At 70.1% G+C, this 56459-nt stretch carries 52 protein-coding genes and 3 pseudogenes (1 of these 55 running past the window's edge); 42 read left to right on the top strand and 13 right to left on the bottom strand.

Going from position 1 to position 56459, the window contains the following annotated elements:
- Window positions 1-46 carry the 5' end (the start) of a hypothetical protein gene (locus tag ACFYZJ_RS00275; RefSeq protein ID WP_388561233.1) on the bottom strand. 164 nt of this gene lie to the left of the window's left edge, so the window shows 46 of its 210 coding nt (coding positions 1-46); its start codon is at window positions 44-46; its stop codon lies beyond the left edge, outside the window.
- A gap of 441 nt (window positions 47-487) precedes the next feature.
- Here ACFYZJ_RS00275 and ACFYZJ_RS00270 point away from each other — a divergent pair, with 441 nt between their 5' ends.
- From ACFYZJ_RS00270 to ACFYZJ_RS00225, 10 genes are all read left to right on the top strand, one after another.
- Complete coding sequence (locus ACFYZJ_RS00270; protein WP_388561231.1) at window positions 488-1087, top strand: hypothetical protein; 600 nt, start codon at window positions 488-490, stop codon at window positions 1085-1087.
- Window positions 1088-1127: 40 nt separating this feature from the next.
- Entirely contained in the window at window positions 1128-1868 is a 741-nt protein-coding gene (locus ACFYZJ_RS00265; protein ID WP_388561229.1) for a YcnI family protein, read from the top strand.
- Between the two features lie 202 nt (window positions 1869-2070).
- Window positions 2071-2313, top strand: a complete 243-nt coding sequence (locus ACFYZJ_RS00260) for a hypothetical protein (RefSeq protein WP_388561227.1) — start codon at window positions 2071-2073, stop codon at window positions 2311-2313.
- Complete coding sequence (locus ACFYZJ_RS00255) at window positions 2313-4568, top strand: heavy metal translocating P-type ATPase (RefSeq protein WP_388561225.1); 2256 nt, start codon at window positions 2313-2315, stop codon at window positions 4566-4568. The genes ACFYZJ_RS00260 and ACFYZJ_RS00255 overlap by 1 nt, the downstream gene beginning before the upstream one ends.
- Window positions 4565-5086 (top strand): copper chaperone PCu(A)C, encoded by a 522-nt coding sequence (locus ACFYZJ_RS00250; protein WP_388561224.1) that lies wholly within the window; start codon window positions 4565-4567, stop codon window positions 5084-5086. The genes ACFYZJ_RS00255 and ACFYZJ_RS00250 overlap by 4 nt, the downstream gene beginning before the upstream one ends.
- A gap of 219 nt (window positions 5087-5305) precedes the next feature.
- Window positions 5306-5956: a hypothetical protein gene (locus tag ACFYZJ_RS00245; RefSeq protein WP_388561222.1), complete on the top strand. Its 651-nt coding sequence runs from the start codon at window positions 5306-5308 to the stop codon at window positions 5954-5956.
- Window positions 5957-6135: 179 nt separating this feature from the next.
- The gene (locus ACFYZJ_RS00240) at window positions 6136-6750 is read left to right on the top strand and encodes a sigma-70 family RNA polymerase sigma factor (RefSeq protein ID WP_388561221.1); all 615 of its coding nucleotides are present in this window, start codon (window positions 6136-6138) and stop codon (window positions 6748-6750) included.
- 193 nt (window positions 6751-6943) lie between these two features.
- A complete protein-coding gene (locus tag ACFYZJ_RS00235; RefSeq protein WP_388561219.1) occupies window positions 6944-8023 on the top strand; it encodes an ABC transporter substrate-binding protein in 1080 nt (359 codons plus the stop codon).
- 2 nt (window positions 8024-8025) lie between these two features.
- Window positions 8026-9102, top strand: a complete 1077-nt coding sequence (locus tag ACFYZJ_RS00230; protein WP_388561217.1) for a FecCD family ABC transporter permease — start codon at window positions 8026-8028, stop codon at window positions 9100-9102.
- Window positions 9099-9914: an ABC transporter ATP-binding protein gene (locus ACFYZJ_RS00225; protein WP_388561215.1), complete on the top strand. Its 816-nt coding sequence runs from the start codon at window positions 9099-9101 to the stop codon at window positions 9912-9914. Before ACFYZJ_RS00230 ends, ACFYZJ_RS00225 begins: the two co-directional genes overlap by 4 nt.
- 57 nt (window positions 9915-9971) lie before the next feature.
- Here ACFYZJ_RS00225 and ACFYZJ_RS00220 read toward each other — a convergent pair whose 3' ends face one another.
- Window positions 9972-10187 (bottom strand): heavy-metal-associated domain-containing protein, encoded by a 216-nt coding sequence (locus ACFYZJ_RS00220; RefSeq protein WP_388561213.1) that lies wholly within the window; start codon window positions 10185-10187, stop codon window positions 9972-9974.
- A 290-nt stretch (window positions 10188-10477) separates the two neighbouring features.
- Here ACFYZJ_RS00220 and ACFYZJ_RS00215 point away from each other — a divergent pair, with 290 nt between their 5' ends.
- The 4 genes from ACFYZJ_RS00215 to ACFYZJ_RS00200 all read left to right on the top strand — a co-directional run bounded on the left by ACFYZJ_RS00215 (window position 10478) and on the right by ACFYZJ_RS00200 (window position 16134).
- Window positions 10478-11932 (top strand): MFS transporter, encoded by a 1455-nt coding sequence (locus tag ACFYZJ_RS00215; RefSeq protein ID WP_388561211.1) that lies wholly within the window; start codon window positions 10478-10480, stop codon window positions 11930-11932.
- Between the two features lie 16 nt (window positions 11933-11948).
- On the top strand, window positions 11949-13775 hold the full coding sequence (gene asnB / locus ACFYZJ_RS00210) for an asparagine synthase (glutamine-hydrolyzing) (protein WP_388561209.1): 1827 nt from the start codon (window positions 11949-11951) through the stop codon (window positions 13773-13775).
- 11 nt (window positions 13776-13786) lie between these two features.
- Window positions 13787-15049 carry a cytochrome P450 gene (locus tag ACFYZJ_RS00205; RefSeq protein WP_388561207.1) on the top strand — a complete coding sequence of 421 codons (1263 nt, stop codon included), beginning with the start codon at window positions 13787-13789 and terminating at the stop codon, window positions 15047-15049.
- 146 nt (window positions 15050-15195) lie between these two features.
- Window positions 15196-16134 (top strand): L-tyrosine/L-tryptophan isonitrile synthase family protein, encoded by a 939-nt coding sequence (locus ACFYZJ_RS00200; protein ID WP_388561205.1) that lies wholly within the window; start codon window positions 15196-15198, stop codon window positions 16132-16134.
- A 34-nt stretch (window positions 16135-16168) separates the two neighbouring features.
- Here ACFYZJ_RS00200 and ACFYZJ_RS00195 read toward each other — a convergent pair.
- A pseudogene (locus tag ACFYZJ_RS00195) lies at window positions 16169-16746 on the bottom strand (HoxN/HupN/NixA family nickel/cobalt transporter); the annotation flags it as partial.
- Window positions 16747-17205: 459 nt separating this feature from the next.
- Between ACFYZJ_RS00195 and ACFYZJ_RS00190 the strand changes: the two are divergent.
- The 11 genes and pseudogenes from ACFYZJ_RS00190 to ACFYZJ_RS00140 all read left to right on the top strand — a co-directional run bounded on the left by ACFYZJ_RS00190 (window position 17206) and on the right by ACFYZJ_RS00140 (window position 25806).
- Window positions 17206-17853: a superoxide dismutase gene (locus ACFYZJ_RS00190; RefSeq protein ID WP_388561203.1), complete on the top strand. Its 648-nt coding sequence runs from the start codon at window positions 17206-17208 to the stop codon at window positions 17851-17853.
- Window positions 17854-18269: 416 nt separating this feature from the next.
- Window positions 18270-18455 (top strand): hypothetical protein, encoded by a 186-nt coding sequence (locus ACFYZJ_RS00185; protein WP_388561201.1) that lies wholly within the window; start codon window positions 18270-18272, stop codon window positions 18453-18455.
- Complete coding sequence (locus ACFYZJ_RS00180) at window positions 18445-18735, top strand: transposase (protein ID WP_388562175.1); 291 nt, start codon at window positions 18445-18447, stop codon at window positions 18733-18735. Before ACFYZJ_RS00185 ends, ACFYZJ_RS00180 begins: the two co-directional genes overlap by 11 nt.
- 572 nt (window positions 18736-19307) lie before the next feature.
- A pseudogene (locus ACFYZJ_RS00175) lies at window positions 19308-19380 on the top strand (GNAT family N-acetyltransferase); the annotation flags it as partial.
- Window positions 19381-19608: 228 nt separating this feature from the next.
- A complete protein-coding gene (locus ACFYZJ_RS00170) occupies window positions 19609-21024 on the top strand; it encodes a DEAD/DEAH box helicase (protein ID WP_388561199.1) in 1416 nt (471 codons plus the stop codon).
- 206 nt (window positions 21025-21230) lie between these two features.
- Window positions 21231-21473 (top strand): DUF5302 domain-containing protein, encoded by a 243-nt coding sequence (locus ACFYZJ_RS00165; RefSeq protein WP_053663526.1) that lies wholly within the window; start codon window positions 21231-21233, stop codon window positions 21471-21473.
- Window positions 21474-22009: 536 nt separating this feature from the next.
- A complete protein-coding gene (locus tag ACFYZJ_RS00160) occupies window positions 22010-22213 on the top strand; it encodes a cold-shock protein (RefSeq protein WP_014670069.1) in 204 nt (67 codons plus the stop codon).
- A 720-nt stretch (window positions 22214-22933) separates the two neighbouring features.
- Window positions 22934-23110 (top strand): annotated as a pseudogene (locus ACFYZJ_RS00155) (hypothetical protein); the annotation flags it as partial.
- A gap of 61 nt (window positions 23111-23171) precedes the next feature.
- Window positions 23172-23570, top strand: a complete 399-nt coding sequence (locus ACFYZJ_RS00150) for a hypothetical protein (RefSeq protein WP_388562228.1) — start codon at window positions 23172-23174, stop codon at window positions 23568-23570.
- Window positions 23571-23575: 5 nt separating this feature from the next.
- Window positions 23576-23878, top strand: coding sequence for a hypothetical protein (locus tag ACFYZJ_RS00145; protein WP_388562226.1), 303 nt, complete (start codon window positions 23576-23578; stop codon window positions 23876-23878).
- Between the two features lie 632 nt (window positions 23879-24510).
- Window positions 24511-25806: a NucA/NucB deoxyribonuclease domain-containing protein gene (locus ACFYZJ_RS00140; protein WP_388561196.1), complete on the top strand. Its 1296-nt coding sequence runs from the start codon at window positions 24511-24513 to the stop codon at window positions 25804-25806.
- A 57-nt stretch (window positions 25807-25863) separates the two neighbouring features.
- On the opposite strand, the gene ACFYZJ_RS00135 is transcribed toward ACFYZJ_RS00140, so the two are convergent.
- On the bottom strand, window positions 25864-26478 hold the full coding sequence (locus tag ACFYZJ_RS00135; RefSeq protein ID WP_388561194.1) for a hypothetical protein: 615 nt from the start codon (window positions 26476-26478) through the stop codon (window positions 25864-25866).
- Between the two features lie 13 nt (window positions 26479-26491).
- The gene (locus ACFYZJ_RS00130) at window positions 26492-26680 is read right to left on the bottom strand and encodes a hypothetical protein (RefSeq protein ID WP_388561192.1); all 189 of its coding nucleotides are present in this window, start codon (window positions 26678-26680) and stop codon (window positions 26492-26494) included.
- 983 nt (window positions 26681-27663) lie between these two features.
- Between ACFYZJ_RS00130 and ACFYZJ_RS00125 the strand changes: the two genes are divergently transcribed.
- From ACFYZJ_RS00125 to ACFYZJ_RS00105, 5 genes are all read left to right on the top strand, one after another.
- Window positions 27664-28692 carry an IS110 family transposase gene (locus tag ACFYZJ_RS00125; protein ID WP_388561190.1) on the top strand — a complete coding sequence of 343 codons (1029 nt, stop codon included), beginning with the start codon at window positions 27664-27666 and terminating at the stop codon, window positions 28690-28692.
- 32 nt (window positions 28693-28724) lie between these two features.
- Window positions 28725-30023 carry an alpha/beta fold hydrolase gene (locus tag ACFYZJ_RS00120; RefSeq protein ID WP_388561188.1) on the top strand — a complete coding sequence of 433 codons (1299 nt, stop codon included), beginning with the start codon at window positions 28725-28727 and terminating at the stop codon, window positions 30021-30023.
- A gap of 60 nt (window positions 30024-30083) precedes the next feature.
- Window positions 30084-30719 carry an MBL fold metallo-hydrolase gene (locus ACFYZJ_RS00115; protein WP_388561186.1) on the top strand — a complete coding sequence of 212 codons (636 nt, stop codon included), beginning with the start codon at window positions 30084-30086 and terminating at the stop codon, window positions 30717-30719.
- A 68-nt stretch (window positions 30720-30787) separates the two neighbouring features.
- Window positions 30788-31567, top strand: a complete 780-nt coding sequence (locus ACFYZJ_RS00110) for an exodeoxyribonuclease III (protein WP_388561184.1) — start codon at window positions 30788-30790, stop codon at window positions 31565-31567.
- A gap of 81 nt (window positions 31568-31648) precedes the next feature.
- Complete coding sequence (locus ACFYZJ_RS00105; RefSeq protein ID WP_388561182.1) at window positions 31649-32089, top strand: DUF6278 family protein; 441 nt, start codon at window positions 31649-31651, stop codon at window positions 32087-32089.
- Here the strand turns inward: ACFYZJ_RS00105 and ACFYZJ_RS00100 are convergent.
- A complete protein-coding gene (locus ACFYZJ_RS00100; protein ID WP_388561180.1) occupies window positions 32086-32727 on the bottom strand; it encodes a ScbR family autoregulator-binding transcription factor in 642 nt (213 codons plus the stop codon). The two genes, ACFYZJ_RS00105 and ACFYZJ_RS00100, sit on opposite strands and share 4 nt — an antisense overlap.
- Window positions 32728-32845: 118 nt before the next feature.
- On the opposite strand from ACFYZJ_RS00100, the gene ACFYZJ_RS00095 reads away from it, so the two are divergent.
- Both ACFYZJ_RS00095 and ACFYZJ_RS00090 read left to right on the top strand, forming a co-directional pair.
- Window positions 32846-33742 (top strand): ScbA/BarX family gamma-butyrolactone biosynthesis protein, encoded by an 897-nt coding sequence (locus tag ACFYZJ_RS00095; protein ID WP_388561178.1) that lies wholly within the window; start codon window positions 32846-32848, stop codon window positions 33740-33742.
- 265 nt (window positions 33743-34007) lie between these two features.
- On the top strand, window positions 34008-34826 hold the full coding sequence (locus ACFYZJ_RS00090; protein ID WP_388561176.1) for an HAD family hydrolase: 819 nt from the start codon (window positions 34008-34010) through the stop codon (window positions 34824-34826).
- Between the two features lie 116 nt (window positions 34827-34942).
- On the opposite strand, the gene ACFYZJ_RS00085 is transcribed toward ACFYZJ_RS00090, so the two are convergent.
- The 3 genes from ACFYZJ_RS00085 to ACFYZJ_RS00075 form a co-directional block, all read right to left on the bottom strand.
- The gene (locus ACFYZJ_RS00085; protein ID WP_388561174.1) at window positions 34943-35098 is read right to left on the bottom strand and encodes a DUF6131 family protein; all 156 of its coding nucleotides are present in this window, start codon (window positions 35096-35098) and stop codon (window positions 34943-34945) included.
- Between the two features lie 334 nt (window positions 35099-35432).
- Window positions 35433-37001, bottom strand: a complete 1569-nt coding sequence (locus ACFYZJ_RS00080) for an alpha/beta fold hydrolase (RefSeq protein ID WP_388561172.1) — start codon at window positions 36999-37001, stop codon at window positions 35433-35435.
- 116 nt (window positions 37002-37117) lie between these two features.
- Window positions 37118-37864 (bottom strand): hypothetical protein, encoded by a 747-nt coding sequence (locus tag ACFYZJ_RS00075; RefSeq protein ID WP_388561170.1) that lies wholly within the window; start codon window positions 37862-37864, stop codon window positions 37118-37120.
- Between the two features lie 104 nt (window positions 37865-37968).
- Here ACFYZJ_RS00075 and ggt point away from each other — a divergent pair, with 104 nt between their 5' ends.
- Window positions 37969-39780 (top strand): gamma-glutamyltransferase, encoded by a 1812-nt coding sequence (gene ggt, locus ACFYZJ_RS00070; RefSeq protein ID WP_388561168.1) that lies wholly within the window; start codon window positions 37969-37971, stop codon window positions 39778-39780.
- Window positions 39781-39807: 27 nt separating this feature from the next.
- Here the strand turns inward: ggt and ACFYZJ_RS00065 are convergent, their stop codons facing one another.
- Complete coding sequence (locus ACFYZJ_RS00065) at window positions 39808-42417, bottom strand: ATP-dependent Clp protease ATP-binding subunit (protein ID WP_388561166.1); 2610 nt, start codon at window positions 42415-42417, stop codon at window positions 39808-39810.
- A gap of 186 nt (window positions 42418-42603) precedes the next feature.
- Entirely contained in the window at window positions 42604-43374 is a 771-nt protein-coding gene (gene map / locus ACFYZJ_RS00060; protein ID WP_388561164.1) for a type I methionyl aminopeptidase, read from the bottom strand.
- A gap of 73 nt (window positions 43375-43447) precedes the next feature.
- On the opposite strand from map, the gene ACFYZJ_RS00055 reads away from it, so the two are divergent.
- The 9 genes from ACFYZJ_RS00055 (at window position 43448) to ACFYZJ_RS00015 (ending at window position 54730) form a co-directional block, all read left to right on the top strand.
- Window positions 43448-43699, top strand: coding sequence for a helix-turn-helix domain-containing protein (locus tag ACFYZJ_RS00055; RefSeq protein WP_388561162.1), 252 nt, complete (start codon window positions 43448-43450; stop codon window positions 43697-43699).
- Window positions 43700-43891: 192 nt separating this feature from the next.
- The gene (locus ACFYZJ_RS00050) at window positions 43892-45532 is read left to right on the top strand and encodes a hypothetical protein (RefSeq protein WP_388561161.1); all 1641 of its coding nucleotides are present in this window, start codon (window positions 43892-43894) and stop codon (window positions 45530-45532) included.
- 185 nt (window positions 45533-45717) lie between these two features.
- Window positions 45718-46560 carry a nitrilase-related carbon-nitrogen hydrolase gene (locus ACFYZJ_RS00045; RefSeq protein ID WP_388561160.1) on the top strand — a complete coding sequence of 281 codons (843 nt, stop codon included), beginning with the start codon at window positions 45718-45720 and terminating at the stop codon, window positions 46558-46560.
- Window positions 46557-47840: an aspartate aminotransferase family protein gene (locus ACFYZJ_RS00040; protein ID WP_388561159.1), complete on the top strand. Its 1284-nt coding sequence runs from the start codon at window positions 46557-46559 to the stop codon at window positions 47838-47840. Before ACFYZJ_RS00045 ends, ACFYZJ_RS00040 begins: the two co-directional genes overlap by 4 nt.
- A gap of 68 nt (window positions 47841-47908) precedes the next feature.
- Entirely contained in the window at window positions 47909-49471 is a 1563-nt protein-coding gene (locus ACFYZJ_RS00035) for a PucR family transcriptional regulator (RefSeq protein WP_388561157.1), read from the top strand.
- 148 nt (window positions 49472-49619) lie between these two features.
- On the top strand, window positions 49620-50462 hold the full coding sequence (locus tag ACFYZJ_RS00030) for a nitrilase-related carbon-nitrogen hydrolase (protein ID WP_388561155.1): 843 nt from the start codon (window positions 49620-49622) through the stop codon (window positions 50460-50462).
- A 139-nt stretch (window positions 50463-50601) separates the two neighbouring features.
- The gene (gene hydA, locus ACFYZJ_RS00025; RefSeq protein WP_388561153.1) at window positions 50602-52002 is read left to right on the top strand and encodes a dihydropyrimidinase; all 1401 of its coding nucleotides are present in this window, start codon (window positions 50602-50604) and stop codon (window positions 52000-52002) included.
- A gap of 12 nt (window positions 52003-52014) precedes the next feature.
- Window positions 52015-53037 (top strand): TIGR03842 family LLM class F420-dependent oxidoreductase, encoded by a 1023-nt coding sequence (locus ACFYZJ_RS00020; RefSeq protein WP_388561151.1) that lies wholly within the window; start codon window positions 52015-52017, stop codon window positions 53035-53037.
- 166 nt (window positions 53038-53203) lie between these two features.
- Entirely contained in the window at window positions 53204-54730 is a 1527-nt protein-coding gene (locus ACFYZJ_RS00015) for an NCS1 family nucleobase:cation symporter-1 (RefSeq protein WP_388561149.1), read from the top strand.
- Between the two features lie 49 nt (window positions 54731-54779).
- On the opposite strand, the gene ACFYZJ_RS00010 is transcribed toward ACFYZJ_RS00015, so the two are convergent.
- Together ACFYZJ_RS00010 and ACFYZJ_RS00005 are read right to left on the bottom strand one after the other, a co-directional pair.
- A complete protein-coding gene (locus tag ACFYZJ_RS00010) occupies window positions 54780-55469 on the bottom strand; it encodes a hypothetical protein (protein WP_388561147.1) in 690 nt (229 codons plus the stop codon).
- 672 nt (window positions 55470-56141) lie between these two features.
- Window positions 56142-56393, bottom strand: coding sequence for a hypothetical protein (locus tag ACFYZJ_RS00005; protein ID WP_388561145.1), 252 nt, complete (start codon window positions 56391-56393; stop codon window positions 56142-56144).
- Window positions 56394-56459 lie beyond the last annotated feature (66 nt).

The raw sequence follows: 56459 nt of genomic DNA, 5'->3' as shown, positions 1-56459 counted from the left end.
TGCCGCAGAACGTGGCGACGGGCTCCAGCCCGTTGATGTCGGTCATGATGCTCCACCTCCGTGGACATGGGGGCGGCATTCCGGTGTCCGGACGGAACGGACGGACCGGTGGGTGGCCGCGGGGGACTGCCCCGGGGATACCCGGTGTGGATGCGGCGGACGCGCCACCCCGTCGGGTGCAGGGAGCGCGGAGGTGGCGGGCGTGCGCCCGTGCTCCCAGGAGTGCTACCGGTGCTTCGATTTCGCCAAGGTGGCTGGGAACTGAACGGCACTCTCGTCCGACTTTTAAGGGCCGCTCTCCTCCTCATGGAGCACTCGTGAGCATCAGCCATGGGCCGAGTGGGTCCAGGGCAGCGCGACCAGCTGATGCCACATCGCTCCACCTGAAGCGAAGGAGGCAGGTCGACCAGGTATGAGTCCGTGGGCGGTGATGCGTGTGCCTGGGCCGGGGGAGAGATCCTTTGGATGCGTGGCAGCATCAGGTGCCGTGAGTGTGTCCCTGGCGGTGCGGAGCGTGCGCGCGGCGGTGTTCGCCGTGCTGTGCGTGCTGCTCGCTGCCGGAGGGCATGCCATGGCCACGGGCATGGCGCCGACGGTGTGGGTGCAGGCTGCTGGGTTCGTGCCGGTCTTCGCCGCGGGCTGTCTGCTGGGTGGCCGTGAGCGGTCGCTGGCCGCCATCGGCGCGGGGACCCTGGCCGCCCAGTGCGGGTTGCACCTTGTCTTCCACGCCGCCGAGCCCCATCACGCCGCGATGGTCATGCACGGCATGCGGATGGTCCAGGCGCCCCATGCGGTGACACTGCACGCCACCGCCGCGCATGCCGGGGCGGCTCTGCTGCTGACCTGGTGGCTGCGGCGCGGTGAGGTGGCACTGTGGTCGCTGCTGCGGTGGGCGGTCGCGTTCGTGCCGGGGCTTGCCGCCTGGTGGCGGGTGGCCGGCGGGGCGTGGAGCGCACCGGCCGAGCCGGAGCTGGTGCGTCGGGCTGCCGGTGAGCCGTGGGCGGTGCGGCAGGTACGGCTGAGGTACGCCGTTCACCGGCGAGGGCCGCCGCCCGGGATGTCGTACGCGCTGTCGTACGCGATCTGACCCCCGACATCCCTTCTTCCGTACGGAGATCCCTCACCTCATGTCCAGGACCCGCATCACCCTGCGCCGCGCCGGCGCCGTCACGGCCCTGACCGCCGCCGGACTTCTCGCTGCCGCGGGCGTGGCCTCGGCGCACGTCACCGTCCACCCCGACAGCTACGCCAAGGGCGCCACCGACGGCGTCCTGACCTTCCGTGTCCCGAACGAGGAGGACACGGCCTCCACCACCAAGGTCCAGGTCTTCCTGCCCACCGACCACCCCGTCCTCGGCGTGCTGGTCCACCCGCAGGACGGCTGGACCGCCCAGGTCACCAACACCAAGCTCAAGACGCCCCTCAAGACGGACGACGGCACCATCACCGACGCCGTCTCCGAGATCACCTTCACCGGTGGCAAGATCGCACCGGGCCAGTACGAGGACTTCAACGTCGCCTTCGGGCAGCTGCCCGACGACACCGACCAGCTGACCTTCAAGGCCCTCCAGACGTACTCCGACGGCAAGACCGTCCGCTGGATCGAGACGCCCTCCGGCGGACAGGAGCCGGAGAACCCGGCTCCTGTCCTCAAGCTCACCGCCAAGGGCGCGGACGAGAGCGGCAGCACCTCGACCGGCTCGCCGGCGAACTCGAAGAGCTCCGCGAGCGCCAAGTCGACCGCTTCGAGCAGCGACTCGACCGCCCGTGGCCTCGGCATCGCCGGGCTTGTCGTGGGCGTGCTGGGCCTGGCAGCGGCCGTGTTCGCCGTCCTGCGCGGCCGCTCCACGGGATCCCGGGCCGAATAGCGCAGGTGCCCTGCCGACAGCCGGAACCCGGAAACCGTCGGCAGGGCACCCGTTCCTCGACGCGCAACGCCAGAGCACGGTTGTTCGTTATGTGACGTGTGTCATAGGTGTGCTCCGGAACTCGGGCGTCCGGCGGCCCGACTCCTGAAGCGGTACGGCTCGATCCGACCGGCGCCGTACGACTGATCTGGAGACGCGGTTGATGGACGAATCCCGGCAATCCTCCTCCGACGCGGGCGCGGTACTGCGAAAGCTGGTCCCACCGCCTGCCCTCTTCGGGTTCCTTCTCCTGCTGGCGCTGATGTTCGCGGTGTCCTACGCCGTCGGTGCCGCCGCCGGACCCGTCGCCCCCGGTATGCACGGCACAGGCGTACGGCCCGGCGGCGACGGCAGTGAAGGCGGAGGCGTCGACGACATGGGCGACATGCACGGGGGTGGCCACTGATGGGAGCGGAACCCGTGGGCACCCTCGTCACGACCGACCTGACCGTCGGCGGCATGACCTGCGCGGCCTGCGTGAGGCGGGTCGAGAAGAAGCTCGGCAAGCTGGACGGGGTCACCGCGACCGTCAACCTGGCCACCGGGCGGGCCCGGGTGAGCCATCCGGCGGAGATCAGTCCTGCGGACCTCGTCGCGGCCGTCGAGAAGGCGGGTTATACGGCTGCCCTGCCCGAGCCGCCCAAGAAAGAGAAGCGCGAGGACGACGCCGAGGGCGAGGGCACCCGGCAGGAGCGCGACCGGCTGGTGATCACCGCGCTGCTCGCGCTGCCGGTGCTGGTGCTGTCGATGGTGCCCGGCTTTCAGTTCCGCAACTGGCAGTGGCTGTGCCTCATGCTCGCGGCGCCCGTCTCGGTGTGGGGTGCCCTTCCCTTCCACGTACGGGCGGTACGCGGACTGCGGCACTCGGCGGCGACCATGGACACCCTGGTGTCGCTGGGTGTGGTGGCCTCTTTCTCCTGGTCGGTGTACGCGCTCTTTCTCGGCGGTGCCGGTGAGCCAGGGATGCGGATGCCGTTCACCCTCGTGCCCTCCGCCTCGGAGGGCGCCGCGCACATCTACCTGGAAGCGGCCGTCGGCGTGCCGCTGTTCGTTCTGGCCGGCCGCTTCCTGGAAGCGCGTGCCCGGCGCGGGACGGGGGCGGCGCTGAGGGCGCTCGCCCAGCTCGCTGCCAAGGAGGTCTCCGTACGCGAGGACGGCACCGAACGGCTGGTTCCGATCGAGCAGTTGGGTGCCGGACAGGTCTTCGTCGTACGGCCCGGGGAGCGGGTCGCCACCGACGGCGAGGTCGTGGAGGGCGCCTCGGCCGTGGACCTGTCCCTGGTCACCGGTGAGAGCGAGCCGGTTGAAGTGGGTGCGGGTTCGGCCGTGGTCGGCGGGGCCGTCAACGCCGGCGGCCTGTTGCTCGTCCGGGCCACCGCAGTCGGCGCCGACACCCAGCTCGCCCGGATCACCCGCCTGGTCACCGAGGCGCAGGCGGGCAAGGCGCGGGCGCAGCGGCTGGCCGACTTGGTGGCCGGTGTCTTCGTACCCGTCGTGCTGGCGCTGGCCGTCACCGCGCTCGGCTTCTGGCTCGGTGCGGGAGCCGATCCTCAGGCGGCCGTCACCGCGTGCGTGGCGGTCCTCGTCGTCGCCTGTCCCTGCGCACTCGGCCTGGCGACCCCGACCGCGCTGATGGCCGCGACCGGCCGGGGCGCCCAGTTGGGCGTTCTGGTCAGTGGGCCGCAGGCTCTGGAGGGGCTGCAGCACATCGACGCGGTTGTGCTGGACAAGACCGGCACCCTCACGTCCGGCCATATGAGCGTCGCCCGGGTGACCGCTGTGCCCGGCGGACTCGGGAAGGAGGCGGTGCTGCGGCTGGCGGGCGCGGTTGAGCAGGGCTCGGAGCACCCGCTTGGCCGGGCCATCGCCGCGTATGCCGGGCGGGCCGCGCAGGGACAGCCGACGCCGGACATGACCGAGTTCGGCGCCACACCGGGGCAGGGCGTGCGCGGACGGGTCGAAGGCCGCCTGGTCGAAGTCCTCGTTCCGGACGATGACTTGCCCACGATCCTCGCGGACGCCATGTCCAGGGCCGAGGCCGCCGCCCACACACCCGTCCTGGTCCGCGTCGACGGCGTGGCCGAGGCCCTTATCGAGGTAGGGGACGTCGTACGCCCCGGAAGCTACCGTGCCGTGGACCGCCTGCGGCGGCTCGGCGTCCGCCCGGTGCTCGCCACAGGTGACCGGGAAGCGCCCGCGCAGGCCGTGGCGTCGGCTCTGGGTATCGACGAGGTGCACGCCCGCTGCACCCCCGAGGGCAAGGCCGACCTCGTACGGGACCTGCAGGGGCAGGGATACCGGGTCGCGGTCATCGGCGACGGCGTCAACGACGCCGCCGCCCTCGCCGGCGCCGACCTCGGCATCGCCATGGGCAGCGGCACCGACGTGGCCATCGGAGCGGCCGACGTGACGCTGGTGCGCGGCGACATCGAGGCCCTCGCGGACGCGGTCCGGCTGGCCCGACGCACGCTCGGCACCATCCGCGCCAACCTCGTGTGGGCGTTCGGCTACAACGTCGTGACCGTGCCGCTCGCCATGGTCGGCCTGCTCAACCCGATGTTCGCCGCGGCCGCGATGTCGGCCAGCTCGCTGCTGGTCGTCGGCAACAGCCTGCGGCTGCGCGCCTGGCAGCCCTCGCCCGCCCGGAGGCGTACCCGGTGACCGAGCAGAACCCCTGGCGGCCGTCACGCCGCCGGCTGACCGACACACTGCTCGCCGCGGCCGTGCCCGTGGCCGCGTGCAGCCTCGCCCTGGGTGGCCTGACCACCTGGGTCGGGGCCGGGAAGGCGGGCAGCCCGGCGCGGATCGCCGTCACGTCCGGACGGGTCTTCCTGCCCTACGGCGACAACACGGAGACCGCCGCGTTCTTCGACGTCTCCAACCTCGGCGGCGCGGACGACCGGCTGGTGAAGGTGACGTCCACCGACACGCGCGGAGAGACCACCCTCAGCCGTCACCGCACCACCGCCGGCGGGGCCGCGTACAAGGCCGACGTGGACTCTGTCACCGTCCCTGCCGGTGGCGAGCTGTCCATGTCCCCGCACGGCGTCGACCTGACCCTGCGGGCGCGGACTGGGTGGCAGGAGGGTGACCTCGTCTCGTTCACACTGCACTTCGAGCGCAGCGCGCCGGTCAAGTCGATCGCAGTGGTGATCCGTTCCGCCGACGGAGCCTCCTGATCAGCAGCCCCTCCGGGGGGCCACTCGGCCTCGACGGGGTCACTGTCGCCGAAAACCTTCGCCCGGGAAGTGCTTCCCGAGGAGAAGTCGGGTAGGAACCCTCGCCAGTTCCGGCGTGGCGTCGTGGTATGGATCACGCGCTGGGTATTGAGTGTGGTGCCCGGTGGATTTCCGTACCCACGCATGACGGCCGAAGCCCGGATGCGAGGATGAGGCGCCATGACAGCAGGGTGGTGTGCTCGCACGATACGGGCCGCGGTGTTCGCGGCCATGTGCGTGCTGCTCGCCGCCCTGGGCCACGTCCTGATGTCCGGGAGCGACGTACCCGCGTGGGCGATGGCCGCAGGCGGGGCCGTGACCGGTGCCGTCGGCTGGTGTCTGGCGGGGCGTGAACGCGGCCTGCCGTTGATCGTGACGGCCGTGGTTGCCGCCCAAGCCGTGCTGCACGAGGCGTTCTCCTACGCGCAATCGGCATCCGGCGGTTCGGCCCCCGCGGACGTGAGCGGCATGGGCTCCATGGACATGGGGCATCTGGGCATGAGTCACATGAACCACGTGACCCAGATGGGGCACATGGGGCACTCCATGGGCGGCGGCTCGTCGTCGTTCGGCATGCTCGCCGCTCACCTGCTCGCCGCGCTGCTGTGCGGGCTGTGGCTGGCTTACGGCGAGAGGGCCACCTTCCGGATCCTGCGGGCGGTGGCCGGATGGCTGGCGGCACCGCTGCGGCTCCTGTTCGCCTCGCCCCTCACCCCGGACCGCCCGCGCGTCCGCCTGCGGCGCCGACGCTCGGACCGGGCGCCGCGTCTCCTCCTTCTCGTCCACGCGATCACTTCTCGGGGTCCGCCGGTGGGAACGGCTGTCGTCTGAAGACAGCTGGTTTCCCGAGGCTGCCGGGCTGCCCGTGTGTGCTTCGGGCCACGGCCGTACGACCGCACAGGTGCTGTCGCGCCACAGCGACGTCGTAGGGCCGTCTCTCTCACTTTCACCGGACCGCGCGCTGTGACGCGCCCTGGTCCGGATCACGGTTGACCCGAGAAGGACACCAGGTGATTACCACTGCCCTGCCCACGTCGCGCGCCAGGAGCTACCAGCCGGCAGCGCCCGACGAATCGATCACCGCATGGGCGTTGGCCGCCCGAGGCGGTGACGCGGACGCGGTCGAGCTGTTCGTGGGCGCCCTGCACCGCGACGTCCAGCGCTACGTCGCCCACCTTTGCGGCGATCCCCAGGCTGCGGACGATCTGGCCCAGGACACGTTCCTGCGGGCGCTCGGCAGCCTGCACCGGTTCGAGGGGCGTTCCTCGGCCCGGGCCTGGCTGCTGTCCATCGCCCGCCGCGCGGTGATCGACAGCTACCGGTACGCCGCAGCCCGGCCGCGTCAGTCGGACGTACCGGACTGGCGTGCAGCCATTGAGCTGGCTCAGCCGTGCGACCTGCCCGGTTTCGACGACGGCATCGCACTGCTCGATCTGCTGGCTTCGCTGCCCGATGACCGTCGGGAGGCGTTCATCCTCACGCAGCTGCTCGGCCTGCCCTACGCGGAGGCCGCGGAGGTCAGCGACTGCCCGGTCGGCACGGTCCGCTCCCGCGTGGCCCGCGCCCGGGCGGCCCTGATGGACCTGCTCGACGAGGCGGAGAGGCCCGCCGCACTGGCGGCCTGACGCCCCGGGAGGGTGTCGGTGCCGACTGCGGAAATCCCGGCACCGACACCCTCGTCAGCACCTGGGAACAGTTCTCCTGAGTCGTGTCGCCAACTTTCCGGGAACTCACGGGAACTCGCGTGGTGTTCGCTCCGACTTCTGGAGCGGGTGACGGAGGTTCGCCCGCGTACCGAGTGGATCCGGGAGTTTTTCGATGCGTTCTCGTGTGTGGGGCTCTGCGGCGGCCGTCGTGCTCGGCGGCCTGCTGGCGGCTGGCTGCGGCGGCGGGGAGAAGGACACGGGGAGCGAGCGCGCGGGGAAGGCCAAGGACTCCGTCTCGGGCGCCTACCCGGTGTCCGTCACCGACTGCATGGGCGCCAAGACCACCTTCTCCGCCGCCCCGAAGAAGATCGTCACCAGCAACGCCACCAGCCTGGAGTTGCTACTTCGCCTCGGTGCCGGCGACAAGGTGATCGGCACCGGCTTCCCGCCCGGCAAGGGCACCCTGCCCGGCACGCTCGACGCGCAGGCGCAGCAGGTGAAGGTACTCAGCCAGACCGTCATCCCCAAGGAGAAGCTGCTCGGCTCCGGCGCCGACCTGTACATCGACACCTTCGCCTCCATGGGGAGCATGGGCGGCGGAGGGATGGGGGACGCGCCGACGGCGGAGGAGTTCCAGGCCGCCGGAATCAAGCACATCTACCTGAAGTCCACCGCCTGCGCGGCACAGAGCAAGACCCCGCTGACCGACCTGTCCGCGGTGGAGGCCGACATCACCTCTCTCGGCGCGGTCACCGGCACGAGCGCACGGGCGAAGGAACTCGTCGCCGGGATGAAGGGGAAGGTGGACGCCGTCCAGAAGGCGGTCGGCGGCACGGCGGAGAGCACGCGGCCGACGTACTTCTTCTTCGACTACGACGCCGGCACCAAGCAGCCCACCGTCACCTGCAACCGCCAGGTCGCCAACGCCGTGATCACCCTGGCCGGCGCCCGCAACGTCTTCGCCGACTGCGACGGCGACTACAAGCAGGTCGGCTGGGAGGACGTGATCGCCAAGAACCCGGACTGGATCCAGCTCGGGGTCCGCAACCGGGGTAGCGAGGCGGCGAACAAGAAGGCGTTCGACGAGGTCGAACAGTGGCTGAAGTCCAATCCGGCGACCAAGGGCCTCAAGGCAGTGAAGGAAGGCCACCTCCTGCGCGTCGGCTCCGAGCAGACGACCATCGCGGGAGTCGAGAACGCCGACACGGTCGAGGAGATCGCCAAGGCCCTCTACCCGGGCAAGGTCGGCTGACCATGTCCTCCACGCTGGTGCGCCGGAAAGCCTCAGCTTCGGAAGAGCGCAGTCTGCCCGCGACACCGCTGGCAGTGGTCCTCGCAGTGGTGTTGCTGGCCGCGCTGACGGCCGCGGTGGCCTGGGGCTCGACGTCCATCCCGCCCGGCGAGGTGTGGGGCGTGGTGTGGCGGAGACTGTCCGGTGAGGCGCCGCGCCCGGGCACGAACGACCTGATCGTGTGGCAACTTCGCGTTCCGCGCGCCCTGCTCGCCGCTCTCGTCGGCGCCGGGCTCGGTGTCGTCGGTACGGCCGTACAGGCGCTGGTGCGCAACCCGCTGGCCGACCCGTACCTGCTGGGCATCTCCAACGGGGCCTCCCTCGGTGCGGTCGCCGCGATCGTGCTCGGGGTCGGGGCGGGCGGGGCGCTGGGGCTGGGGCTGGGCCTGTCCGGAGCGGCCTTCGCCGGTGCGCTGGCCACCTTTGCACTGGTGTGGGCGGTGGCCCGGCGCAGCGGGGGCTTCGCACCGCTGCGCCTGGTGCTCGCCGGAGTGGCGATCGGCCAGTTCCTCTCCGGCTTCACCAGCTACCTGGTGCTGCAGGCCGGGGACGAGCAGCAGACCCACAGCGTGCTGTTCTGGCTCATGGGCAGCCTCAGCGGAGCGAACTGGCAGATGCTCGCGGTCCCCGCCCTCGCCGTACCCATCGCTCTGCTCTGGCTGCAGGCGCGCGCCCGCGGACTGAACGCCCTGCTGATGGGCGACGAGACGGCGGCCGGCCTCGGCATCGACGTCACCCGCCTGCGCCGCGAACTCTTCACCGTCACCAGCATGCTGACCGGCGTCCTGGTCGCCGTCTCCGGCGCGATCGCCTTCGTCGCCCTGATGGTGCCGCACGTCTGCCGCCTGGTCGTCGGCGGCGACCACCGGCGCCTGCTGCCGCTCTCGGCCCTGTTCGGGGCGGTGCTGCTGGTGGTGGTCGACATCGTCTGCCGTACGGCCATGGACACACAGGAGCTGCCGGTGGGCGTGGTCACTTCGCTGCTCGGGGCTCCGGCCCTGCTGTATCTGCTGGACCGGCGCCTGGGGAGCGGCAGTTGAGGATCGACATCGAGGACCTGCACGTCGCCTACGCCGGCCGTACGGTCGTCGCGGGCGCCCACCTGATCGCCGCCGAGGGTGAGATCACCGGCCTGGTCGGGCCGAACGGCAGCGGCAAGTCCACGCTCTTGCGCACCGTCTACCGGCACCTGAAGCCCACCGCCGGGCGCGTACTTCTGGCCGGCACCGATCTGCGCGAGCTGAGCCCGGTCGAGTCGGCGCGGCACGTGGCCGCTCTCCCGCAGGAGCGGGGGAGCGACTTCGAGCTGAGCGTGCGCGAGGTTGTCGCCATGGGCCGCACCCCCTACAAGCGGGCCTTCGCCGGTGAGGACGCCGCCGACCGGGACATCGTCGCCCGTGCCTTGGCCGATGTCGGCATGGACGAACAGGCGGGTCGCCGGTTCACGGCTCTGTCCGGCGGCGAGCGCCAACGCGTCCTGCTGGCCCGTGCCTTCGCCCAGAGCCCTGACGTCCTGGTCCTCGACGAGCCGACGAATCATCTCGACATCCGCCACCAGGTCGAACTGCTCGCCCTGCTGCGTGCCCAGCGCCGTACGACGCTGGTGTCGCTGCACGACCTCAACGCGGCTGCTTCCGTCTGCGACCGCCTCCACGTCCTGCACGCCGGCTCGGTCGTCGCCTCCGGCCCGCCCCGCGAGGTGCTCACGCCCGCCCTGATGGCGGAGGTGTTCGGGGTGCGGGCGGCCGTGGTCGACCACCCCCTCACCGGGGATCCCTTGATCGCCTTCGACCACCGGGCACCCGCCGACGCGGAGCCGGCTGTGGCAGTGGAGACGCACACCGACGCCTGAACACGGTGGGGAAGGACGGCGGGGGTGGTGCCGTCCTTCCTGGTCTGCGGGTTCCGGTCAGGCGGCGGCCGGGTCCGCGATGCCGTACCCGGCCTCGACGATCGCGGCGCGCAGCCGTTCGTCTTCGAGTTCCGTGCCGTGCACGGTGACGGCGTTGGCGGAGAGGTCGACCACGACCTCGCTCACCCCGGGCACCTCGCAGACCTCTTCCCTGATGCTCGCCGCGCAGTGCTCGCAGCTCATTCCGGTGACGTTGTACTGCTTCTGGGCCATGGCGCAACTCCTGGAAGGTGATGGGGGGTTCGGCGTGACGTACGTTCGCGTGAACGCGGATGTTCAGGCTGTCGCCGTCACCTCAGTAGTCGGATGAGCCGAGCCTGAAGTTCCGCCGTGAGCAAGCTGATTCCGATGCTCCTCGTGGGACTCAACTGGCCGACGGGGCTACTTCCAGCCTTCCCGCCACGATTTTTGGGACAGGTCCGGGAACTCACGCGCGATCCCTCCCGACTTGTGGGACGAGGCTGCCTTCCGGCAGCCCGCCCACGAAGGTGAGGGGCGGAAAGGTGACAGACCACAGACCCGGTTCGGAACAGCCGGGGCACATACCCGACGGCTCTGCCGGCGAGGACCGCTGGCTGCTGGTGGCCGTGGCGGGCATGCTCTCGTTCGTGGCGATGCTCGACATGAACATCGTCAACGTGGCTCTCGCGGACATCGCCGACGGCCTGCACGTCTCCGCCGCGACCGCCCAGTGGGCCGTGCTCGGCTACCAGCTTCCCGTCGTCGCACTGCTGTTGCCCGTCGGCCGCTGGCTGGACGGCGTGGGAATGCGCTTGGCCGTACTCGTGGCGACCGCCGGCTTCGCCCTGTGCAGCGCGCTGGCGGCCGCCGCTCCCTGGGCTGCCTGGCTGATCGCCGCCCGCATCGCGCAGGGCGCGTTCGGTGCGGTGCTGTTCGTGCTGATGCCAGTCCTCGCGATCCGCTCCGTACGGCCCGAGAGGCGAGGGCGGGCGATGAGCGTGCCCGCGACCCTGGGCCCGCTGGGGGCGGTGACCGGGCCGGCCGTGGGCGGGCTGCTCCTGGATCATCTGGGCTGGCACGCCGTCTTCCTCGTCAAGATCCCCTTCTGTGCGCTCGCCCTGGTCGTGGCCTGGCGCGCGATGCCGCCGGACGGCGCCCTGCGCCGGCCCGATCGGCGCTCGGCAGCAGACGCCCTCCTGGTGGCCACCGGTGTGGCGGCCCTGCTGCTGGCGCTGACCCTGGCCTCGGACCGTCCGGCGTGGCTGGTACTTGCGCTCGTGGCAGTCCCGCCGCTGTGGTGGTGGCTGCGCGGTCCGGGCGGGCGTCCGGTGACCGGCGTGCTGCGCGTCTCGGGACTCTTCCGGGCACACGGGGCGGTACTGGCGCTGGCGGCCGGCTTCGCGGCCATGCACTACGTCGTCGCCCTGCACCTCCAGCGCGACGACGGCGTCAGCGCCACGACCACCGGGCTCACCGTGCTCGCCTTCCCGCTCGGTATGGGCCTGGCCGGACCGCTCGGCGGACGCCTCGCCGACCTCCCCCACTCTCGGCTCCGCTCAAGTGGGGGGACCCCCATCGGCGCCCGGCCGACAGCGGTCACCGGCGTCGCCTTCACCGCCGCCGGGTTGGTTCTCCTCGTTCCGCTGGACGGTGACTGGTCACCGCTGGACGTCGCCTGGCGGCTGGCGCTGGCCGGCATCGGCATGGGCCTGAACGGCGGCCCGACCCAGGCCCTGGTCATGGGTGCCGCCCCGCCGGAGTGGACCGCGACCGTCGGCTCGACCGTCCAGTTCGCCCGCAGCCTCGGTTTCACCCTGGGCCCGGCCCTGGCCACCACCGCCTGGGGCCTTGCCGGACCTTCCAGCGGCGTGCACGCCGCCCTCGCCGTGGCCGCCACCGCCGCCTGCCTCGCCCTACCTCTGCTGGCACTGCCCGCCCGACGCCCGGCCACCGGGCCGGAGAAGACCACCGACGCGGCGTCCGCCGCCCATCGTTGAGCAAGGAGTCACCCGTATGTGCGGAATCACCGGCTGGGCGAGCTTCCACCACGACGCCCGCACCCAGGTCCCGGTCATCGAGGCCATGACCGCCACCCTCACGCGCCGCGGCCCCGATGCCGGAGGCGTCTGGTTGGGCGAGCGTGCCGCGATCGGCCATCGCCGCCTGGCCGTCATCGACCTCGAAGGCGGCGTGCAGCCGATGGCCGACCGTCCCGAGCAGCCGGACATCGTGCTCACCTACAGCGGCGAGGTCTACAACCACCACGAACTCCGGGCCGAGCTACGTGGCCGGGGCCATGTCTTCCGCACCCGCAGTGACACCGAGGTGGTGCTGCGCGCCTACGCGGAGTGGGGCGAGGACGCCGCCGACCACCTGGAGGGCATGTTCGCCTTCGCCGTCTGGGACGAGCGGACACAGCGGCTGCTGCTGGTGCGTGACCGGCTCGGCGTGAAGCCGCTGTTCTGGGCGGCCGTCGCCGGCGGTGTGGCCTTCGCCTCCGAACCCAAGGCCCTGTTCGCCCACCCCGAGATCCAGCCTCGGGTGGATGCCGACGGGCTGCGGGAGGCGTACAGCCTGCTGTTCAACACCGGGCCGACGGTGTGGTCCGGGGTACGGGAGGTGGAGCCCGGCGGGCTGCTGGTCCTTGACCGGGACGGCGTCCGCGAGCGCCGCTACTGGCAGCTTGAGGCCAGGGACCACGCCGACGACCAGGACGCGACGGTGGAGCGGGTCCGTTCGCTGGTAAGCGCGGCGGCCCGCAGCCAGCTCGAGGCCGACGTCCCGCTGTGCAGCCTGCTCTCCGGCGGCATCGACTCCACCGTCCTGACCGCGCTGCTCGCCGACGAACTACGGCTGCGGGAGGGCGCGGAGGCGAGGATCCGCTCGTACGCCGTCGACTACAGCGACCAGGCGGAACAGTTCAGGGGCGACGTCCTGCGCACCGGCCACGACACCCCGTACGCCACTGAAGCGGGCGCCTTCATAGGCACGGAGCACAGCACCGTCGTCCTGGACCCGCGTGCTCTGCTCGACCCCGAGCACCGCAAGGCGGTCGTCGTGGCACGCGACTCGCCGATCGGCGTGGGCGACATGGACACCTCGCTGTACCTGCTGTTCGGCGAGATACGGCAGCACTCCACTGTCGCCCTGTCCGGCGAGGCTGCCGACGAGGTCTTCGGCGGCTACCCCTGGTTCCACAACCCGAAGGCCCTCGCCGCGCAGACTTTCCCGTGGCTGTTGGTAACCGGCGACGAGGCCGCCATGCCTCTCAACCCCGAACTCAACCTCCGCATCGGGGAGTTCCGCGATGACACGTACCGCAGCGCGCTGGCCGCCGTACCGCACCTCGACGGTGAGAGTCCCGCCGAGCACCGGCAGCGCGAGATGCAGCACCTGTCCCTGACCCGTTGGCTGCGCCAGCTCCTGCACCGCAAGGACCGGCTGAGCATGGCTCAGGGGTTGGAGGTGCGGGTACCGTACTGCGATCACCGGCTCGTCGAGTACGCCTTCTCCACGCCCTGGGCGCTGAAGAGCTTCGACGGCCGTGAGAAGAGCCTGCTCCGCGCCATCGGCACGGGCCTCGCCCCGGACTCGGTGCTGTACCGGCCCAAGAACCACTACCCGGCGACCCACCACCCCGACTACAACCGCGGCCTGCAGGACATGGCCCGCGACGCGCTCGCCACCGAACCGGTCCGCGCCCTGGCCGACGAGACCCGGATCAAGCCCTGCCTCGACACCCCGCCCGACCGGCTGGAGTGGGGCCACCGCCTGCGCCTCGAACGCGTCGTCGACCTTGCCCTGTGGCTGGACCACCACCGCCCCGAACTCGCCCTCTGAGGAGCCTCCGCATGACCATCCAGGAGCCGATGCCCGGCACCGATCCGGACGTCCTGCCCGACCCGGTCCCGCTGATGGGCTGCCCCTACAAGGCCGACCCCTACCCCCTGTACGAGCAGATGCGCGAGGCCGGCCCGGTCCACCGCGTCCTCTTCCCCAGCGGAGTGCAAGCCTGGCTCGTCACCGGCTATGACGCCGCCCACGCCGCGCTGAACGACGAGCGCCTGGGCAAGAACCACGACCGCGGCAACGACCGCTGGCGCGCCCGCGCCTCGATCATGCCCGAGCCCCAGCACTCCCAGCTCCAGGTCCACCTCCTCCACCAGGACCCGCCCAAGCACACGCGCATGCGCCGCTTCGTCACCGACGCCTTCACCCCACGTCGGATCGAGAGCCTGCGCCTCCGCTTCCAGGAACTCGCGGATGCGCTGATCGATGCTCTGCCCGAGTCCGGGCCCGCCGACCTGGTCACCGGCTTCGCCGCCCACTTCCCCTTCCAGGTCCTGGCCGAAGTCATCGGTCTCCCTCAGGAGCTGGCGGCCCGCTTCGACCGCGATTGGGGCAAGGTCGTCCAGCCGGTCGGCCCCACCGACCCGGGACGCCCGCTGTATGAGGCGCGTCTGCACGGCCTGCAGAGCTACATCGCCGACGTCGTCGCCCACAAGCGCGAGCAATGGGACGACGACCTGCTCAGCCGCCTCGTCGTGGCCCGCGACCGCCGTGAGCTGTGCCAGGAAGAGCTGGACTCGATGATCTTCCAGCTCCTCGTCGCGGGCCAGGAACCGGTCACCAACCAGATCACCACGGCCCTGATCGCTCTCTTCCGCAACCCGGACCAGCTGGCGCGCCTGCGCGACGAACCGGACGTACTGCCCCGCGCGGTGGAGGAACTCCTGCGCTACGACAGCGCCTTCGAGCTGACCACCTGGCGCTTCTTCGACAAGGACAGCGATCTGCACGGCACCGAGGTCCCGGCCGGTGACTCCGTGATCGTCTCCCTGTGCGCCGCCAACCGCGACCCGCGCCGTTTCCCCGACCCCGACGTCCTCGACTTCGACCGCCGCCCCAACCCCCACCTCGCCTTCGGCCACGGTATTCACTTCTGCCCCGGCGCGGCCCTCGCTCGCGCCGAACTCCAGATCGCCCTGGGCGCCCTGCTCACCCGGCTGCCCGGCCTGCATCTCGCCATCAAAGTCGAGGACATCGAGTGGATCCCCGCCGTCCTCGGTCGCGGCACCAACAGCCTGCCCGTCGGCTACGACCGGCGCCTCTGACACCGACACCGACGTACCGCTGACCGTGTCCGGCCACACCGGCCGGACCGGTCTCGGCTGACCCAAACCCGCTGCCCACTGGCGCCTGGCGTGCATTCCCGCCACGGCGCCATGTCGACATGCCCTCGTACTCCAGGAGGAACGACATGCCCCTGACGACCGCGTCAGACGCCCTCCCCACCCGCATCGGCACCGAGATCCTCAACCTGCTCCTGCCACATCACCGCACGGCCGACCGCGCTCCCGTTGCCGCCCCTGCGGAAGCGTTCCCTCATCAGTTGCGCCGCATCGCCGACTTCGTACACGAGGGCGCCCCGGTCGTCTTCACCCTGCCCGGCTTCCCCTGCAAGTCCCCCAACCCCGCCAAGGTCCTCGGCCACCTCCCCGACCAGGGTGAACGCCTCTCCCTGACGTTCCTGAACACCCTGTGCACCGAGATCGAGCGGATCTACGCGCCCGGCGCCCGGGTGATCATCTGTTCCGACGGCCACGTCTTCGGTGACCTCATCCACGTCCCCGACCACCACATCGACGCGTACGCCGACGACCTGCGAATACAGATAGCCCGACTGGGCCTGGACAGACTGTCCGTCTTCGACCTCCGCGACATCCTTGGCGACCTCCCGCACGACACGAAACGCGCCCGCGTCCACGACCGCTACGCCCCCACCCTGGACGCTCTGCGTGCCGAGGTCCGTGCCGACGACCAGGCCCTCGCCCTCTACCGGGGCATCACGCGCTTCCTCGTCGAGGACACCGCCGACTGGACCGGCACCCGCTCCGCCCTGCAGCGCGCATGCCGGCAACGGGCCTACGGCGTCATCCAGCGCAGCCGCGCCTGGGGCGACCTGATCGCCGAGCACCACCCCCACGCCGTACGCCTCTCGATCCACCCGCAACCCGTCGGCGCCCCGAAGTTCGGCATCCGCCTCCTCGACGCCTCCGACGCCTGGACCACTCCCTGGCACTTCGCCGCACTCCACCGCGCCGACGGCACCTGGACGCTCGTGCCCCGGGCGACGGCGGCCCGGCTGGGCCGTCTGATCCAACAGGACGGCAGGCCCAGCCACTTCGTGCACAACTGATCAGGCCGGGGTTACGGCGACGGCCACAGTGCCGTCAACCGGTGTCCGCGGCGCGGGCGCTGCAGCGCTCCTCGACCTTGGCCAGGCGCCAGTGGGCGATGGCTACGGCCCAGACGACCACGAACAGACCGATGATGACGTAGCCGACGTTGTCCAGGTCCAGGCCCGAGATCCAGCCGGTGACGTCATCGTCGAGGCCGAGCCTGTCGTGCAGGACGCCGACCAGTTCGATCGTGCCGATGAAGAAGGCCACCGCGATGGACAGGCCGGTGATGGTGAGGTTGCAGAACACCTTGCGCACCGGATTGGAGAACGCCCAGTGATAGGCGAAGTTCATGAACGTGCCGTCGAGTGTGTCGAACAGGCTCATACCGCCGCGAAGAGCAGGGGCAGGCACAGAACCGCGCACCAGGGCAGGCCGGCGGCGCCGTTTCCGGCCAGGGCGAGGAGCAGAACCTCGGACGAGGTGTCGAAGCCGATGCCGAAGACGAAGCCAAGAGGGAACATCTGCCCCGGTCGGAGGATCGGCTTGGTGAACCGGCCCAGGAGGCGGTTCATCAAGCCGCCCGAGTCCAGGTGTGCTTCCAGCTCCGCCTTGTCGCAGCGTCCGGCCCCGCACGGCCCGCCGGTTGCTCAGCAAGTCGGACCCGATCGACGCACAGGCCGCCGCGCGGGCCGTGCTGAGCGGTCGCGCCGGGGCGGGGGCGACATCCGGCGAAGGTCCGGTGCACAGTGCCCGGATGTTCAAACGCGGAGGACAAATGCTGCCCGGACGCGGACAGCAGCCTCAAGGTGCACAGCCTGCTCGCGGTGCAGCGCAGGCCGTAGCGTCGCAGCAGTGCCGAGTGGTCCGGTGTCGCCGCGCCGTGCTGTGCCGCCGGCGGGGTCATGGTCGCGTGTCTGCCTTACTTGCCGCCGCCGAGAAGTCCGGATCGCGGACTGCCAGCCACCCGGCCGGGGGCGCGACATGGGGGAGGGGGGTCCTAGGTCCAACGCATGATCGCAAGGTACCGTTCTTACTTCTAGCTTGCACCTGCATACGACTTGCAATAACGTCGGAGGATGTTGGACATGGCGCTTTACACGCTCCCGGAACTTCCGTACGACTACGCGGCGCTCGCCCCGGTCATCAGCCCGGAGATCATCGAGCTGCACCACGACAAGCACCACGCGGCGTACGTCAAGGGTGCGAACGACACCCTGGAGCAGCTGGCCGAGGCGCGGGACAAGGAGTCGTGGGGCTCGATCAACGGCCTGGAGAAAAATCTGGCCTTCCACCTCTCCGGCCACATCCTGCACAGCATCTACTGGCAGAACATGACCGGCCCGAAGGACGGCGGCGGCGAGCCGCTGGCCCAGGACGGTGTCGGCGACCTCGCGGACGCGATCACCGAGTCCTTCGGTTCCTTCGCAGGCTTCAAGGCCCAGCTGACCAAGGCCGCCGCCACCACGCAGGGCTCCGGCTGGGGCGTCCTGGCGTACGAGCCGCTGAGCGGCCGGCTGATCGTGGAGCAGGTCTACGACCACCAGGGCAACGTCGGCCAGGGCTCCACCCCGATCCTGGTCTTCGACGCCTGGGAGCACGCCTTCTACCTCCAGTACAAGAACCAGAAGGTCGACTTCATCGACGCGATGTGGGCCGTCGTCAACTGGCAGGACGTGGCCAAGCGCTACGCCGCCGCCAAGGAGCGCGGCGACAGCCTGCTGCTCAAGCCCTGAGGCCGTAGGCACACAGATGTCCTGCTCGTGATCGTCTTCTCACCTTTCACCGGGCAGGCGCACACAGAAGGGCCCTCGCGAGCGCAGCGCTTGCGGGGGCCCTTCTGGGCCGTGTCGGGATGAGGGTCGGCAACCGTTTCAACAGAGTATCTGTGGGCAGTGCGGACCCGGCACGGCGCCGACCGGAGAGCTACGCCGCCGCTCGGGGCCCGTCGCGAATCGTCAAGCACGCCAGTGCATCGGTGCCGTCCCCGTCGTCGATGCCACAAGAGGGCCGGGGACCGCTGACGCTCGTTTGACGATCCGGCTACCCAGAGATCACTCCGAGCGGCGTGAAATCTTGACAGGGCATCACCTGACTGGTCGCGCAGCTTATGCCAGGTTGAGGGCCGCACCCCGGCAGGCTGACCACCCACGTGACCCTGGGTCTCCTTGCCCGGCGCATCGGGCAGCTCAGCGAAGAGGTCCAGGACCTGGAAGGCCGCCTGACCCGGCTGGTGGAGCGCCACGCTCCGCAGTTGCTCGCGGTGGTGGGCATCGGTCCGGACACGGCCGTCACTTTGCTGATCACGGTGGGGGAACCCGGAACGCCTGGGCACTGAGGCGTCGTTCGCGGCGCTGTGCGGGGTCAGCCCGGTCGAGCGTTCCTCGGGCAGTCGGCAGTACCGTCGCCTCAACCGCGGCGGCGACCGGCAAGCGAACGCGGCCCTGCACCGGATCGTGCAGACCCGCCTCCGCGTCGACCCGCGTACCCAGGAGTACGACGAACGCCGCAGCAGGGAGGGGAAGACCCGGCGCGAGATAGTCCGCAGCCTCAACCGCTACGCGGCCCGGGAGGTCTTCCACCTGATCAGACCTGTGCAGTCGCAACCCCCGTCATAGGGGCAGTCGTGAGACGTGAGAGGGTCTGGGGCGTGAGTGAGACACCACCGAACACCCTGCAATACCGCTTTGACGGGCCAGAAGACGCTCCGGTCCTGATCTTGGGTCCCTCACTGGGTACCACATGGCACAGGTTGTAGAGACCGTCCGTGGGCGTCTAGGCCAGTCCAAGATGAGAGCGTAATGCCAGGTCAGGGCATTCTGGTTCGAGGGAGTCGACGCAGTCGGTGATAGGCATGTGAGAGCGGCGTGCGACGAGAAGCCCCGCGGGCGCGGCCTGGTGGGGTTTCCGCACATGTGGGTTACAATGTCGGCGCCGTTGCTCTCGGTTGTCCTCTTGGGAGCCACCCGAAGCAAGCACACAGCGACGGCACGCGTTACGGCCGATGCGCAACGCACGACCAGGGACTTGATGCGATCAACCAGAACACATCCGCTTGCTGGCGCAAAGTCCGACGTCTCCTGATGCGGTTCACGAGGCCAGCCTGAAGTTGTCCTGCACAGGCTGGCCCTCGCTGCGGCAGGCCCAGGGGAAGCCGCGGTTGACCACCTCGTTCTCCGGCTCCTCCGCAGGAGACCGGGTCCTCGGGTTCTACTCGCTCGTCCTTGCTCCACCGGAGCTCGACCTGCTGTTCGTGGCTCGCCCGTGGGGTGGGGCCGTTCTCCAAGGGAACGGTTGTTCCAGGCCGACCCGCTGCCAGCCCCGTACACAGGGGCGATCGGTATCAGCGGCGCGAGGTTATGCCGTGTGCTAGTCTCACGCGTTTGCGTGGTCGTCGCGGTGGGCGATTCTGTCTGTTCCGTTCGGCTTGTGCGTGGGCTGTCCAAACCTGCCGGGCCTTCCTCGGTACGTTCCCTTGCGGAAGGCTGTTTATGAAGCATCCCAATGACTCCGGTATCGCTCACGGCAGTCCTGCCCAGTCTGGGGCAATGACCCCGGCGCTGCTCCCGGCCGTCACCTTCGCCGGTCTGGAACTGCCGACGGAGGTGCTGCGGACACTGAGCGAACTCGGGGTGCGCGAACCCTTTCCGATCCAGGCCGCCACACTGCCCGATGCTCTGGAGGGGTGCGACATCCTGGGACGCGGGCGCACCGGATCAGGCAAGACGCTCGCTTTCGGCCTGCCGCTGCTCGCACGGACGGCCGGGCGGCACGCGGAGCCGAAGCAGCCCCTTGCGCTGATCCTGGTGCCTACCCGGGAGCTGGCCCAACAGGTCGCCCAGGCGCTGGCGCCGTACGCCCAGGCACTGCGGCTGCGGATCGCCACGGTCGTCGGCGGAACGTCGATCGGCCGGCAGGTCGCCGCGCTGCGCCAGGGAGCCGAGGTGGTCGTCGCCACCCCCGGACGCCTGCACGACCTGATCGAGCGCAACGCCTGCCGCCTGGGACGGGTGAGAATCACCGTGCTGGACGAGGCCGACCAGATGTGCGACTTGGGATTCCTGCCGCAGGTTGCCGACGTGCTCGACCAGGTGCACCCCGACGGTCAGCGGATGCTTTTCTCGGCCACTCTCGATCGCGACGTCGATCAACTGGTCCGCCGCTACCTCCACGACCCCGTCGTCCACTCGGTCGACCCGGCCGCGGGCACGGTCACGACGATGGAGCACCACGTTCTGGTCGTCCGCGGCCCTGACCGCTATGCCGTCATCACGGAAATCGCCGCCCGCGACGGCCGCGTACTGCTGTTCCTCGACACCAAGCACGCCGTCGACCAGCTCACCCGGCATCTGCGGGCCAGCGGGGTGCACGCCGGGGCCCTGCACAGCGGCAAGTCCCAGCCACAGCGCGCACGGACCCTGGCGCAGTTCAAGAACGGCCAGATCACCGTTCTGGTGGCGACCAATGTCGCGGCCCGTGGCCTGCACGTCGACGACCTCGATCTCGTGGTCAACGTCGACCCGCCCACCGATGCCAAGGACTATGTGCACCGGGCGGGCCGCACCGCCCGCGCCGGTGAGTCCGGCAGCGTGGTCACGCTCGTGCTGGCGGGCCAGCGCCGTGAGACGAGCCGCATGATGGCCGGGGCCGGCATCGAGTCGACCGTCACCAAGGTGCGCTCGGGCGAGGCGGAGCTGAGCCGGATCACCGGCGCCAAGACTCCCTCCGGGATCCCGCTCGACGGCGGGCCCACCGTCCCCCGACCCAAGAACACCAACGCTCCCTTCCGCGGCCTCGGCACCAGCAAGGGCACCTCCCTCGGCGCCGGCGGCAAGTCCCGAAAGGCGGGCGAGGCCCGCAAGCTCGCCGAGGCCCGCAGGGCCGCCCTCGTGCGTCGCAACGGCTGAGAGCCGTTGCCCTGGCAGCCTGGCCACGGGATCGACAACCCTCGGCCCGGCCCGAAGCCGTCCTGTGCGCCTCACCTACGAAGTCAACGCCTTTGGCCGCGGGAGGGATGCCCGCCGAAACGGAGCAGGATGATGTTGCCGGCGCCTCGCACTGCGCCCGGCATGACAAGCTGTGCTTGCCCACCCCCCGAACCCAGGAGGTCACCGTGACCGCAGAGCCCGTATCTACGGAAGGTTCGGAGCCGGCTGCCCCCGAGACGTCCCCTCTGGAGCCGGACAGCGACGGCAACTACGACCTCAAGCGCAAGTTCCGCGAAGCCCTGGCGCGCAAGCGCGGTGCGCAGGCGGATGCCGCTGATGTTGCCGCCAAGTCCGATGCATCGAAGGTCCGTTCGGCGCATGGCCCGGCTGCGAGCCAGCGGTCGTTCAGGCGCAAGAGCGGCGGCTGAGTCGATGAGTCCCGCGATCTAACCGCTTCACCGGCACTCGCGCTATCCACTCGCGCGTCCTGTGCAGTGGCCCGCGACGTGCGCATGCCCGTGCGCGCGTTGCGGGCGGGGCGTAGCCGGGGACTCGCCTGTGGGAATGGCCCAGATGCGGTTGGCTCGGGTCGGTGGCGCCGCCGAACTGGAATTCCGGGATGAGGGCATGATCGGTGGGGCTCACCCGGAGAACAGCCGGCCGCGGGGAGAGGCCATGCCTCGCCGCAGCCTTGTGCAGAAAAAGGGGCGCGAAGCTGCTTGATCACCATCGGCCGAGCCTCACGGGCGATCCAGCCCTTCGTTCCGGGCCGGATGCTGGCGCGTTTTCGCTAGCGGCTTCCGTCATGCCGTTATAGCGTTGTGATCAGCAGTCGTGGTTCCGAAGTTCCGTTCGCCCGTGATCGCCTCACGGGCGTTCTTGCTGTTCAGCGCCTCTCCGGACCAGGGCGATCACCTCCCGGTCGCGCAGCGTGCGTGCCCGGTTTCCCTCAAAGGAGACAGTCATGGCCAAGGGCACAGTGAAGTGGTTCAACAGCGAGAAGGGCTTCGGCTTCATCGAGCAGGAGGGCGGCGGCCCCGACGTCTTCGCCCACTACTCCAACATCGCCAGCCAGGGCTACCGCGAGCTGCAGGAGGGCCAGAAGGTCGAGTTCGACGTCACGCAGGGCCAGAAGGGCCCGCAGGCTGAGAACATACGCCCCGCCTGATCGCGCCCCGGTAAGGGGGCCCGGCATCCCGGCTTCGGGACGCCGGGCCCTTACCGTCGCACGACGGTTCATCTGACTACGGGGTGCGGCCGGGCGCTGGCCTGGGACGGGCAAAATGGACACCCGTTGTTTGACACTCAGGTCGCCCGACGCATCAGTACGGCCCCTTGGTCGCTGGCGACGCCGTCTACATCGCCGCATTCGACCCAGGGCGGCTTGTAGCCCTCGATCCGCTCTCTGGCAGAGAGCTGTGACGCAAGAGCGCAGGCGGCGCCTTCACCACCACGCCGTTCATGCCGGGCGATCGGATCTGGGCCAGTGACCGTACTGGGGTCCTGCACGCGTGGGATCCGCGCACCCGCCGGTGTACGGCCCAGCTGCCAGCGCGGTGGAGCGAAGAAGGCCGCGGACAACCCGCCGTTGAGAGCCGCATGATGTTCGTCTCCACCAGCGGCGGTTGGCTGCAAGCGTGGGAACTGCTGTGAGATCCGATGCCTCAAGCGGTATGCCGCCCGAGAGGTCTTCAACCTGGTCAGACCGGTTTCCCGCGCCCCTGCGTTATAGGGGCGTCCTTGACGACGCTGGATTTGCGATCGCACCCACAGGGATGGGATCTATGAGACGACGCGGCCTCACGGGAAAACCGGGCGGGCTCTGCACGACCGGATCACCGCGGAGGTGCACATCTCCGTCTCGGACTCCGAGGAGGAAGACACGGCCATGAGGCTGCTCCGGCTCTCGGAGGTCGAGGAGGAGGAGCAGAAGCGGCGATTCCTCGCTCCGGATGACCCGCTAGGCTTCCTGCTGGTGACTTCGAAGCTGATAACGGGGTTCGACGCCCCCAACGAGGGCGTTCTCTACCTGGACAAGCCGCCGAAAGCCCACAACTTGTTCCAGACGATCACCCGCCCGAAACCGCACCTGGGTGTCCCCGACCGGATTCGTGAAAACGTCCGGCGTGATCGCGGACTACATCGGCCTGGCCGAAGAAGTTCAGCGTGCCGTAGCCGACCCCAGCTCAAAGGACGCAGGCAAGGAGGGCGGATTCGTCACCGACCTGTCCGCGTTGGTCACCGAGTTCCGCAACACCTTCGCCCGCATCGAAGACCTCCTGGCGGAGGTGGACGGCCTGGACCTCACGGTCCACGGATACGAGTCCGTGCGAGCCATCAACGCATACCTGGACGCCAACCCTGGCGCAGCCGAGGTTTTCAGCAAGGACTACCGGCCCCTGGCAAGCCTGTACCCGCTGGTCAACAGCGACAAGCGGATCACCATACCGAGATGGATTTGGTCTGTTCGTGTCCGTCTACACGACCCTGTTCAACAAGTCCTCCGACGAGGAAGAAAAGGCTGACCGAGTTGGGACCCATGGTCCTGGACATCATCAACGCCCATGTCCACTCCTTCACCGTAGTCACTTCCCAGGAGGAACCCCTCGTCCTGGATGCCCAAGGCATCGCCACACTCAAGGAGTTGCTGGCACTCGTCCGCCCCAAATCCGGCAAGGGCGACAGCGAGGACAGGACGCTCCCGCTCGCGGCGGAGATCCTGGACCACATCAAGTCCGCCTTCGAAAAGGGTGTCGAACCGGAGTCGGCGAAGTACACCGTCCTGGCAGAGCGGATCAAGCGATTGCGGGACTGGCTGATCCAGGACTCCTAGGAGTTCCTGTCCGAAGCGCTTCGGATCGCCCGTGCCATCGTGGACGCCGAGAAGCACTCCGACGAAGCCGTCGTCGTGCTGGACGACGACCACGTGGGCGTCCTGTCGCGGATCCTGTTCACCTTGGAAGGCCCGTGAGGGTGAACCCGGACATGAGCTGGTTGATTTCACCTACGTGTGTGTCGCACTCAAGAGACGTGGCCCCGTGCGATGCTATACACGGCCTTGTGGTAAATGAGGGTGGATTGCGCCCGGTTTTTGATGGCTGATCCGGACTGGCAGTGGCAGCGCTCAGGGCCGTCCATGGCGGTCGCGCATTCCCCTGTCCCACCTCTGGGCGCAAGGCGGGGCTCTGGTCAGCACTGATCATCAGCCCTGACCAGAGGAAGAGATCTTCCGGGGCTGGGTGAGGTACGAGTAAGGCGGGGCGAGATGTGGCCACGCCTCAATCGCTTACTTGTGTCGAATACTTGACCGGATCTGTTGGGTCATACGCAAACCGTGATATCACGCATGGCTCACCTGTTCTCACTCTGATGGGGTGATCTTCCCGTTCGCGAGATGGGAGAACACCCACGATGCATAAGAGACGCTTAACCGCCGTAGCTCTCGGTATCGGCAGCCTCGCCGCGATGCTCACCGGGACCACTGCGCACGCTTCCTCCAGTGTGGACAGCGATCAGGGACAGGTCATCTGGCTGCGCTCCAGCAAGCCCATCGACCTGCCGCTGGGCACCAAGTACCAAAGCGCCCTGGCCAAGCAACGCTCGTCTGTCTCCGCTCAAAGGCTGCAGACCAGCGAGAGACCGCAAGCCCCACAACCGTCCAGCGAGGCCCAGGAGCAGAAGATCGCTCAGGAGGGCGGCCAGAAGTACGTTGCCGAGTCCGGCAACGCCGCCGCTGAGAAGCGAATACTCAACGCTGCGGCCCTCACCAAGGAACAGTGCCGAGCGATGCCGGACGCACACACAACCGCCGGCAAGGTGATCAATCACTTCAGCTTCTGCCGCTGGGGCTACAACACGGCCATCAAGCTCAATGGCCAGGGTGAGGTCGAAGGCATGGTCCGGTTCCGCGAGACGGAAATCGGCACGGGTTCCGACAACATGCGGGACGCGACCATCGAAGACCACACCGACCAGCTCACGTCGTCCGGCGTGTTCAACGACTCGGCGCTGATGAGCTTCGAGGTGACACAGGCCGGCTGGCCGTCGGCCAGCTCCTGCAAGGTCACCGACATCTCCTCGAACCCCTTCACCGAGACGGTCGGCGCCTGGCGCGATGAGTACATCGCCTATGGCCTGGTGTCTGCCAAGGGCACCGGCACAGGCCCCGACGACATAGCCACCTGCGTGTACCAGCACAACTGGAAGGTCACCGGCGACGGCGCTACCACGCCCTGGAGCAGCGGCCCCGAGAACGGGCTGCGTTTCGACTCCTCGAAGTCTCTCGGCAGCAAGTTCTACGACGAGGGAGTGATCTTCGATCGGGTCATACCGGTGTTCTCCTACGACCGCGCCAAGAGCGACACCAAGGGCGTCGCGAACCATGTATACGACGCGCTGTACAGGCCGCAGACCACCTACCCGCAAAAGGCCAACAAGGTGATCCCGGGCGACATCTGGAACGGCCGACCGCCCCTGCACCGCAACTGGGCCAACTACGACGCTGCCGCAGCCGAAACGGCCCGCAAGAACCGGAATGCAAAGGACGCCGCGTGCCGGGGCCTGAGTCGTCCCAACGACAGCTACCAGTGCGACGAATTCCCCTTCGCCTCGACCATGGAAGGCGCCGGCCTGGGTGACGGGAACTTCTCCGTGCGCTACGTGCCGGGCGCCGAGAACAGCAAGGCGGGATCGGAGCTGTCCGACTGGTACGGCAGTGACCGGATCCTGCACAACAACGCATACGGCATCTTCGTGAAGTAACCGGCCTACGCCGGAACGGGGGGCGGCCCTCGGGCCGTCCCCGACCTGCCAAATGGATCAGCGCATGTTCAGGGGAGGCTTCCCACTCGTACGGGCCATGCGCTCTCGTCGGCTCCCGGCTTCGGAGGGAGCCGGCGGTTCTTGCGTTCCGGAGGGAACGAAGACAATCACATACGCCTCGAAACCTTCATGAACACCCCATTCTGTGCGCTCGATGGCAGCGTTGAACCGTTCGCGGGAGTCACTCCGACCTTGTGACCACACCTGCGCGCGATAGGTACGAGACGGGTCCAAGGCCATAAACGGCTCAGCCGGCTCGACTCGCTGACCGAACACCTCAACCGATGCACGGGCAGGCTGAGCCGGGCCGTTCATCGTGTCAAAGGCTGCCATGCGGCCCTTGTAGACCGGCTGGTAGTCCACAGAAGCAACCAGCGTCCAGGCCGGCCCCGGTGCCTCGTCCAGTTGGTCGTTGACAGCCAAAACGACCGGCGCAGTATGCTCCTGAACCCGCGACGTCACGACGATCTGGCCGGGCACGACGATTACCTCTTCATCGGTCTGGAAATTCGGCTCGCTCTCCCTGCGCTCGAAGCCTCGCTCCCAATGCTCGCCTACTGAGAAGTGGCTGTACTCGATACTGACGGCACCAACCCCGCTGACCTCTCGCATGCCTTGAAGCCTTTCAGGAATGGAGCAGCCACGCAGCATCTGTGTCGGCCAGAGTGAAGCTGCGGCAGCGAGCCGGGGGCGAGGGAGCCGAGGCGAGGGCGAGCTGGTCGATGCGCTCGCCGAGCGCGGAGCCCCGGTCGGTCCATGCGAACCGGATGCAGGCGCCGCCGCCCGGCCGGTGGAAGACGATCCACAGGAACATCTCGGGCCGTGTTCGTCGGCGATGTCGTCAACGATGGCCAGTTCGACGGGTGTCGGGCCGGCGGCGGTGACGAGTCGCGCGGGCGCCTGTATGGTCATGCGGTCCTGCCGCTGGCCGGGGAGGTCTATTCGGCGCGTTCGCGGGGTTTTGAGTACGCCGGGGAGGCGACGACCCGGCGGGCCGGCATTACAGCGACTAACAGGGAAGCGTGCAGGGCTGCGGTACGCGATGGCCGCGATCCTGGCCCGAACGGGGCGCGCGGCGCGAATCGAGCCTGCTGTGGGCCGGCTCCGGGCCCGTGACCGGCGCCGGACCTTCCCAACGCCGGTCACGGCCCAGTCTGTCCTAGATCTAGCGCCCGGTCTCGGATCGGTGCGCCACCTGGTACACGTGCCACTGGTCGGGGCAAGTATCCGCTCCCCGGACGCATGGTCGACGGGGTGGCCACCGTATGCACCTCCTGGGCGAGGGAGAGTCCGGACCGCGGCCCACCGTGGTCCGGATGCCAGGTGGTCACGCCGGCGGATGCCAGGGGCAGCCGGTAGGGCCACGCGGCCGTCCGTCAATGCCGGTCACGCATGCCCGAAAGTTGACTCTGTGACAGCCTGACCGGGCCAAGTCGAGCATAGGTTCGTTCCGAGGCGTCCGGCAGTGATCGAGTCATGCCGCGGTACCGGGATCGATGGGACGGTTGTGCAGTGCCGTCCCGTGCGGGGGTCTGACTCGTGAGATCTATGACCGAAGTGTCCAGTCGCAGACCTGTCGACTGCCGTTGCGGAATGCTGCCTGCCACCGACCCACAGGGTGTGTCCCTATAGGGGCCTTGCCGAGTTTCAGGCGCCATCACGGTTCAGACCGCCCGAGCGGGCCGGTGCCATCCACCCTGCACCTCACATAGCGGGAGGCGAACCATCATGACGACCAGACAGCGCAGTACTTCCTCCAGTACGGATCCTCCCGTTCGGCGCGAGGTCGTCCTAGGCGTGGACACGCACGGCGAGGTGCATGTCGCCGCCGTGATCTCCCCGCTCGGGAAGGTCCTGGGAATCGAGTCCTTTCCGGCGACGGCGGCCGGTTACCGACAACTGCTTGTCTGGGCCCGTAAGCGGGGGACGGTGCGCCGGGCCGGTGTGGAGGGCACGGGTACCTTCGGCGCGGGGCTGTCCCGTTATCTGCTGGCCCAGCAGATCCAGGTGTTCGAAGTGAACCGGCCCGACCGGTCGGCCCGCCGGCTGCTCGGGAAGTCGGACCCGCTCGACGCGCAGGCCGCCGCGCGAGCCGTGCTCAGCGGTCGCGCTCGGGCCCAGGCGAAATCCGGCGACGGTCCGGTGCACAGCGCCCGGATCTACAAACTCGCCAAGGACTCCGCGGTCAAGGCCCGCACCCAGGCGATCAACCAGCTCAAGGCCGTCCTAGTGATCGCCGACCCCGCCCTGCGGGAACGGTTGTCAAGCTTGGGCAATGCCGAGCTCTTCCGCACCTGCGCGACCCTCAGCCCACCCGATGGTGGGGGAGACGAGGACGCGGTGGCCCAGGCCACCCACATGACGCTACGCATGCTCGGCGAGCGCATCGAACAGCTCACCGGACAGATCAATGAGCTGAACCAACGCCTGACCCGGCTCGTCGAGCGTCACGCCCCACAGTTGCTCGTACCGGTGGGCATCGGTCCGGACAGCGCCATCACTCTCCTGATCACCATGGGGGACAATCCCGAGCGGCTGAACACCGAGGCGTCCTTTGCTGCCCTTTGCGGAGTCAGCCCCATCGAGTACTCCTCCGGCCGGCGGAGCACGCGCCGGCTCAACCACGGCGGCAACCGGCAGGCGAACGCGGCCCTGCACCGCATCGTGTTCACCCGGCTGCGCCACGACCCCCGTACCCAGGCGTACTACGAACGCCGTACGAAGGAGGGCAAGACGCGACCGGAGATCATCCGATGCCTCAAGCGGTATGCCGCCCGCGAGGTCTTTAACCTGGTCAGACCGGTGCCCAGCACCCCCGCATTATAGGGGCGTCCGTGAGACGTGAGAGGGTCTGGGGCGTGAGTGAGACACCCCCGAACACCCTGCAATACCGCTTTGACGGGCCAGAAGACGCTCCGGTCCTGATCTTGGGTCCCTCACTGGGTACCACATGGCACATGTGGGACCGTCAGGTCCCTGAGCTCGCCAAGCAGTGGCGGGTCTTCCGCTTCGATCTGCCCGGCCATGGGGGCGCACCCGCGCACCCGTCGGGTTCCGTCGCCGACCTCACCGACCGCCTGCTCGCCACCCTCGACGCGCTCGGGGTGCAGCGCTTCGGTTACGCGGGCTGCGCCCTCGGCGGCGCGGTGGGGATCGAGCTGGCGCTGCGCCACCCCGAACGCCTCGCCTCGCTCGCGCTGATCGCCGCCTCACCCCGCTTCGGCACGGCCGACGAGTTCCGCCAGCGCGGTGTGATCGTGCGGACGAACGGACTGGACCCGATCGCCCGCACATCCCCGGAGCGCTGGTTCACCTCGGGCTTCGCCGCCGCGCAGCCCGCGATCACCGAGTGGGCCGTGCAGATGGTCCGCACCACCGACCCCGGCTGCTACATCGCGGCCTGCGAGGCGCTCGCCGCCTTCGACGTACGGGCCGAGCTGGGCCGGATCGGCGTACCCACCCTGGTCCTCGTCGGCTCCGAGGACCAGGTCACCGGACCCGCCGAGGCACGCACCCTGGTCGCGGGGATCCCCGACGCCCGACTCGCGGTCGTCCCCGGCGCCTCGCACCTGGTGCCCGTGGAACAGCCGGCGGCCGTCACCGATCTGCTCGTCCACCACTTCGCGACCGCGTGGCAGCCCGCCTTCGACGCGACCACCGGCCAGATGACGGCGATCGCGGGGCCCGCGCCGAAGCCGGTGCCGGTCGCGCCGCCGCCGGTGGCACCCGTGGCCGAGATCGCCCCGGCCGCCGTCCCGCCCCAGCCCTCGGCCCGGCCCGACCCGTACGAGACCGGGATCAAGATCCGCCGTGAGGTGCTCGGCGACGCGCACGTCGACCGGGAGCTGGCCTCCGCGGACGACTTCTCAGGGGACTTCCAGGAGTTCCTCACCCGCTACACCTGGGGCGAGATCTGGGACCGGCCCGGCCTCGACCGGCGCACCCGCAGCTGTGTCGCCCTCACCGCGCTGGTCGCGGGCGGCCACCTGGACGACCTCGCGGCGCACACCCGGGCGGCCCTGCGCAACGGTCTCACCCCCGCCGAGATCGGGGAAGTGCTGCTCCAGTCCGCGCTCTACTGCGGGGTACCGGCCGCGAACAGCGCGTTCAAGGTGGCGCAGCAGGTCATCCGGGAGGAGACGACCCCGCAGGAGTGATCGCCAGCCGGGTAGCAGGGCCACCACGCTGTGCAGGCCGGGCAGGGGCAGGATGGATCCATGAAGCTCACGAAGAAGTCGCACGCCTGCATCCGGCTCGAGAAGGACGGGCGGACGCTCGTCATCGACCCCGGCACCTTCAGCGAGGAGGACGCCGCAGTCGGCGCGGACGCCGTCCTGGTCACGCACGAGCACCTCGACCACTTCAACGAGGACCGGCTGCGGGCCGGCCTGGAGGCCAACCCGGAGGCGGAGATCTGGACCCTGAAGTCGGTCGCCGAGCAGATCTCGGCGGCCTTCCCGGGCCGCGTGCACACCGTCGGCCACGGTGACACCTTCACCGCCGCGGGCTTCGACGTCCAGGTGCACGGCGAACTCCACGCCGTGATCCACCCCGACATCCCGCGCATCACGAACGTCGGCTACCTGATCGACGGCGGGAAGGTCTTCCACCCCGGCGACGCCCTCACCGTCCCCGACCACCCCGTCGAGACGCTGATGCTCCCGGTGATGGCGCCCTGGAACAAGATCGCCGAGGTGATCGACTACGTCCGGGAGGTCAAGCCGCAGCGCGCGTACGACATCCACGACGCCCTCCTGACGGACCTGGCCCGCCCGATCTACGACAACCAGATCGGCGCCCTGGGCGGAGCCGAGCACCTGCGACTGGCGCCGGGCGCGTCGGCGCAGCTCTGAGGGCCGGCGGGAGGCCGGGAGGACAGGGCCGGGACCGGTTGTCGTACCCGCCGGGTAGGTTGTGAGGCATGCGCATCGCGACCTGGAACGTGAACTCGATCACCGCCCGCCTCCCGAGGCTCCTGGCCTGGCTGGAGAGCAGCGGCACGGACGTGCTCTGCCTCCAGGAGGCCAAGATCGCCGAGAAGCAGTTCCCGTACGACCAGCTGCGCGAGCTGGGCTACGAGGCGGCGGTCCACGCGGACGGCCGGTGGAACGGCGTCGCGGTGCTCTCCCGCGTCGGCCTGGCGGACGTGGTCAAGGGCCTGCCCGGCGACCCCGGCTACGACGGCGTCGAGGAGCCCCGCGCCATCTCGGCGACCTGCGGCCCGGTCCGCGTCTGGTCGGTGTACGTGCCGAACGGCCGTGAGGTGGACCACCCGCACTACGCGTACAAGCTGCAGTGGTTCGAGGCGCTGAAGGCGGCCGTCGCGGGCGACGCCGCGGGCAGCCGCCCGTTCGCGGTGCTGGGCGACTACAACGTGGCACCGACGGACGACGACGTCTACGACATCACGGCGTTCGAGGGCTCGACCCATGTCACCCCGGCCGAGCGCGCCGCCCTGGCCTCCCTGCGCGAGGCGGGCCTGGAGGACGTGGTGCCGCGCCCGCTGAAGTACGACCACCCGTTCACGTACTGGGACTACCGCCAGCTCTGCTTCCCCAAGAACCGCGGAATGCGCATCGACCTGGTGTACGGCAACAGGCCGTTCGCGAAGGCGGTCAAGGACGCCTACGTGGACCGCGAGGAACGCAAGGGCAAGGGCGCCTCGGACCATGCGCCCGTCGTGGTGGACCTGGAACCGTAGCCGCCCTGGCCAGGAGGGGGCGTGACGGTGACCTCTGCGCGCCTGTGGTGTCTCACAGCGCGCCGGTGTCACGCTGGGCGTATGAACATCTCCTTCCTGGGCAACTGGCGTAAGAAACGCGGCCCCGCCTTGGGCGTCGCGGTGTTCTCCGACGGTGACGCCGACACGGCCGCTGTGACCGGACTCCTGTCCGAATGCGAGCTGTTGCGTTCCCACGCCGAGCAGGCGGGCGTCGAACTCGACGACTCCACGGCCTCGTTGGAGGCGCTCGACCAGCTCCTGCCGCGCTGGCGCGACGACGAGGAGATCCTGCCCTGGCTCGGGAACGACGCGGGCCTCTATCTGGGCACGGTCATCGTGCGCACGGTCCCGGGCGCCGGGTGGGAGATCTGGCCGAACGGCCACCCCGTGGTCCGGCTGGCCTCCGGCCGCGAGATCGACGTGGTCACCGACGGCCACACCTGGGCCGCCACGGGCGCCCCCGAGCTGTCCCAGGTGTATGCAGCGGTGGCCGAGGTCTAGCCGGAGACGTCGGCGGCCACGTGGGCGCCCACCGTGGCCAGCAGCGCCCGTGGCGCGGGCTCGGCCTGGAGGCCCGGAAGGAGCAGCAGCCACAGGTCGGCCAGGCGGTCCTCGATCAGCAGCCGGTCGTCGAGGGCGTCGGAGAGCGTGTGCAGTCCGAAGAACGCGGCGACCAGGGTGGGGGCGTCGCGGCTGGGCTCCGCCCAGGGAGCGAGATCGCCGTCGGCGTGTGCCTGGGTGAGCATCCGTTCGACCGTGGCGATCCAGTCCACGAAGGGCGGAGGCATCTCGACGTCGATGGACTTCCGCTCGGCCCACAGCCGCGCGCCCGCGCGGACGAGGACGTCGTCCCGGAACGCCCGGGCGACCGCGAAGCTCAGCCGGACGAGCTTGTGCAGGGCCGGCTCGGCAACCGCGTCATGGCGCGCGATCACGGCGGGCCAGGTCGCGAAATGCGCCCGTACCACGGCAAGGGCGAGCTGTTCCTTGTTGGAGTAGTGGAAATAGATGGCTCCGCTGGTGCGGCCGGACCGTTCACTGATGTCGTTGATACTGGTGCCCGCGTACCCCCGTTCGAAGAACAGGTGAGCCGCTGCCAGTAATACGGCTCTGCGGGTTTCCTCCGCCCGATCCTGCACGCGATGTCCCTTGTCCGTCGATGGTCGCGAGGAGTAGCGAGGAGGAATGTAGCCGTCCCGACACAAAGGCAGGAGGCCCGGGCATGCGAAAGCAGCAATAGTCTTATTAGCTTTTCTCATGGATTTCCGCGCCTGCTGTTCGTCCCTGAACCGCTCCAGGACCCTCGAACGCGAGGCGGTGCACCGGATCTCGGTGGCCGAGGTGCTGCTGACGGACGTCCGCCCCTGCGGGCCGCTCACCTTCTGCGCCGCCGCCGCGTGGACGCGCTCGCATCCCACGTTCCCCCGGGGCCGTGACGACCGGCACAGCCCCTGGATGGTCGTCGAGACGCTGCGTCAGCTCGGCATCTGCGTTCCGCTGCGCTACTTCGGCGTGCCGGCCACGGCGCACTTCCTGATCGATGACGTCTCCTTCCGGCTCGACCCCGCCATGGAGCCCACGACACCGCACGGCGCCACCGAGGTCACCTGCCGGGTGTCGGTCGGTGACCTCCGCACCGACCGGAGCGGGAAAAGGGTGACGGGGCTGCGGATGCGGGCCGAATTCCTCGTCGATGGACGCATGTTCGCACAGGCGGCGGGCGGCGCACGTGTTCTCGACGCCCGGCGGTACGCGGACCTCCGCGCCGCCTCCGCGGCGGCGGCCCCGGCGCCGAGCCGGCGCCCCCGGCCGGAACCGGCCCTGCTGGGACTCGATTCGAGGGCCGATGTCCTCATCTCCCGGCAGGGCGACGGCATTCTGGTGGACCCGGCCGATCCCCGTCACCCCTACTACTTCGACCACGGCACCGACCATGTGCCCGGCATGGCCCTGCTGGAGGCGGCGCGTCAGGCAATCGCTCTCGGCAGCGCAGGACTGCTTGTCCGGCCGGTTTCCGGTCGTATGACGGCACTGAGGTTCACCGAGCACACGCCGCCCGCCGTCATTCACCGTTCCCTGTACGGCCGTACCGGTTTCTTCTCCTTTCGGCAGGGCGGTGAGCGCACGGTCAAGGGTGTGCTGCGTTATCGATAGGCGTCACCCACACGTGGGTATTGCGGTGGCAAATCTTTACGACTGCTCCGAATGAGCGTAGCGTTCATTATGTTTCTGGTTCCGGATGCGGGCATGACCACCGCGGACCGCGATTTGTGACCCATGCATGCGTGAACCAGTCATCTCCGCCTGCGATGTCGCGCTTTCCCAAAGTGAAGAAGCGCAGCAGGCGCACACCGACATCCTCACCGGCGGATCGTGCCGCCTTCCGGCCGATCCGTCCTGCGCCAAGAACGGCACACACATGACGACCCATCGTATTTTCGACTGGACTCCACAGGCCGTCGTCTTCGACTGTGACGGCACACTGGTGGACTCCGAACGGCACTGGCAGCAAGCGCGCGACACCGTCCTGCGCGACCACGGCGTCGTACCCGACGCGGAGTTCAGCCATCGCAGCAAAGGCCTGCACCACACCGAGTGCGGGGCCCTCATGGCCGACCTCGCCGGCAGACCGGACGAAGCCGAGGAGATGACCCGGCAACTCCTCGCGGCCTTCCGTGCCCTCGTCGCCGGGGATCCCGTGCCGATGCCCGGGGCGCAGGCCCTGGTGACCGCCCTGAGCCGGGTGGCACCGCTGGCCGTGGCCAGCAACTGCCCCGCGGACGTCGTGGAGTTCTCCCTGGAATCCGTGGGGCTGCGGCGCCACTTCCGGCACATCGTCGTCCCGGGCGCGGGAGTACGCCCCAAACCGCACCCGGACGCCTACGCCGAGGCCGCGCGGCGCCTGGGCGTGGAGTGCGGCAGAGCCCTGGCCGTAGAGGACTCGGTCAACGGACTCAAGGCCGCCGGCGCGGCGGGCCTGCGGGCCATCGGAGTGGGGCGGAGGCCGGGCGGGGAGGCCGTGGCCCTGGCCGACCTGTGGGTGGACACGCTGGACGACCCGGGGCTGCTGGCCTGGGCGCGCAGCAGGCCCACCGCACCGCGGGACGAGGTCGGCACCGCACGCCCCGTCGAGCCCCGGCCGACGGTCCCCGGCCCCAGACAAGGGGGACAGGCCCCGTCCGGCACCAGGGCGGTGCCCCGGCAGCAGGCGCGGGACGGATCGGCCGACCTTCGATGACGGTGGCGGACCCCGTATGCGGACACGGACGGGCCCCGCCGTCAGGGGCCGGGGCCCGTGACGGCGGGGCCCGCCGGATGCCGCCGGTCGCGGCGGCGCCCATCGACCAACCGGCACTACCAGTAGTGCCGTCGTCCGAAGACCGCGTGTCCGAGGGAGCCGAGCAGGAACAGAACCGCTCCGATGACGACCAGGATGATCCCGATCGTCCAGAGAATGGCGATCTTCGCGACGAACCCGATGATGAGCAGAATGATCCCCAGGATGACCATGACGCCTCCCGACGAGGGCTGCCGCCGGGCCGTGACCCCTTGAGCCGTGTTCGATAAATCGAGTCGTGTCCGATAAATACTATTTTCGGAGTTCCCTGCGTTCCAGGCTCCAAACCCCACGGCGGGAGACGGCGCGACGGGAGACGGCGCGGTGCCAGGGCTCGGGCGGCCCGAGAGCTGCCGTCTGCCCGACGCGTCCCCCCGGGTCTCGACTACGATGTGCCGTTCATCCCCATGGTGTTGGCGGCCGTGGGGGTCCCCCGCGGTCCGTCGACCGCGAGGGGAAGGGGAGCAGCAGCTCAGAGGGCCGGGCCCGGGCGGCGGCAGCCGAAGATCACTGCTCGCGCAGCGGAATCGACACGTAGGACGGGTCGTCCGCCGGCGAGGAGAAGGTCAGCTGTGCGCCGGACGGGTTGTGCTCGATGTACAGCGGGTCCACCGTGTCGACGACCAGTGCGAGGCGGTGTCCGGCCGGGACGTCGTAGGCCGTGGAGTACAGCTCCAGGTCGACGCCGAACGGTGTGCCCGGCGTCCGCCCGTGCCAGGTGTACGGCGCGTTGCTGACCAGCTTGCCGAGGCCGAGCGGGCCCACGTCGTACAGGTATGCGACGAGGGTCCCGCTCTCCTTGGTGGGCGTGAGCGTGGTGTGCAGTTTCGCCGTGCCGCGCACGTGCTGGGCGCTCGCGTACTTCTCCGACTTCCACACGGCGGCCCAGCGGCGCGGCAGGAGCGGAATCGACGCGACGGGCGGAAGGTGGGCCACCTGGTCGAGGATGCTGGAGAGGAAGACGATCCCGCCGTCCGCGCCGGAGTCCACGTTCGCATGGATCGTGGTGGTTCCCGCAAGGTCGATCTTCTTCCGGGTCGCGCCCACCGACTTCCAGTCCGGGTAGCCCTCGTAGCCGCCCGAGGAGCGGGGCTTCAGCTCGACCGGCTGCTCACGGTCGATGCCGTTGTCCGCGCCCTTGAGGTAGTGGTCGAACCAGCGCCCGGTGTCGGTCCACACGTCGTTGGGCAGCCCGAACAGGCCGGTCAGCTCCGGGGTGGCGTGGTCGCCGGGGCGCAGTTCCAGTCTCTTCGGGACCGTCAGCTTCTCGTAGAAGTCGGCGTATTGGTTGGGCGCGAAGACCGTGTCGCCCCAGGCGTTGGCGAGCAGTACCGCGGCGCCGTTCCTGTTGAGCTGGTCGACGTAGGTGGCGGGGGAGCGCTTCTTGCCCCAGGCGATCAGCTCCGGTTCCTTGGCGAGGTTGGAGGCGTAGAAGTCGTCGAACGTCTGCCGCACTTCGGGGCTCTCGCGGCCGGTGAGCGTCGCCGCGCCGTCCAGTACGGCGGCGGCCTGGACATGCTGGGTGCGGCCCGAGTAGATCGAGTCGATCAGGTCCGCCCAGCCGCTGAGCGAGGCGACCGCCTTGATGCGCTTGTCGTGTGCGGCGGCGAGCAGGCTGATGCCGGCGCCGTAGGAGACGCCCGCCATGCCGATGTGCCGTGCGTCGGCCGGGGTGTGGGCGAGCGCCCAGTCGATCACCTTCGAGGCGTCGGCTATGTCGGGTGGCCCCGCGACTTCTATCTCGCCGCCGGACTGCCAGAAGCCGCGCACGTTGTAGGTCAGCACCACATAACCGGAGTCCGCGAGCTTCTGGGCCTGCGCCAGGTACTCGGCCTGCGGCAGGCCCCAGCTCGTCGGGAGCACGATGAGCGGATAGCGGCGCGAACCGTCCGCGTCCGCGGGCGTGACGACGTTCGCCTTGAGCACGGTGCCGCCGTCGCCGGTGATGTCGACGAACCGGATGCCGTTCGCGGCGGCCTGCGCGGTGGGGCTGAGTCCGAGGGCGCTGCCGGCGATCAAGGTCGCCGAGACGGCACCGACGGCGGTCGTACGCAGGGCCTTGCGATCGAGTCCCACTGGTCACTCCTCACTCGTGTCAGTGCAAAGTGACCTGACGGTAACCTCGGCCCCTTACCAGAAGTAACCCGTCGGTAAGTTACGTGCCAGTAAAGATTGTTGGAATGTGCTGTTCCCTAGGAGGCGCGGTGGGAGGTGCGTGCAGCCGGCGCGGCTGCCGGGGTCTGCGCGGCGCGCGTGACGTCTCCCACCAGCTCCACCACATCAGGGCCGTAGGCCTGCGAGTTGACGACCTTCAGGAGCAGCACGAAGGAGTTGTTGCCGTACTTGCGGTACAGCCGTTCGTGGTTGCGGGCGAGATAACGGGTCGCGGCCTGGTTGGTGATCGCACGCTGGCCGCTGAAGAGGAACACCGGCCTCGACAGGCCCGCGGTGACCCGGGCCAGCAGGACGTACTCGGTGACGCCGCGTTCCATGGGGTAGCGTTCGCCGCCGATCTCGAACGCGCCCTGGTCAGGACCCCGTTCCGGGTCGAGGTTGACCCGGACGCCCGGCAGCAGGGCCGACAGGTGGGCGAGCATCCGCCGGTTCGATCCGGGTCCGCCCACACAGAACTCGGTCCGCTCGCCGAAGCCCTGTCGCGCCTCGTCCTGCGTGACGACCTGGACGTTCGCCCCGCAGTCCTTGATGAGGGCGGACAGTTCCAGGAGGGCGAACACGTCGTAGCGGTGCACCGCCAGATCCGGGCTCCCGGCGTCGCGGTTCACCACGAGCAGCGATTCGGAGTTGTCGGGCAGCCCGAAGAACGCCTGCTTGCGCCGGAGCTTGCGCTTCCACAGGTAGGTTCGGGCCACCCAGCCGATGGCGGCGCTGATCCCCGCCGCGATCACGCCCAGGACGATGTTGCGCACGTCGTCGTTCATGGCCGCGCATGCTAGTCGCCCATTCGGACCAGTACTCGGGGCGGTGCTGACGGGGCCATGGCAATGTGGTTACCCTGCGTGGACGCACGTCACTGGAGGTACGAATGCGTCGCCCTGTCGCGCGGAAACTGGCGGTTTCGGCGGTCTCGGCCGCCCTGGTGTCGATAGGAGCGGCGGCGCCCCCGCACGCCGCCCCGGCACCGCAGAAATCGACCCCCGAGAAAGTGCCCGTGGCCGTCGGCTACGGCGGGGCCGTGGCGAGCGTCGACGCGGACGCGTCCGCCGCCGGTATCGAAGTCCTGAAGAAGGGCGGCAACGCGGTCGACGCGGCCGTCGCCACCGCCGCCGCGCTCGGCGTCACCGAGCCCTACTCCGCGGGCATCGGCGGAGGCGGCTACTTCGTCTACTACGACGCCAAGTCCCGCACGGTGCACACGATCGACGGCCGCGAGACGGCACCGCTGACCGCCGACTCGAACCTGTTCGTGGAGAACGGCAAGCCGCTCGCCTTCGCCGACGCCGTCAGCAGCGGCCTGAGCGTCGGCACCCCGGGCACGCCCGCCACCTGGCAGAAGGCGCTGGACCAGTGGGGCACCAGGCGGCTCGGCACCGTTCTGAAGCCGGCCGAGCGCATAGCCCGCGACGGCTTCACCGTCGACGACACCTTCCGGTCCCAGACAGCGTCCAACGAGACCCGCTTCCGGTACTTCCCGGACACGGCCAAGCTGTTCCTGCCGGGCGGGCAGCTCCCCGTCGTCGGCTCCACCTTCAAGAACCCCGACCTCGCCCGCACCTACGAGGAGCTGGGCCGCGAGGGCACAGGCGCGATCTACCACGGCGACCTCGGCAAGGACATCGTCGCCACCGTCGACAAGCCCCCGGTGGACCCGGCCTCGGGCTGGAACGCCCGCCCGGGCAAGCTGTCCGAGAAGGACCTCGCGGCCTACGCCGCGAAACTCCAGGCGCCCACGAAAACCTCGTACCGCGGTCTCGACGTCTACTCCATCGCGCCCTCCTCCTCCGGCGGCACGACCGTCGGTGAAGCGCTCAACATCCTGGAGAGGACGGACCTTTCGAAGGCGAGCGAGGTGCAGTACCTGCACCACTTCATCGAGGCGAGCCGTATCGCGTTCGCGGACCGCGGGCGCTGGGTCGGCGACCCCGCCTTCGAGGACGTGCCGACGAAGGAACTCCTCTCCCAGGAGTACGCCGACTCACGCGCGTGCCTCATCAAGGACGACGCGGTACTCACCAGCCCGCTCGCGCCCGGCGACCCGCGCCACCCGGCGCCGTGCGCGACCGGCGGCACGGCGGCCCCGACGACGTACGAGGGTGAGAACACCACGCACCTCACGGTCGCCGACAGGTGGGGCAACGTCGTCTCCTACACCCTCACCATCGAGCAGACCGGCGGCAGCGGCATCACCGTCCCGCACCGCGGCTTCCTGCTCAACAACGAGCTGACCGACTTCTCCTTCACGCCCGCCAACCCGGCCGTGCACGACCCGAACCTGCCCGGCCCGGGCAAGCGCCCGCGCTCCTCGATCTCCCCGACGATCGTCCTCGACCAGCAGGGCCGTCCGGTCGTCGCGCTCGGCTCGCCCGGCGGCGCGACCATCATCACGACCGTGCTGCAGACCCTGACCGAGTTCCTCGACCGTCATCTGCCGCTCGTCGACGCGATCGCCGCGCCGCGCGCCAGCCAGCGCAACGCGGCCCAGACGGAACTCGAACCGGCCCTCTACAACAGCGACCTGCGGGCGCAACTGGAGGCCATCGGGCACTCCTTCAAGCTGAACCCGGAGATCGGCGCGGCGACCGGCGTACAGCGCCTGCCCGGCGGCAAGTGGCTGGCCGCCGCGGAGAAGGTGCGACGCGGTGGCGGCTCGGCGATGGTGGTGACCCCGGCGCCGTGACCAGGGGATGCCGGGCCGCCGTGCGGTTCACCAGGGTGCGGTCCCGCCCTCCGGGGCGCGGGCCGCACCGCCACCCGGCTCCCGGCCGGCGGCACTCCCCGCCGAGGCCCGCGGCCGCGGGTGGAAGGCGAGTTGGCCGTTCTCCACGTCGACCTCGACCCGGCTGCCGCGTTCGATCCGGCCGTCCAGGAGCAGACGGGACAGCCGGTTGTCCAGCTCCCGCTGGATGGTGCGGCGCAGTGGGCGCGCGCCGTACTCCGGCTGGTAGCCGCGCTGGGCCAGCCACTGAACGGCCCGGTCGCTGAACGTCACGTCGATGTCCTGCGCCTGCAGCCGACGCCGGGTCTTGTCGAGCAACAGATCGGTGATCCGCCGCAGTTGCTCGGCCGTCAGCTGGCGGAAGACGACGATCTCGTCGATGCGGTTGAGGAATTCAGGGCGGAAGTGCTCGCGCAGCGGACGCAGGATCTGCTCCCGCCGCGCCTCCTCGTCCGCCTCGGCACCACCCGCACCGAACCCGATGCCCGCACCGCGCCGGGTGATGGCCTCGGAGCCCAGGTTGCTCGTCATCACGATGACCGTGTTGGTGAAGTCCACCGTCCGGCCCTGGGAGTCGGTCAGCCGCCCGTCGTCGAGGACCTGCAGCAGGATGTTGAAGACGTCCGGGTGCGCCTTCTCGACCTCGTCGAGCAGCAGCAGCGAGTACGGGTGCCGCCGTACGACCTCGGTGAGCTGCCCGGCCTCCTCGTGGCCCACGTACCCGGGCGGGGCGCCCACCAGCCGACTGACGGTGTGCCGCTCCTGGTACTCGCTCATGTCGAGCCGGACCATGCGCTCCTCGCTGCCGAACAGCGCCTCCGCGAGCGCCCGGGCCAGTTCCGTCTTGCCGACACCGGTCGGGCCGAGGAACAGGAAGCTGCCGATCGGCCGGTCGGGGCTGGCGAGCCCGGCCCGGGAGCGCAGCACCGCGTCGGCGACCACGGCGACCGCCTCGTCCTGCCCGACGACCCGCTGGTGCAGGTGCTCCTCCAGGCCGAGCAGCCGCTTCTTCTCCTCCTCGGTGAGCCGGCTCACCGGGATACCGGTCTGCCGGGACACCACCTCGGCGATGGCCTCGGTGGTGACCTGCAGGTGCTGCCCCTCGTCGGCCTCGGGTTCGCCGCTCGCCTCACCGATCCGCTGCTTCAGCTCGGTGATGCGGTCACGCAGCCGGGTGGCCTGCTCGTACTGTTCGTCGGCCACCGCCTGGTCCTTGTCCCGGGTCAGCCGCTCGACCTCGCGCTCCAGGGCCCGTACGTCCGTGCCCTTGGTCTTGGCACGCAGCCGCACCCGGGCACCGGCCTGGTCGATCAGGTCGATCGCCTTGTCCGGCAGATGCCGGTCGGTGAGATACCGGTCGGACAGCTCCACGGCGGCCACCAGCGCCTCGTCGGTGTAGCGGACCTGGTGGTGGGCCTCGTAGCGGTCGCGCAGCCCGCGCAGGATCTCGATGGCGTCCGCGGCGGACGGCTCGGGCACCAGGATCGGCTGGAACCGGCGGGCCAGCGCCGCGTCCTTCTCGATCCTGCGGTACTCCTCCAGCGTGGTGGCGCCCACGACGTGCAGTTCGCCGCGGGCCAGGGCGGGCTTGAGGATGTTGCCCGCGTCCATGGAGCCGCCCTCCGCGCCGCCGCCACCGGCGCCGACCACGGTGTGCAGCTCGTCGATGAAGACGATCAGCTCGTCGGAGTGCGCGCGGATCTCGCCGACGATGTTGTTCAGCCGCTCCTCGAAGTCGCCCCGGTAGCGGGTGCCCGCCACCACGCCGGTCAGGTCCAGGGCGATGACCCGGCGGCTGAGCAGGACGTCCGGCACGTCGCCGTCGGCGATGCGCTGCGCGAGCCCCTCCACGATGGCCGTCTTGCCGACGCCCGCGTCACCGATGAGGACCGGGTTGTTCTTGCCGCGGCGGGAGAGCACCTCGATGGTCTGCTCGATCTCCTCCTCCCGCCCGATCACCGGGTCGATACGGCCCTGCCGCGCGAGGTCGGTGAGATCGCGGCCATACTTGTCCAGGGTCGGCGTCGAGGTGGGGCGCGGCCGTTCGGGACGCTGCGCCACGTGGTCCCCGGCCTCCGGAGGCAGGGGAGAGGGGGCGAAGCGGTGGGAGTGGAGGATGTGCCCCGCGGCGGAGTCGGGGTTCGCGGCGAGCGCGCTGAGCACATGCTCCGGACCGATGTAGCCGGTGCCGCTGGCCCGGGCCAGTTCGTGCGCGTCCAGCAGGGCGCGCTTGACGGCGGGCGTCAGGGAGAGCGAGGTGGGCGGCGGCGCGTCGCCCGAACTCTGCTGGACCGGGCCGGAGCGTTCGTCGATCTCCGAGGCCAGCGAGTCGGGGTCCGCGCCGGCGCGGCTGAGGAGACTCCGGGTCGGTTCGGTGGCGAGCGCGGCGCGCAGCAGGTGCTGGGTGTCCAGGTCGCGGCTGCCGTGTTCGGCGGCGTAGCGGGCGGCGCCGGCGACCAGTTGCCGGGCCGGCTCGCTCAGCAGCCGTCCGAGGTCGATCTGCCGGGGACCGGGACGCTGTCCACCGAAGATGCGTGCGAAGAACTCTGCGAAGGGGTCCGAGCCGTAGCCCTGCGGACCCGTGAATCCGCTGGTCATGGCCTTCCGTTCCGCTGATGTACATGCCGGTCCGTCGCGGGTGCCCTGGGTTGTCCGAGCTACACCCGCGGTGCGTGCGTTTGCACCTCCGGTGCGTGCGGGTGCACCTGCGGTGCGCGCCCTGGCGCTTAGAACACCATCGCACGATCGCTGTTCGGGGGCATGTCCAGTCCGCGGGGTGTTCCCCTAACGGGGCGCCGTCAGGATCCGCGGTCCCGTCTTCGTGATCGCCACCGTGTGTTCCGCATGCGCCGCCCGGGAGCCGTCGTTCGTGCGGAGGGTCCAGCCGTCGGGGGAGACGTGGTAACCGTCCGTGCCGCCGGCGATGAGCATGGGCTCGATCGCCAGGACCATGCCGTGGCGCAGCGGGAGACCGCGGCCTGGGCGGCCCTCGTTCGGCACGGGCGGGTCCTCGTGCATGCGGCGGCCCACCCCGTGTCCGCCGAAGCCGTCCAGGATGCCGTATCCGGCGGCGCGGCACACGGAGCCGACCGCGTGGGCGATGTCCCCGATGCGGTTGCCGACGACCGCTGCCTCGATGCCCGCCATGAGCGCCCGTTCGGCCGTCTCGATCAGTCGCAGGTCCTCGGCCCGCGGCCGGCCGACCACGAAGCTGATCGCCGAGTCGCCGACCCAGCCGTCCAGTTCGGCGCCGCAGTCGATGGAGACCAGGTCGCCGTCGCGCAGCCGGTACCCGTTCGGGACGCCGTGGACGATCGCGTCGTTGACGGAGGCGCAGATGACCGCCGGGAAGGGGGTCGGGGCGAAGGAGGGGCGGTAGCCGAGGAACGGGGAGCGGGCGCCCGCCTCGCGCAGGACCCGGCGTGCCACCTCGTCCAGGTCCAGCAGGGAGACGCCCACCTCGGCGGCGTCCCGTACCGCGCTGAGGGCGCGGCCGACGATCTGGCCCGCCGCCTCCATGGCGTCGATCGATGTGTCTGTCTTCAGTTCCACCATGCCAATTACTATACCGCTCGCCGCCAATTGGAATACCGGTCGGCTCGGTGGGAGCCGGTATTAGAATGGGCGCATGGTGCGTACCCCGCTGACCCCCGAAGAGCGCGAACGCGGCGAGCGGCTCGGCCGGTTGCTGCGTGAGGCCCGCGGCGACCGCACCATGGCGGAGGTGGCCGCGAGCGCCGGGATCTCCGCCGAGACCCTCCGCAAGATCGAAACGGGGCGGGCGCCGACCCCGGCGTTCTTCACGGTCGTGGCGCTGGCGCGGGTGCTCGGCCTGTCCCTGGACGTAGTCGCCGGGCTGTGTGCGCCGGTCGCGGTGTGAGCCGTCGACGTCCTCGGGCGGACGGCAGCCTCGGGCGCGGCGCCCGGGGCGCGGGCGGAGCCGCCGCGCACAGGGCGCGGATGCCGCAGGGGAGTGCACCGCGTCCGCTCTGAAAACCGCCTGTAGCCAGTCCGTAACACGACTGGTGTTTTCTACCGGACCGGAGTACTCCACTCGGGCGGGAGCTGAACGATGGCGGTGGATCAACTCCCGGGAGCGGTGCGGGAGTTCGCGAGCTACCTGAACGGGCTGCTGGCGCGGCTCGACCAGGGCGGCGGCTGGTGCGGAGTCTTCTGGCAGCGCGACCCCGACGGTATGCGGGCCTGCCTGCAGGGCCGGGAGGTGCCGCCCTGGGACGTCGTGGAGTCGCTGCTGCAGGACCTCGCCGCCGCATACGGGCCCGCGGTCGCCGCGCGGGAGGCCGAGCGGGCGCGAGCACTGCACGGTGCCTCGCTCGCCGCGTACGACGCCCGGCCAGGGGCCCGGGAGGCGCTCGGAGACCGGCTCGACGTGATGCTCCGCGAGAAACGCTTCGCGGAGCAGCGCAGGGCGGACCTCGAACGCCGGCTGGAGTCGGCCGCCACCCAGGAGGAGGCCGCGTCGCTCCGGCTCGACCTGGCCTGGTCCCGGGACGACCACGACCGCGCCACGGCCCGCTGCGCGGAGCTGCGTCGCCGCTTGGAGGCCCTGGACCACCGTGCCCTGCCCGCACAGGGCGCTCGGTCTTCAGGAGCGGCCGGGGACGTGTTCCGCCCGGAGGAAGCGGCCACGGAAGCCCGCGCGCCCGAGGAGAGGACCGACAGGGGGACGCCGACGCCGCCGGGCAGCCGCGCGGAGCCCCGGTGGGCGGAGGCGGCCGGAGCGCGCCTGGCGCAGTGGCGGCAGGGCCCGGACGCGGTGTCCGACCGGTCTCATGGGGACATCGAGGCCCCGGACACGGGATCGGCCGACGACACTTCCGTCTGGCACCGTGCCCGGTCCGGTGACGCCCCCGGACGCGGTTCCGAACGCGGTTCCGAGGGGCCGGGCGGCCCGTCCCCGGAATCCGTGGGCCGCGAGCCCGGCCCCGCCCCCGCCGCCGCGGAGGCCCCCGCCAAGCCGCGCTCCAAGCGCCGCCCCCGCGGCAGTGCCCGTTTCGCCGGGGTGATGGACGTGCAGGAGTCGGCCACGGGTGCCGTTCCCCCCGTGGCCGCGCCCGCGCCGGGGCGTCGTGGCCCCAGGGGCGCCCGGTTCGCCGGAGCCGCCGCAGCCGAGACACCCGAGACTCCCGGGACACCCGAGTCGCGTACCCCGCCCCCCGACGAGGCCGACCGGCAGCTCACCGCCGACACCGTCGCAACGCTCGTCCGGCTGCGCGCAGAGGGCCGCAGCGGCGAGGCACACGCGCTGCTCGTCGAAGCCGCCCACTGGCCCGCCTCCCGCTATCCCCTGCTCGCCGCCGAGCTGCACCGAGCGGATCTCGCCGCCGACTGGGCCACCCTGCTCTGGGAGGCCGCCTCACTGCCCGCCGACCGGCTCGTCGCCGCCGCGGACGCCCTCACTGCGGCCGGGCGCGGCGCGGACGGCGAGGAGATGCTGCGGCAGGGCGTCGCACGGCCCGCGAAGGAGATCGGCGAGGCCGTCCTCGGGCTCCACGCCGACGACCGACACCGCGAGGTCGGCGCCCTCCTCGACGCGTACGTACGCGTCCGCACGCCTCAAGAGGCCGCCCGCAGTGTCGCCGCGGACCCGCAGCTGCTCGTACCGTTGCTCCTGGAGGCCGCCCGGGGTGTCTCCGCCGAGCGTCACTGGGACCTGGTCCACGCCCTCAGGGTCGCCGGATTCACCGCCTGACCGGCCCGCCGACAATCCGACCACTCACCCGCAGGAGTGCGAAACACGATCGACACCGCGGGTTGACGACGATGGTCTTGGCAAGGCCGCCGTGGGGGCTTACGTTCGACCCTCTACAGCCTGGCTCTACGGGCGTAGAGGCTCTCTGACGTCCCTCGCGGACCATCAGGCAAAGGAGCGGCACCATGGCCCACGTCGTACGCGCCGCACTGGTCCAGGCGACCTGGACCGGCGACACCGAATCCATGATCGCCAAGCATGTGGAGCACGCCCATGAGGCGGCCCGGCAGGGTGCCGAGGTCATCGGTTTCCAGGAAATCTTCAACGCCCCGTACTTCTGCCAGGTCCAGGAGCCCGAGCACTACCGCTGGGCCGAGCCGGTGCCGGACGGCCCGACGGTGCGCCGTATGCGGGACCTCGCCCGCGAGACCGGCATGGTGATCGTCGCCCCCGTCTTCGAGGTCGAGCAGTCCGGCTTCTACTACAACACCGCCGCCGTGATCGACGCCGACGGCACCTACCTCGGCAAGTACCGCAAGCACCACATCCCCCAGGTCAAGGGCTTCTGGGAGAAGTACTACTTCAAACCCGGCAACCTCGGCTGGCCCGTCTTCGACACCGCCGTGGGCAGGGTCGGCGTCTACATCTGCTACGACCGCCACTTCCCGGAGGGCTGGCGCCAGCTCGGCCTGAACGGCGCCCAGCTCGTCTACAACCCGTCCGCCACCCACCGCGGCCTGTCCTCCTACCTCTGGCAGCTCGAACAGCCCGCGGCGGCCGTCGCCAACGAGTACTTCGTCGCCGCGATCAACCGCGTGGGCCGCGAGGAGTACGGCGACAACGACTTCTACGGGACGAGCTACTTCGTCGATCCCCGTGGGCAGTTTGTGGGCGAGGTCGCGAGCGACAAGGTGGAGGAGCTCGTCGTGCGGGACCTCGACTTCGACCTCATCGAAGAAGTGCGGCAGCAGTGGGCGTTCTACCGTGACCGCCGCCCCGACGCGTACGAAGGACTGGTGAAGCCGTGAGTGACCTGCACGACCGCCACAAGGCCGTCCTGCCCGAGTGGCTGGCCCTCTACTACAAGGACCCTCTGGAGATCACCCACGGCGAGGGCCGGCACGTCTGGGACGCCGACGGGAAGAAGTACCTGGACTTCTTCGGCGGCATCCTCACCACCATGACCGCGCACGCCCTGCCCGAGGTGACCAAGGCGGTGAGCGAGCAGGCCGGGCGGATCATCCACTCGTCCACGCTCTACCTCAACCGCCCGATGGTGGAGCTCGCCGAGCGCATCGCCCAGCTCAGCGGCATCCCGGACGCCCGGGTCTTCTTCACCACGTCCGGCACCGAGGCCAACGACACCGCGCTGCTGCTCGCGACGACGTACCGGCGCAGCAACCAGATCCTCGCGATGCGCAACAGCTACCACGGCCGCTCGTTCAGCGCGATCGGCATCACCGGCAACCGCGGCTGGTCCCCGACCTCGCTGTCCCCGCTCCAGACGCTCTACGTCCACGGCGGCGTCCGCACCCGCGGCCCGTTCGCGCACCTGAGCGACGCCGAGTTCATCGCGGCCTGCGTCGAGGACCTGAAGGACCTGCTCGGGCACACCCGCCCGCCCGCCGCGCTGATCGCCGAGCCCATCCAGGGCGTCGGTGGCTTCACCTCGCCGCCCGACGGGCTGTACGCGGCCTTCCGCGACGTGCTCCAGGAGCACGGCATTCTGTGGATCGCGGACGAGGTGCAGACCGGCTGGGGCCGCACCGGCGACCACTTCTGGGGCTGGCAGGCGCACGGGCAGAGCGGCCCGCCGGACATCCTCACCTTCGCCAAGGGCATCGGCAACGGCATGTCCATCGGCGGCGTCGTCGCCCGCGCGGAGATCATGAACTGCCTCGACGCCAACAGCATCTCCACCTTCGGCGGCACGCAGATCACGATGGCCGCGGGCCTCGCCAACCTCACGTACCTGCTGGAGCACGACCTCCAGGGCAACGCCCGGCGCGTCGGCGGACTGCTCATCGAGCGGCTGCGGGCCGTCGCCGCCCAGCTCCCCCACGTACGGGAGGTGCGCGGGCGCGGCCTGATGATCGGCGTCGAGCTGGTGCGGCCCGGCACCGACCAGGCCGACCCGGACGCGGCGGCCGCCGTGCTGGAGGCGGCCCGCGACGGCGGCCTGCTGATCGGCAAGGGCGGCGGCCACAACACCAGCGTGCTGCGCGTCGCCCCGCCGCTCTCGCTCACCGTCGAGGAGGCCGAGGAGGGCGCGGCGATCCTCGAGCAGGCCCTCAGGAGCGTGCGCTGATGTCCTGTCCCCTCGACAGCGCCTTCATGAGGTGTCTTCAGTAAGACCGGAGCAAGGGGAAGTGAGCCATGCCCACCGCCTTGGAACCCGCCCTGTCGGTACGCCAGGTCCTCACCCTGGACCGGGTGCTGGCCGGAGAGCCCGAGGTGGTGGCCGGCGCCGGGCACCTGGACCGGCCGGTGCGCTGGGTGCACGTCGCCGAGGCGCCCGACGTCGGGGTGATGCTCAGCGGCGGCGAGATGGTCCTCACCACCGGGGTGCTGCTCGCCGGCGACGTGGAGAAGCAGGCGGAGTACATCCGCTCCCTGCACCGCGCGGAGGCCGCGGCCGTCGTCCTCGGACTCGGCCGGGCCTTCCCGGCGCCCCCGGACGTGATGCGCCGTGCCGCCGAGCGCTGCGGGCTGCCCATGGTGGTCCTGCACCGGCCCTTCCCGTTCGCCGAACTGACCGAGGAGGTCCAGTCCCGCCTGGTACGGCGCAAGTTCGCGGCCGTGAGCCTGTCGGAGGCCGTCCGCACGGCCCTGACCGGGCTCATCACCGCGGGCGCCCCGCTGCAGCGGCTGCTGGACGAGATCGCCGTGCACGCGGGCTGCCCGGTCGTCCTCACCAACCTCGCGCACCGCGTGCTCGCCACGGCGGGGGAGCGGCCCGCGGTCGACGACGTGCTGCGCGACTGGGAGCGCATCGCCCGGCAGGCGGGCGGCAGCGAGGGCGACGGCTGGGTCCGCGCCGAGCTGGGCGGACGCGGCGAGCGCTGGGGCCGGATCGTGCTGTGCGGCTACCGCGGCGACAGCCCCGTCGGGCGCCTGCTCGCCGAGCGCGCGGCCGAGGCCCTGGTCCTGCACCGGATGCTCCACGGCTCGGTGCACACCTGGGAGGAGCAGTCCGCGCAGAGCCTGCTGACCGATCTCGTCTCCGGTGCCGTACCGCCCGGACGGCTGCTGCCCCGGGCACGCGCGGCCGGCCTGCCCGTCAACCGCCGTACCTTCGTCCCCCTCGTCGTACGCGACGGCGATCCCGCCCAGCTCGATCGCGTCCTGCGGCTGCTCGGCCTGCCCGGACTCGTCGCCGAGCTGGCCGACGGCGCCACCGCCGTACTGCTCAGCCTCGCCCGCGACCAGGACGCGGAAGCCCTGACCGCGCACTTCGCCACCCGGCTGCGCACGGAGTCCCCGGCGGTGCGCGGAACGGTCATCGCAGCCGCCGACCCGCGCACCGCCTGGGAGGACGTGCCCGCCGGGCTGCGCGAGGCCCAGCACGTCGCGGACGCCGTCGCCGGCCACTCCGCCGCGCAGGACCTCCCGGCCGTCGTACGCCTCCGGGACGTCCATCTGCGCGGCCTGATCCGGCTGCTGCGGGACGACCCGCACGTGCAGGCCTTCGCCGAGCGGGAGCTGGACGGCCTGCTGTGCGGGCGCCACGCCGAGCAGGACCTGCTGCCTGTACTGCGCACCTACCTCGCCACCGGCCGCAACAAGTCCCGCACCGCCCAGCTGCACCACGTCAGCCGCCCGGCCCTCTACCGCAGGCTGGAGGCCATACAGAGCCGCCTCGGGGTTGACCTCGACGACTTCGAACAGGCCGCCTCCGTGCACATCGCGCTGCTCGCGCACGACGCCCAACAAGGGTGAAACGCCATGGAAAAGAGCGGGAAACAGGCGTGTACGGGCGGGTATGACACGGTGCAACGCCGGACGCGGGCAGACGTGACACGGTGCAACTCAAACCGCATCGCCGGACTTCCTAGCCTTGCCGCACACCGAGCGACCGGAGGTCCCGATGAGCAGAGTGATCCGTGCCGCCGTCTTCCAGACCGCCTGGACGGGCGACAAGGAATCGATGATCCAGGTCCACGAGCAGGCGGCCCGCGACGCGGCCGCGCAGGGCGCCCAGGTCCTGTGCTTCCAGGAGCTGTTCTACGGGCCGTACTTCTGCCAGGTCCAGGACCCCGCGTTCTACGAGTACGCCGAGCGGATCCCGGACGGCCCGATCGTCAAGCGCTTCCAGGCCCTCGCCGAGGAGCTGGGCATCGTCCTCGTCCTGCCCATGTACGAGGAGGAACAGCCCGGCGTCCTGTACAACACCGCCGCGGTGATCGACGCGGACGGCTCCTACCTCGGCAAGTACCGCAAGACCCACATCCCGCAGGTCAGGGGTTTCTGGGAGAAGTTCTACTTCCGGCCCGGCAACTCCGGCTGGCCCGTCTTCGACACCAAGGTCGGGAAGATCGGCGTCTACATCTGCTACGACCGCCACTTCCCGGAGGGCTGGCGGGCTCTCGGCCTCGCGGGCGCCGAGATCGTGTTCAACCCGTCGGCGACCTCGCGCGGCCTGTCGGGCTACCTGTGGCAGCTGGAGCAGCCGGCGGCGGCCGTGGCCAACGAGTACTTCGTGGGCGCGATCAACCGGGTGGGCGTCGAGGAACTGGGCGACAACGACTTCTACGGGACCTCGTACTTCGTGGACCCGGAGGCGCAGTTCGTCGGCGAGGTGGCGAGCGACAAGGAGACCGAACTGGTCGTCCGCGACCTGGACCTGGCCAAGCTGCGCGAGGTCCGCGACCGCTGGCAGTTCTACCGCGACCGGGCGCCGGGGGCGTACGGCCCGCTGACGGCTCCGTAACAGGCGAAGGCACCCGCGCCCTTGACAGGGGCGCGGGGCTGTGCCCGATATGCGGCTACCGCCGCGGCGGCTCGACCAGCCACACACCACCCACACTGTCCGATCGCACCCAGCGGGGCACTTACGGAGGAGAGGGAGCATGACTCGTACCGTCATCCGCGGTGGCCTCGTCATCACCGCGTCCGACGAGATCCACGCCGACGTCCTGATCGAGGACGGCCGCATCGCCGCCCTCGCCGCGTCCGGCACCCCGGCCGCCCTGGCCTTCACAGCCGAGCGGGCCATCGACGCCACCGGCAAGTACGTGATCCCGGGCGGTGTCGACGCCCACACCCACATGGAGCTGCCGTTCGGCGGCACCTTCGCCTCCGACACCTTCGAGACCGGTACCCGGGCCGCCGCCTGGGGAGGCACCACGACCATCATCGACTTCGCGGTGCAGAGCGTGGGCCACTCGCTGCGCGAGGGCCTGGACGCGTGGCACGCGAAGGCCGAGGGCAACTGCGCCATCGACTACGGCTTCCACATGATCGTCTCCGATGTGAACCAGGAGACGCTCAAGGAGATGGACCTGCTGGTCGAGGAAGGCGTGACCAGCTTCAAGCAGTTCATGGCCTACCCGGGGGTCTTCTACTCAGACGACGGCCAGATCCTGCGTGCCATGCAGCGCTCCGCCGAGAACGGCGGGCTGATCATGATGCACGCCGAGAACGGCATCGCGATCGACGTACTCGTCGAACAGGCCCTGGCCCGCGGCGAAACCGACCCGCGCTACCACGGCGAGGTCCGCAAGGCCCTGCTGGAGGCCGAGGCCACCCACCGCGCCATCAAGCTCGCGCAGGTCGCCGGGGCCCCGCTGTACGTGGTGCACGTCTCGGCGATGGAGGCGGTCGCCGAGCTGGCCCGCGCGCGTGACGAAGGGCTGAACGTCTTCGGCGAGACCTGTCCGCAGTACCTGTTCCTGTCCACCGACAACCTCGCCGAGCCCGACTTCGAGGGCGCGAAGTACGTGTGCAGCACCCCTCTTCGTCCCAAGGAGCACCAGGCCAAGCTGTGGCAGGGCCTGCGCACCAACGACCTCCAGGTGGTTTCCACCGACCACTGCCCCTTCTGCTTCGTGGGCCAGAAGGAACTGGGCCGGGGCGACTTCTCCAAGATCCCCAACGGCCTGCCGGGTGTCGAGAACCGCATGGACCTGCTCCACCAGGCCGTCGTCGACGGGCACATCTCGCGCCGCCGCTGGATCGAGATCGCCTGCGCCACCCCGGCCCGGATGTTCGGCCTCTACCCGAAGAAGGGCACCATCGCCCCCGGCGCCGACGCCGACGTCGTCATCTACGACCCGCACGCCGAGCAGGTCATGTCGGCCGAGACGCACCACATGAACGTCGACTACTCGGCGTACGAGGGGAAGCGCACGACCGGCCGGGTCGAGACCGTCCTCTCGCGCGGCGAGCCCGTGATCACCGAGCGGGAGTTCACCGGACGCGCGGGACACGGCGTCTACACCCCCCGCTCCACCTGTCAGTACCTCAACTAGGAGCGGTGCACCATGGACTTCGGACTCGTCCTGCAGACCGACCCGCCGGCCTCGCGGGTCGTCAGCCTGATGAAGAGAGCGGAGCGCAACGGCTTCCGCTACGGCTGGACCTTCGACTCGGCCGTGCTGTGGCAGGAACCGTTCGTGATCTACAGCCAGATCCTGGCGAACACTCAGAAGCTGACGGTCGGCCCGATGGTGACGAACCCGGGCACCCGCACCTGGGAGGTCACCGCCTCCACGTTCGCCACCCTCAACGACATGTTCGGCAACCGCACCGTGTGCGGCATCGGCCGCGGCGACTCGGCGATGCGCGTCGCCGGCCGCAAGCCCAACACCCTGGCCCGCATCAGCGAGGCCATGAAGGTGATCCGGGCGCTGGGCAGCGGCCGGGAGGCCGACCTCGGCGGCGGCACGGTCGTCAAGTTCCCCTGGATCAAACCGGGGGCCCGACTGCCCGTGTGGATGGCGGCGTACGGCCCCAAGGCGCTGAAGATGACCGGAGAGGAGGCCGACGGGTTCATCCTCCAGCTCGCCGACCTGTATCTGACCGAGTACATGGTCAAGGCGGTCAAGGACGCTGCCGTGGCCGCCGGGCGCGACCCGTCCGAGGTGACGATCTGCGTCGCCGCCCCCGCCTACGTCACCGAGGACGACTCGCCCGAGGCGCTGGCCCACGCCCGTGAGCAGTGCCGCTGGTTCGGCGGCATGGTCGGCAACCACGTCGCCGACCTCGTCGCCAAGTACGGCGAGCACTCCTCCGCCGTCCCCGAGGAGCTCACCGACTACATCAAGGCCCGGCAGAGCTACGACTACGCCCACCACGGGCGCAGCGGAAACCCGGACACCCAGTTCGTGCCCGACGAGATCGTCGACCGGTTCTGCGTCATCGGCCCGGTCGAGAAGCACATCGAGAAGCTGAAGGCACTGCGCGAGCTGGGCGTCGACCAGTTCGCCGTCTACGACATGCACGACGCGCAGGAGGCCGTCATCGACGCGTACGGGAGCCAGGTCATCCCGGCCGTCAACGGCTGAACCACCACCGGGTCCCCGGACCCTTCCCTCTCCCCGCTCGTCCCCTTCCCGCTCTCCCGGGAAGGGGGCCCAGGACGCTCCGGTCGATCCGTCCACCGGGCGCACCCCCCATCGGCGCCGCCACCCGCACGGCCTTTCCCGTCCCACCTCCTGATTGGCCTGCCCCATGACCGACACCGCTCCCACGGCCATACCGCCGTCCGCCCAAGTCACCCTCTCCGACGGGCGCGTGGAGATCGCCCCGGGCTCCCCGCAGCCGAGCGGTGCGTACGCCAACGAGGACCTGCTGCCGGTCCCCGTCGCCAAGCGCACCTGGACCACGTACAACTTCTCCGCGCTGTGGGTCGGCATGGCCCACAACACGGCGTCCTGGACCCTGGCCTCCGGTCTGATCGCGGTCGGCATGGACTGGAAGCAGGCGGTGTTCACCATCGCCCTGGCCAATGTGATCGTGCTCATCCCGATGCTGCTCACCGGGCACGCGGGACCCAAGTACGGCATCCCCTTCCCGGTCTTCGCCCGGGCCTCCTTCGGCGTGCGCGGCGCCAACCTCCCCGCGGTCGTGCGGGCGTTGGTCGCGTGCGGCTGGTTCGGCATCCAGACCTGGATCGGCGGCGAGGCGATCTACTTCCTCGCCGGGAAGCTCATCGGCGACAGCTGGTCCAACGCCTCCCACGTGGGCGGCTACGCCTGGACCATGTGGCTGTCGTTCGCGCTCTTCTGGGTGCTCCAGGTCGCCATCATTTACCGGGGCATGGAGACGATCCGCCGCTTCGAGAACTGGGCGGCGCCCTTCGTGATCGTCGGCGCCCTGGTGATGCTGTGGTGGATGAGCAGCAAGGCGGGCGGCTTCGGCCCGCTGTTCGACCAGCCCTCGAAGCTGGGCTGGGGAGCGGACTTCTGGAAGCTGTTCGCGCCCTCCCTCATGGGCATGATCGGCTTCTGGTCCACGCTGTCGCTGAACATCCCGGACTTCACCCGGTACGGCCGCAGCCAGAAGGCCCAGACCTGGGGTCAGGCGCTCGGCCTGCCGACCACGATGACGCTGTTCGCGTTCCTGTCGGTGCTGGTCACCTCCGGCTCGCAGGCGGTGTACGGCAAGCCCGTCTGGGACCCGGTGCAGCTGGCGGCGAAGACGGACAACGTGGTCGGGCTGCTCTACGCCCTGGTCACCGTGCTGGTGGCGACCCTGTCGGTGAACATCGCGGCCAACCTGGTCTCCCCGGCGTTCGACTTCTCCAACGTGGCGCCGCGGAAGGTGAGTTTCCGCACCGGCGCCCTGATCACCTCGGTCCTCGCGGTGCTGATCTTCCCGTGGAAGCTGTACTCCGACCCGCAGGGCTACATCTTCACCTGGCTCGGCCTGGTCGGCGGACTGCTCGGCACGGTCGCCGGCATCCTCATCGCCGACTACTGGATCCTGCGCCGCACCCGGCTCGACCTCACCGACCTGTACCGCTCCGGGGGCCGCTACTGGTACGGGGGCGGCTGGAACTGGCGGGCCGTGCTGGCCTTCGCCGTCGGCGGGGTGCTGGCGATCGGCGGCGCGGACTTCCATCCGCTGATCGACGGCCGCCCCGTCCCGGCCCTGAAGCCGCTCGCCGACTACGGCTGGGCCGTCGGCCTCGGCACGTCGTTGGTGCTGTACCTGCTGCTGATGCTCGCGCGAGGGCGGGACGACGCCGCGGTCTGACGTCCGGCCGGTCGTGCGGCCGGTCGTGCGGCCGGTCGTCCGGGGGCGGTCAGCTCTTCTGCTGGCCGCCCCCCAGTGCGGCCACCGCCTCCCTGGCGGCCTTGATGGCTCCCTTGTTGATCTCGTCCGTACCGGGCGCCTTCTTCGTCTCGAAGTCACTGCCGTTGTAGTCGACGGAGACGAGCGCGTTGGACACGCGTACCAGCACCAGCCCCTCGCGGGTCTGCTGCTTGTCCTCGGTGGTGAGGTTCACGACCGAGTACGCCGTCTCGCCGAGACCCGGGACCGCGCCGCCGCCGCTCTTGTCCGTGGTCCGCTCGGTGTACGACTTCTGCGCCTGCGCCTGCGAGTCCATGATCTCGAAGGTGACGTCGAGCCAGCGGTAGTCGTAGCCCTTGAGCGCGTTCCAGGAGCAGGTGCGGCGCACCGAACGGTCCGTGGAGGGGATCTCCTTGCCCGCCGTCTTGGCGCCCGGGACCAGCGACGTGATCGTATTTCCGGACAGGGCCGCGCATGGTGCGGGTGCGGTGGTGTACGCCTTCGCCGCGGCCGACGGCCCGGCAGCGGAGGCGGTCCCCGCGTCCTGGGGGCTCCGGGCGTCCTGGCTCCGCTGCGACGACTTGTGCTCGGTGGCCGAGGAGGCGGCCGGACCGGCGGTCAACGCCCAGCCCGCACAGGCGAGCACGAGGACCGGACTCAGCCGCGCGGTGAGGGCGAGCGGCAGGGGAAGATCACGCACGGGCGCACTTCTCGTGGGGGACGGACGGTGCGGAGGGTGGTCCACACTGCGGACGGGACGACAGTTTCACATGAGTGCCTGTGAGGCGGAAGGGCCAACTCGCTCTGTGCCCACGCGATGACGCAGGCCGAACGCCCACGGGTGTGTGTGTCCCCATATGCCCGGACCGAGCCGTGCGGGGCCTGAGCCGGCCCCGGCTTCCGACACGAGCGAGCCCGGGAGCGGGGCTCCGGGGCGGCGGCCTCGGGTCTGGTCGTTCTCGGCACTCGGCACTCGGTCCTCGGCACTCGGTCCTCGCTCCTCGGTCCTCGCTCCTCGCTCCTCGCTCCTCGCTCCTCGCTTCTCGCTTCTCGTTTCTCGGTGCTCGGTCCTCGCTTCTCGTTTCTCGGTTCTCGCTGCTCGCTGCTCGCTTCTCGCTTCTCGTTTCTCGGTTCTCGCTTCTCGGTCCTCGCTTCTCGCTGCTCGCTTCTCGTTTCTCGGTTCTCGTTTCTCGGTGCTCGGTCCTCGCTTCTCGTTTCTCGGTCCTCGCTTCTCGCTGCTCGCTTCTCGTTTCTCGTTTCTCGTTTCTCGTTTCTCGGTTCTCGCTCCTCGGTCCTCGCTTCTCGGTCCTCGGTCCTCGCTCCTCGGTTGTCGGTTGTCGGTTGTCGGTCGTCGGTTTCTCGGGCCTCGCCCTCAGCCCGAGCTGCCCGCGAACAGGACGGATGCCGATGGGGAGTCGAGGGCGGGCCGGATCTGCCGGCTCAGGGCTCCCTCGGTCGCCTCGTCGGCGACCTCGATCACACAGCGCGCCTCGTACTGTGCCTTCGGGTAGCTGCGGTGGGCGCGCATCGCCACCCGCTCGAAGAAGTCGGGCGGGTGGCCACCGTCCCCGCGCCCCGGAACGGCCGCCCGGCCGCCCCCGTTATGTTCTTCGCGGTCCTGCAAGAGGGCCGCTGGCCTCCGGGCCCGGCATGGCTGTTCCCCCCTGTCGAACGGATGACCTGGGGGGTG

The organism is Streptomyces sp. NPDC001848, from assembly GCF_042891915.1.
In the GTDB taxonomy this organism is placed as follows: domain Bacteria; phylum Actinomycetota; class Actinomycetes; order Streptomycetales; family Streptomycetaceae; genus Streptomyces.
Note: the sequence above shows the minus strand (reverse complement) of the source record. Positions and strands in the feature narration are given on the sequence as shown.

Excerpts from the sequence above, each read along its gene's own strand:
- ACFYZJ_RS00245 (WP_388561222.1), top strand. The coding sequence starts at position 5,306 with ATGACAGCAGGGTGGTGTGCTCGCACGATACGGGCCGCGGTGTTCGCG.
- ACFYZJ_RS00050 (WP_388561161.1), top strand. The coding sequence starts at position 43,892 with ATGGCGGTGGATCAACTCCCGGGAGCGGTGCGGGAGTTCGCGAGCTAC.
- ACFYZJ_RS00235 (WP_388561219.1), top strand. The coding sequence starts at position 6,944 with ATGCGTTCTCGTGTGTGGGGCTCTGCGGCGGCCGTCGTGCTCGGCGGC.
- ACFYZJ_RS00140 (WP_388561196.1), top strand. The coding sequence starts at position 24,511 with ATGCTCACCGGGACCACTGCGCACGCTTCCTCCAGTGTGGACAGCGAT.
- ACFYZJ_RS00255 (WP_388561225.1), top strand. The coding sequence starts at position 2,313 with ATGGGAGCGGAACCCGTGGGCACCCTCGTCACGACCGACCTGACCGTC.
- ACFYZJ_RS00260 (WP_388561227.1), top strand. The coding sequence starts at position 2,071 with ATGGACGAATCCCGGCAATCCTCCTCCGACGCGGGCGCGGTACTGCGA.
- ACFYZJ_RS00115 (WP_388561186.1), top strand. The coding sequence starts at position 30,084 with ATGAAGCTCACGAAGAAGTCGCACGCCTGCATCCGGCTCGAGAAGGAC.
- ACFYZJ_RS00220 (WP_388561213.1), bottom strand. The coding sequence starts at position 10,187 with ATGGCCCAGAAGCAGTACAACGTCACCGGAATGAGCTGCGAGCACTGC.
- ACFYZJ_RS00190 (WP_388561203.1), top strand. The coding sequence starts at position 17,206 with ATGGCGCTTTACACGCTCCCGGAACTTCCGTACGACTACGCGGCGCTC.
- ACFYZJ_RS00065 (WP_388561166.1), bottom strand. The coding sequence starts at position 42,417 with ATGACCAGCGGATTCACGGGTCCGCAGGGCTACGGCTCGGACCCCTTC.
- ggt (WP_388561168.1), top strand. The coding sequence starts at position 37,969 with ATGCGTCGCCCTGTCGCGCGGAAACTGGCGGTTTCGGCGGTCTCGGCC.
- ACFYZJ_RS00055 (WP_388561162.1), top strand. The coding sequence starts at position 43,448 with ATGGTGCGTACCCCGCTGACCCCCGAAGAGCGCGAACGCGGCGAGCGG.
- ACFYZJ_RS00075 (WP_388561170.1), bottom strand. The coding sequence starts at position 37,864 with ATGAACGACGACGTGCGCAACATCGTCCTGGGCGTGATCGCGGCGGGG.
- ACFYZJ_RS00095 (WP_388561178.1), top strand. The coding sequence starts at position 32,846 with ATGGATTTCCGCGCCTGCTGTTCGTCCCTGAACCGCTCCAGGACCCTC.
- ACFYZJ_RS00090 (WP_388561176.1), top strand. The coding sequence starts at position 34,008 with ATGACGACCCATCGTATTTTCGACTGGACTCCACAGGCCGTCGTCTTC.
- ACFYZJ_RS00015 (WP_388561149.1), top strand. The coding sequence starts at position 53,204 with ATGACCGACACCGCTCCCACGGCCATACCGCCGTCCGCCCAAGTCACC.
- map (WP_388561164.1), bottom strand. The coding sequence starts at position 43,374 with ATGGTGGAACTGAAGACAGACACATCGATCGACGCCATGGAGGCGGCG.
- ACFYZJ_RS00200 (WP_388561205.1), top strand. The coding sequence starts at position 15,196 with ATGCCCCTGACGACCGCGTCAGACGCCCTCCCCACCCGCATCGGCACC.
- ACFYZJ_RS00105 (WP_388561182.1), top strand. The coding sequence starts at position 31,649 with ATGAACATCTCCTTCCTGGGCAACTGGCGTAAGAAACGCGGCCCCGCC.
- ACFYZJ_RS00130 (WP_388561192.1), bottom strand. The coding sequence starts at position 26,680 with ATGTTCCTGTGGATCGTCTTCCACCGGCCGGGCGGCGGCGCCTGCATC.
- ACFYZJ_RS00110 (WP_388561184.1), top strand. The coding sequence starts at position 30,788 with ATGCGCATCGCGACCTGGAACGTGAACTCGATCACCGCCCGCCTCCCG.
- ACFYZJ_RS00020 (WP_388561151.1), top strand. The coding sequence starts at position 52,015 with ATGGACTTCGGACTCGTCCTGCAGACCGACCCGCCGGCCTCGCGGGTC.
- hydA (WP_388561153.1), top strand. The coding sequence starts at position 50,602 with ATGACTCGTACCGTCATCCGCGGTGGCCTCGTCATCACCGCGTCCGAC.
- ACFYZJ_RS00170 (WP_388561199.1), top strand. The coding sequence starts at position 19,609 with ATGAAGCATCCCAATGACTCCGGTATCGCTCACGGCAGTCCTGCCCAG.
- asnB (WP_388561209.1), top strand. The coding sequence starts at position 11,949 with ATGTGCGGAATCACCGGCTGGGCGAGCTTCCACCACGACGCCCGCACC.
- ACFYZJ_RS00035 (WP_388561157.1), top strand. The coding sequence starts at position 47,909 with ATGCCCACCGCCTTGGAACCCGCCCTGTCGGTACGCCAGGTCCTCACC.
- ACFYZJ_RS00045 (WP_388561160.1), top strand. The coding sequence starts at position 45,718 with ATGGCCCACGTCGTACGCGCCGCACTGGTCCAGGCGACCTGGACCGGC.
- ACFYZJ_RS00230 (WP_388561217.1), top strand. The coding sequence starts at position 8,026 with ATGTCCTCCACGCTGGTGCGCCGGAAAGCCTCAGCTTCGGAAGAGCGC.
- ACFYZJ_RS00030 (WP_388561155.1), top strand. The coding sequence starts at position 49,620 with ATGAGCAGAGTGATCCGTGCCGCCGTCTTCCAGACCGCCTGGACGGGC.
- ACFYZJ_RS00265 (WP_388561229.1), top strand. The coding sequence starts at position 1,128 with ATGTCCAGGACCCGCATCACCCTGCGCCGCGCCGGCGCCGTCACGGCC.
- ACFYZJ_RS00135 (WP_388561194.1), bottom strand. The coding sequence starts at position 26,478 with ATGCGAGAGGTCAGCGGGGTTGGTGCCGTCAGTATCGAGTACAGCCAC.
- ACFYZJ_RS00160 (WP_014670069.1), top strand. The coding sequence starts at position 22,010 with ATGGCCAAGGGCACAGTGAAGTGGTTCAACAGCGAGAAGGGCTTCGGC.
- ACFYZJ_RS00085 (WP_388561174.1), bottom strand. The coding sequence starts at position 35,098 with ATGGTCATCCTGGGGATCATTCTGCTCATCATCGGGTTCGTCGCGAAG.
- ACFYZJ_RS00205 (WP_388561207.1), top strand. The coding sequence starts at position 13,787 with ATGACCATCCAGGAGCCGATGCCCGGCACCGATCCGGACGTCCTGCCC.